The organism is Microaerobacter geothermalis, assembly GCF_021608135.1.
In the GTDB taxonomy this organism is placed as follows: Bacteria; Bacillota; Bacilli; order DSM-22679; family DSM-22679; genus Microaerobacter; species Microaerobacter geothermalis.
Window position 1 is genome coordinate 1 of record NZ_JAKIHL010000015.1, and the last position, 57,671, is coordinate 57,671.

At 39.4% G+C, this 57,671-nt stretch carries 62 protein-coding genes (1 of these 62 running past the window's edge); all 62 read right to left on the bottom strand.

From position 1 onward, the window contains the following. Window positions 1-280: 280 nt before the first annotated feature. Window positions 281-1,987 carry a proline--tRNA ligase gene (locus L1765_RS07375; protein WP_236406044.1) on the bottom strand — a complete coding sequence of 569 codons (1,707 nt, stop codon included), beginning with the start codon at window positions 1,985-1,987 and terminating at the stop codon, window positions 281-283. Continuing rightward, window positions 1,988-3,067 carry a flavodoxin-dependent (E)-4-hydroxy-3-methylbut-2-enyl-diphosphate synthase gene (gene ispG, locus L1765_RS07380; protein WP_236406046.1) on the bottom strand — a complete coding sequence of 360 codons (1,080 nt, stop codon included), beginning with the start codon at window positions 3,065-3,067 and terminating at the stop codon, window positions 1,988-1,990. A 12-nt stretch (window positions 3,068-3,079) separates the two neighbouring features. Then, complete coding sequence (rseP, locus tag L1765_RS07385) at window positions 3,080-4,318, bottom strand: RIP metalloprotease RseP (protein WP_236406047.1); 1,239 nt, start codon at window positions 4,316-4,318, stop codon at window positions 3,080-3,082. Between the two features lie 33 nt (window positions 4,319-4,351). Then, window positions 4,352-5,500 (bottom strand): 1-deoxy-D-xylulose-5-phosphate reductoisomerase, encoded by a 1,149-nt coding sequence (locus L1765_RS07390; protein WP_236406048.1) that lies wholly within the window; start codon window positions 5,498-5,500, stop codon window positions 4,352-4,354. 143 nt (window positions 5,501-5,643) lie between these two features. Continuing rightward, entirely contained in the window at window positions 5,644-6,435 is a 792-nt protein-coding gene (locus tag L1765_RS07395; protein ID WP_236406049.1) for a phosphatidate cytidylyltransferase, read from the bottom strand. A gap of 18 nt (window positions 6,436-6,453) precedes the next feature. After that, window positions 6,454-7,221: an isoprenyl transferase gene (locus tag L1765_RS07400; RefSeq protein WP_236406050.1), complete on the bottom strand. Its 768-nt coding sequence runs from the start codon at window positions 7,219-7,221 to the stop codon at window positions 6,454-6,456. A gap of 82 nt (window positions 7,222-7,303) precedes the next feature. Continuing rightward, window positions 7,304-7,861, bottom strand: coding sequence for a ribosome recycling factor (gene frr, locus L1765_RS07405; RefSeq protein ID WP_236406051.1), 558 nt, complete (start codon window positions 7,859-7,861; stop codon window positions 7,304-7,306). Beyond that, the gene (gene pyrH, locus L1765_RS07410; protein ID WP_236406052.1) at window positions 7,861-8,586 is read right to left on the bottom strand and encodes a UMP kinase; all 726 of its coding nucleotides are present in this window, start codon (window positions 8,584-8,586) and stop codon (window positions 7,861-7,863) included. The genes frr and pyrH overlap by 1 nt, the downstream gene beginning before the upstream one ends. A 189-nt stretch (window positions 8,587-8,775) precedes the next feature. Further along, on the bottom strand, window positions 8,776-9,426 hold the full coding sequence (gene tsf / locus L1765_RS07415) for a translation elongation factor Ts (protein ID WP_236406053.1): 651 nt from the start codon (window positions 9,424-9,426) through the stop codon (window positions 8,776-8,778). 119 nt (window positions 9,427-9,545) lie between these two features. After that, entirely contained in the window at window positions 9,546-10,244 is a 699-nt protein-coding gene (rpsB, locus tag L1765_RS07420; protein ID WP_236406055.1) for a 30S ribosomal protein S2, read from the bottom strand. Between the two features lie 205 nt (window positions 10,245-10,449). Beyond that, complete coding sequence (locus L1765_RS07425; RefSeq protein WP_236406056.1) at window positions 10,450-10,938, bottom strand: DUF2802 domain-containing protein; 489 nt, start codon at window positions 10,936-10,938, stop codon at window positions 10,450-10,452. 57 nt (window positions 10,939-10,995) lie between these two features. Further along, entirely contained in the window at window positions 10,996-11,307 is a 312-nt protein-coding gene (locus L1765_RS07430; RefSeq protein WP_236406058.1) for a hypothetical protein, read from the bottom strand. A 14-nt stretch (window positions 11,308-11,321) separates the two neighbouring features. After that, window positions 11,322-12,728, bottom strand: a complete 1,407-nt coding sequence (locus L1765_RS07435; protein WP_236406059.1) for a DUF342 domain-containing protein — start codon at window positions 12,726-12,728, stop codon at window positions 11,322-11,324. 179 nt (window positions 12,729-12,907) lie between these two features. Beyond that, the gene (locus L1765_RS07440; protein ID WP_236406061.1) at window positions 12,908-13,702 is read right to left on the bottom strand and encodes a FliA/WhiG family RNA polymerase sigma factor; all 795 of its coding nucleotides are present in this window, start codon (window positions 13,700-13,702) and stop codon (window positions 12,908-12,910) included. A 2-nt stretch (window positions 13,703-13,704) separates the two neighbouring features. Beyond that, entirely contained in the window at window positions 13,705-14,046 is a 342-nt protein-coding gene (locus L1765_RS07445; RefSeq protein ID WP_236406062.1) for a hypothetical protein, read from the bottom strand. A gap of 6 nt (window positions 14,047-14,052) precedes the next feature. Next, window positions 14,053-14,538, bottom strand: a complete 486-nt coding sequence (locus L1765_RS07450; protein ID WP_236406063.1) for a chemotaxis protein CheD — start codon at window positions 14,536-14,538, stop codon at window positions 14,053-14,055. After that, complete coding sequence (locus L1765_RS07455) at window positions 14,535-15,152, bottom strand: chemotaxis protein CheC (protein ID WP_236406064.1); 618 nt, start codon at window positions 15,150-15,152, stop codon at window positions 14,535-14,537. Before L1765_RS07455 ends, L1765_RS07450 begins: the two co-directional genes overlap by 4 nt. 2 nt (window positions 15,153-15,154) lie before the next feature. Continuing rightward, the gene (locus L1765_RS07460) at window positions 15,155-15,631 is read right to left on the bottom strand and encodes a chemotaxis protein CheW (RefSeq protein ID WP_236406065.1); all 477 of its coding nucleotides are present in this window, start codon (window positions 15,629-15,631) and stop codon (window positions 15,155-15,157) included. A gap of 20 nt (window positions 15,632-15,651) precedes the next feature. Further along, a complete protein-coding gene (locus tag L1765_RS07465) occupies window positions 15,652-17,667 on the bottom strand; it encodes a chemotaxis protein CheA (protein WP_236406066.1) in 2,016 nt (671 codons plus the stop codon). Window positions 17,668-17,679: 12 nt separating this feature from the next. After that, window positions 17,680-18,756 (bottom strand): protein-glutamate methylesterase/protein-glutamine glutaminase, encoded by a 1,077-nt coding sequence (locus tag L1765_RS07470; protein WP_236406067.1) that lies wholly within the window; start codon window positions 18,754-18,756, stop codon window positions 17,680-17,682. A gap of 58 nt (window positions 18,757-18,814) precedes the next feature. Next, window positions 18,815-19,687: a MinD/ParA family protein gene (locus L1765_RS07475; protein WP_236406068.1), complete on the bottom strand. Its 873-nt coding sequence runs from the start codon at window positions 19,685-19,687 to the stop codon at window positions 18,815-18,817. After that, on the bottom strand, window positions 19,680-20,864 hold the full coding sequence (gene flhF / locus L1765_RS07480) for a flagellar biosynthesis protein FlhF (RefSeq protein ID WP_236406070.1): 1,185 nt from the start codon (window positions 20,862-20,864) through the stop codon (window positions 19,680-19,682). Before flhF ends, L1765_RS07475 begins: the two co-directional genes overlap by 8 nt. Then, window positions 20,861-22,903, bottom strand: coding sequence for a flagellar biosynthesis protein FlhA (gene flhA / locus L1765_RS07485; RefSeq protein WP_268928774.1), 2,043 nt, complete (start codon window positions 22,901-22,903; stop codon window positions 20,861-20,863). The genes flhF and flhA overlap by 4 nt, the downstream gene beginning before the upstream one ends. 11 nt (window positions 22,904-22,914) lie before the next feature. Beyond that, window positions 22,915-24,006, bottom strand: coding sequence for a flagellar biosynthesis protein FlhB (gene flhB, locus L1765_RS07490; protein WP_236406071.1), 1,092 nt, complete (start codon window positions 24,004-24,006; stop codon window positions 22,915-22,917). A gap of 2 nt (window positions 24,007-24,008) precedes the next feature. Beyond that, entirely contained in the window at window positions 24,009-24,785 is a 777-nt protein-coding gene (fliR, locus tag L1765_RS07495; RefSeq protein ID WP_236406073.1) for a flagellar biosynthetic protein FliR, read from the bottom strand. Between the two features lie 4 nt (window positions 24,786-24,789). Continuing rightward, the gene (fliQ, locus tag L1765_RS07500) at window positions 24,790-25,059 is read right to left on the bottom strand and encodes a flagellar biosynthesis protein FliQ (RefSeq protein WP_236406074.1); all 270 of its coding nucleotides are present in this window, start codon (window positions 25,057-25,059) and stop codon (window positions 24,790-24,792) included. Window positions 25,060-25,072: 13 nt separating this feature from the next. Then, on the bottom strand, window positions 25,073-25,834 hold the full coding sequence (fliP, locus tag L1765_RS07505) for a flagellar type III secretion system pore protein FliP (RefSeq protein WP_407942223.1): 762 nt from the start codon (window positions 25,832-25,834) through the stop codon (window positions 25,073-25,075). Beyond that, window positions 25,834-26,526 carry a flagellar biosynthetic protein FliO gene (gene fliO, locus L1765_RS07510; RefSeq protein WP_236406076.1) on the bottom strand — a complete coding sequence of 231 codons (693 nt, stop codon included), beginning with the start codon at window positions 26,524-26,526 and terminating at the stop codon, window positions 25,834-25,836. The genes fliP and fliO overlap by 1 nt, the downstream gene beginning before the upstream one ends. A gap of 25 nt (window positions 26,527-26,551) precedes the next feature. Continuing rightward, window positions 26,552-26,914 carry a response regulator gene (locus L1765_RS07515; protein ID WP_236406079.1) on the bottom strand — a complete coding sequence of 121 codons (363 nt, stop codon included), beginning with the start codon at window positions 26,912-26,914 and terminating at the stop codon, window positions 26,552-26,554. 24 nt (window positions 26,915-26,938) lie between these two features. Next, window positions 26,939-28,144, bottom strand: a complete 1,206-nt coding sequence (gene fliY, locus L1765_RS07520; protein WP_236406081.1) for a flagellar motor switch phosphatase FliY — start codon at window positions 28,142-28,144, stop codon at window positions 26,939-26,941. Next, window positions 28,134-29,132, bottom strand: a complete 999-nt coding sequence (gene fliM, locus L1765_RS07525) for a flagellar motor switch protein FliM (RefSeq protein WP_236406083.1) — start codon at window positions 29,130-29,132, stop codon at window positions 28,134-28,136. Before fliM ends, fliY begins: the two co-directional genes overlap by 11 nt. A 44-nt stretch (window positions 29,133-29,176) precedes the next feature. After that, entirely contained in the window at window positions 29,177-29,623 is a 447-nt protein-coding gene (gene fliL / locus L1765_RS07530; RefSeq protein WP_236406085.1) for a flagellar basal body-associated protein FliL, read from the bottom strand. 13 nt (window positions 29,624-29,636) lie between these two features. After that, the gene (locus L1765_RS07535; RefSeq protein WP_236406087.1) at window positions 29,637-29,840 is read right to left on the bottom strand and encodes a flagellar FlbD family protein; all 204 of its coding nucleotides are present in this window, start codon (window positions 29,838-29,840) and stop codon (window positions 29,637-29,639) included. A gap of 27 nt (window positions 29,841-29,867) precedes the next feature. Beyond that, on the bottom strand, window positions 29,868-30,689 hold the full coding sequence (gene flgG, locus L1765_RS07540; protein ID WP_236406089.1) for a flagellar basal body rod protein FlgG: 822 nt from the start codon (window positions 30,687-30,689) through the stop codon (window positions 29,868-29,870). Between the two features lie 92 nt (window positions 30,690-30,781). Continuing rightward, window positions 30,782-31,180 (bottom strand): TIGR02530 family flagellar biosynthesis protein, encoded by a 399-nt coding sequence (locus L1765_RS07545; protein WP_236406090.1) that lies wholly within the window; start codon window positions 31,178-31,180, stop codon window positions 30,782-30,784. 10 nt (window positions 31,181-31,190) lie between these two features. Continuing rightward, window positions 31,191-31,676, bottom strand: a complete 486-nt coding sequence (locus L1765_RS07550) for a flagellar hook capping FlgD N-terminal domain-containing protein (RefSeq protein WP_236406091.1) — start codon at window positions 31,674-31,676, stop codon at window positions 31,191-31,193. Window positions 31,677-31,688: 12 nt separating this feature from the next. Beyond that, entirely contained in the window at window positions 31,689-33,092 is a 1,404-nt protein-coding gene (locus tag L1765_RS07555; protein WP_236406092.1) for a flagellar hook-length control protein FliK, read from the bottom strand. A gap of 31 nt (window positions 33,093-33,123) precedes the next feature. Then, window positions 33,124-34,008 (bottom strand): magnesium transporter MgtE N-terminal domain-containing protein, encoded by an 885-nt coding sequence (locus tag L1765_RS07560; protein ID WP_236406093.1) that lies wholly within the window; start codon window positions 34,006-34,008, stop codon window positions 33,124-33,126. Window positions 34,009-34,020: 12 nt separating this feature from the next. Beyond that, the gene (gene fliJ / locus L1765_RS07565; protein WP_236406129.1) at window positions 34,021-34,476 is read right to left on the bottom strand and encodes a flagellar export protein FliJ; all 456 of its coding nucleotides are present in this window, start codon (window positions 34,474-34,476) and stop codon (window positions 34,021-34,023) included. Beyond that, complete coding sequence (gene fliI, locus L1765_RS07570) at window positions 34,476-35,801, bottom strand: flagellar protein export ATPase FliI (protein ID WP_236406095.1); 1,326 nt, start codon at window positions 35,799-35,801, stop codon at window positions 34,476-34,478. Before fliI ends, fliJ begins: the two co-directional genes overlap by 1 nt. 1 nt (window position 35,802) lies before the next feature. Next, on the bottom strand, window positions 35,803-36,582 hold the full coding sequence (gene fliH, locus L1765_RS07575) for a flagellar assembly protein FliH (RefSeq protein WP_236406096.1): 780 nt from the start codon (window positions 36,580-36,582) through the stop codon (window positions 35,803-35,805). After that, a complete protein-coding gene (gene fliG, locus L1765_RS07580; protein WP_236406097.1) occupies window positions 36,575-37,594 on the bottom strand; it encodes a flagellar motor switch protein FliG in 1,020 nt (339 codons plus the stop codon). Before fliG ends, fliH begins: the two co-directional genes overlap by 8 nt. 11 nt (window positions 37,595-37,605) lie before the next feature. Then, window positions 37,606-39,153, bottom strand: coding sequence for a flagellar basal-body MS-ring/collar protein FliF (fliF, locus tag L1765_RS07585; protein ID WP_236406098.1), 1,548 nt, complete (start codon window positions 39,151-39,153; stop codon window positions 37,606-37,608). Window positions 39,154-39,182: 29 nt separating this feature from the next. Next, window positions 39,183-39,473, bottom strand: coding sequence for a flagellar hook-basal body complex protein FliE (gene fliE, locus L1765_RS07590; RefSeq protein WP_407942222.1), 291 nt, complete (start codon window positions 39,471-39,473; stop codon window positions 39,183-39,185). Between the two features lie 12 nt (window positions 39,474-39,485). Continuing rightward, window positions 39,486-39,938, bottom strand: a complete 453-nt coding sequence (gene flgC, locus L1765_RS07595; RefSeq protein WP_236406100.1) for a flagellar basal body rod protein FlgC — start codon at window positions 39,936-39,938, stop codon at window positions 39,486-39,488. 2 nt (window positions 39,939-39,940) lie between these two features. After that, window positions 39,941-40,360 carry a flagellar basal body rod protein FlgB gene (gene flgB / locus L1765_RS07600; protein WP_236406101.1) on the bottom strand — a complete coding sequence of 140 codons (420 nt, stop codon included), beginning with the start codon at window positions 40,358-40,360 and terminating at the stop codon, window positions 39,941-39,943. 351 nt (window positions 40,361-40,711) lie between these two features. After that, the gene (codY, locus tag L1765_RS07605) at window positions 40,712-41,491 is read right to left on the bottom strand and encodes a GTP-sensing pleiotropic transcriptional regulator CodY (RefSeq protein ID WP_236406102.1); all 780 of its coding nucleotides are present in this window, start codon (window positions 41,489-41,491) and stop codon (window positions 40,712-40,714) included. Window positions 41,492-41,514: 23 nt separating this feature from the next. Beyond that, entirely contained in the window at window positions 41,515-42,930 is a 1,416-nt protein-coding gene (hslU, locus tag L1765_RS07610; protein WP_236406103.1) for an ATP-dependent protease ATPase subunit HslU, read from the bottom strand. Then, on the bottom strand, window positions 42,927-43,469 hold the full coding sequence (hslV, locus tag L1765_RS07615; RefSeq protein ID WP_236406130.1) for an ATP-dependent protease subunit HslV: 543 nt from the start codon (window positions 43,467-43,469) through the stop codon (window positions 42,927-42,929). The genes hslU and hslV overlap by 4 nt, the downstream gene beginning before the upstream one ends. A gap of 50 nt (window positions 43,470-43,519) precedes the next feature. Further along, window positions 43,520-44,428: a tyrosine recombinase XerC gene (gene xerC, locus L1765_RS07620; protein ID WP_407942224.1), complete on the bottom strand. Its 909-nt coding sequence runs from the start codon at window positions 44,426-44,428 to the stop codon at window positions 43,520-43,522. Between the two features lie 42 nt (window positions 44,429-44,470). Continuing rightward, window positions 44,471-45,799 (bottom strand): FADH(2)-oxidizing methylenetetrahydrofolate--tRNA-(uracil(54)-C(5))-methyltransferase TrmFO, encoded by a 1,329-nt coding sequence (trmFO, locus tag L1765_RS07625; RefSeq protein WP_236406106.1) that lies wholly within the window; start codon window positions 45,797-45,799, stop codon window positions 44,471-44,473. A 16-nt stretch (window positions 45,800-45,815) separates the two neighbouring features. Further along, complete coding sequence (gene topA / locus L1765_RS07630) at window positions 45,816-47,882, bottom strand: type I DNA topoisomerase (protein WP_236406107.1); 2,067 nt, start codon at window positions 47,880-47,882, stop codon at window positions 45,816-45,818. A gap of 222 nt (window positions 47,883-48,104) precedes the next feature. Then, window positions 48,105-49,181: a DNA-processing protein DprA gene (gene dprA, locus L1765_RS07635; protein WP_236406108.1), complete on the bottom strand. Its 1,077-nt coding sequence runs from the start codon at window positions 49,179-49,181 to the stop codon at window positions 48,105-48,107. A 226-nt stretch (window positions 49,182-49,407) separates the two neighbouring features. Further along, on the bottom strand, window positions 49,408-50,340 hold the full coding sequence (gene sucD / locus L1765_RS07640; RefSeq protein ID WP_236406109.1) for a succinate--CoA ligase subunit alpha: 933 nt from the start codon (window positions 50,338-50,340) through the stop codon (window positions 49,408-49,410). Between the two features lie 23 nt (window positions 50,341-50,363). Next, window positions 50,364-51,524 (bottom strand): ADP-forming succinate--CoA ligase subunit beta, encoded by a 1,161-nt coding sequence (gene sucC / locus L1765_RS07645; RefSeq protein WP_236406110.1) that lies wholly within the window; start codon window positions 51,522-51,524, stop codon window positions 50,364-50,366. Between the two features lie 139 nt (window positions 51,525-51,663). Beyond that, window positions 51,664-52,770, bottom strand: a complete 1,107-nt coding sequence (locus tag L1765_RS07650; RefSeq protein WP_236406111.1) for a hypothetical protein — start codon at window positions 52,768-52,770, stop codon at window positions 51,664-51,666. Between the two features lie 321 nt (window positions 52,771-53,091). Then, window positions 53,092-53,316, bottom strand: a complete 225-nt coding sequence (locus L1765_RS07655) for a DUF3905 domain-containing protein (RefSeq protein ID WP_236406112.1) — start codon at window positions 53,314-53,316, stop codon at window positions 53,092-53,094. A 40-nt stretch (window positions 53,317-53,356) separates the two neighbouring features. Then, the gene (locus L1765_RS07660; RefSeq protein ID WP_236406114.1) at window positions 53,357-53,680 is read right to left on the bottom strand and encodes a DUF4387 domain-containing protein; all 324 of its coding nucleotides are present in this window, start codon (window positions 53,678-53,680) and stop codon (window positions 53,357-53,359) included. Window positions 53,681-53,694: 14 nt separating this feature from the next. After that, window positions 53,695-55,065 carry an acyclic terpene utilization AtuA family protein gene (locus L1765_RS07665; RefSeq protein ID WP_236406116.1) on the bottom strand — a complete coding sequence of 457 codons (1,371 nt, stop codon included), beginning with the start codon at window positions 55,063-55,065 and terminating at the stop codon, window positions 53,695-53,697. A gap of 110 nt (window positions 55,066-55,175) precedes the next feature. Next, window positions 55,176-56,288 carry a mandelate racemase/muconate lactonizing enzyme family protein gene (locus L1765_RS07670; protein ID WP_236406117.1) on the bottom strand — a complete coding sequence of 371 codons (1,113 nt, stop codon included), beginning with the start codon at window positions 56,286-56,288 and terminating at the stop codon, window positions 55,176-55,178. A gap of 33 nt (window positions 56,289-56,321) precedes the next feature. Then, complete coding sequence (locus L1765_RS07675) at window positions 56,322-57,050, bottom strand: gamma-glutamyl-gamma-aminobutyrate hydrolase family protein (RefSeq protein WP_236406119.1); 729 nt, start codon at window positions 57,048-57,050, stop codon at window positions 56,322-56,324. A gap of 17 nt (window positions 57,051-57,067) precedes the next feature. Then, window positions 57,068-57,671, bottom strand: partial view of an ABC transporter ATP-binding protein gene (locus tag L1765_RS07680; protein WP_236406120.1) — the 3' portion only. 422 nt of this gene lie beyond the right edge of the window; only the last 604 of its 1,026 coding nucleotides appear in the window; the start codon falls outside the window, past its right edge — the gene reads right to left on this strand; it ends in the stop codon at window positions 57,068-57,070.

Here is a 57,671-nt window from a genome sequence, read left to right on the forward strand (position 1 = left end):
GATCAGAGACAAACAGTAATTTGATATTCGTGCTCGCAGCAACAGGAATTTGTGCTCAATGATCGATGCTGTCCGTTTAGTTCGCGGGGTCTGATATTGCTACCACCATAAAGATTTACGACTTACCATTCCCCTGTTCAATTTCCATTATGAGAAGATGACGATGATACAGTAACTAGGTAACTACTGGATGGAATTATTTTCATGAGAATTTGTGACCCTGCGGGTCATGTAAGTTTAGTTCCGCTTCTATATATAGGATAAACTATAGAATGTGAAACTAAATGGTTTCCAGAAGAGATTGAATCTGTTCAACCAGTTCATCCACTTTAATTTCCCTAGATTCTCCTGTTTTTCTCACTTTTAGTTCAATCAAGCCCTCATCTACTTTGGAGCCAACCGTGATGCGAATAGGGATTCCGATTAAATCAGCATCATTAAATTTGACTCCTGCCCTTTCCTGACGATCATCCAGCAAAACTTCTAATCCTGTATTCTTCAATTTTTGATATATTTCTTCTGCCACTAGTACCTGATTTTTTTGTTTCATATTGACCGGGATAATATGTACGTGAAACGGTGCAACTGAAACGGGCCAAATAATGCCGTTCTCATCGTGATTTTGTTCAATAATGGCAGCAATGGTCCTTGATATTCCAATTCCATAGCACCCCATCACCATTGGCTGTTCTTTTCCATTCTCATCAAGAAAGACTGCTCCTAATTTTTCGCTATATTTGGTCCCCAATTTAAAGACATGCCCTACTTCAATCCCTTTGGCAAACTGGATAATATCAGAACAATGGGGACAGACATCGCCCTCTTGAATGTTCCGGAGATCCGTATACAGATGTACTGAAAAATCTATTCCAGGATTCACATTGACATAATGATAGCCTTCCTCATTGGCACCAGTAATCCCATTTACGAGGGATTCCACTGCATAATCTGCAACGATCTTTACTCCCGTCACGCCAATAGGCCCAATGTATCCGATTGAAGAATTTATCCATTCTTTCACCTGTTCCGGAGTAGCCATCTCTAACACATTTGCATCAAAAACGTTTTTCAGTTTTATTTCATTTAATTCGTGATCTCCACGGATTAATGCCAGTACTGGTTGCCCATCGGCAACATATAATAAGGATTTTATTACTTTTTCTCTGGGTACGGAAAGAAACTCACTTAGTTCTTCAATGGTGGTTACATTGGGAGTGCTCACTTTTTCTATAGAAAGCTTTCTCTCCTCTAAAGGCTGTACTTCCTGTTTGACCACTTCTGCCTTTTCTAGATTGGCAGCATAGGAACAAGAGGAACAATAAGCAATGGTATCTTCACCAATTTCGGATAAAACCATAAATTCATGGGTTCCCTTACCTCCGATTGCGCCGGCATCCGCCTCAACAGCACGGAAGTGCAAACCACATCTTGTAAAGATTCGCACATAAGCATCGTACATCGCCTGATAACTCTTGTCCAATCCTTCACTATCCTTATCAAAGGAATAAGCATCCTTCATAATAAATTCCCTGGCCCGAATCACTCCGAAACGGGGTCTTCGTTCATCTCTGTATTTGGTTTGAATTTGGTATAGATTGAAAGGAAGCTTTTTGTAAGATCTTACCTCATCTCTGGCAATGCTGGTGATTACTTCTTCATGGGTTGGTCCCAATACAAAGTTTCGGTCATGACGGTCTTTTAATCTCATTAATTCAGGCCCATAGGCATCCCAACGCCCTGTCTCCTGCCACAACTCGGCCGGCTGAATAGCTGGCATCACCAATTCCTGGGCTCCAGCCCTATTCATTTCTTCTCTGACAATCCTCTGTATATTTTGGAGAACTCGTAATCCCAACGGCAGATACGAATAAATTCCTGACGCCAACTGCCGGGCCAGTCCTGCCCTTATCATTAATTGATGACTTATGGTTTCAGATTCCGCAGGGTTTTCCCTTAGTGTTGGAAGAAAATAATGCTGCTGTCTCATTTACTTACCTCCATCCTCAGATGCAGTAAGAACTGCATTCACTTCTAACATTAATTCCTCAAAAAGCTCATCTTCCTTTACTTTTCTGACAATTTCTCCATTGCGGAATATTAATCCTTCTCCGTTTCCGCCAGCAACTCCCACATCTGCTTCTCTGGCTTCCCCTGGTCCATTGACAGCACAACCCATCACGGCAATTTTTAATGGCTTCTTAATGGAACTTACCGCTTCCTCTACCTTATTTGCCAATTCAATCAGCTCGATTTGACATCTCCCGCAGGATGGACAGGATACCACCACCGGCTCATTCCCAGATAATTCCAAACTTCTTAATATCTGTTTAGCAACCTTTATCTCCTCAGTGGGATCCCCTGTTAATGATACCCTGATTGTATCTCCGATTCCATAAGATAAAACCGTTCCAATTCCTACTGCCGATTTTATTCCTCCTGAAAAAACTGTTCCTGCTTCCGTTACCCCTACGTGCAAAGGATAATTCCTCTTCTCAGCCATTAACTGGTAAGTCTGAATCATTGCAGGAACATCTGATGATTTCAGTGATACAACAATATTATAAAAATCCAATTCCTCCAAAATTTCCACATGGGTTAAAGCACTTTCGACGATGGCTTCAGGGCTAGGATAACCATACTTATCCAGAAGTCGTTTTTCAACGGATCCAGAATTCACTCCAATACGAATGGGAACCCCCTTTTCCCGGCAGCCCTCTACCACCGCTTTCACTTTTTCTTTTGAACCAATATTGCCTGGATTAATTCGAATTTTATCTATTCCGCTCTCCAGTGCAATTAAAGCCAATTTATAGTCAAAATGAATATCGGCCACTAGCGGAAGGGGGGAACGCTCCTTTATCTTTTTTATCGCTCTAGCGGCATCCTCATTAATCACAGCAAGTCTTACAATTTGACAGCCAACGTCCGCCAAGGCTTGAATTTGATTAAGGGTAGCCTCCACATTTCTTGTATCCGTCGTTGTCATGGACTGGATGACAACGGAGGATTGTCCCCCAATTTGAACGTTTCCGACCGTAATCGGCCTCGTCTCTTCTCGTTTAAACACCGATGTCTCCTCCTATAAAAAGAATTTTTGAATGTCATTCCATGTAACAACAAGAATCAGTAGCATAAGCAGAGCAAAACCTAGAAAGTGAACCATGCTTTCTTTATGTGGGTCAATGGGTTTTCCTCTTACGAGTTCGATGGCTAAAAAGATGAGTCTTCCTCCGTCCAGAGCAGGTATCGGAAGCAGGTTAAAGATTCCCAAATTTATACTTAAGAAAGCTGCCCAAATTAATAAAGTGGTTAACCCTTTTTGAGCCATTTCTCCGGTATACTTGAATATCCCGACAGGACCCGATAATTCGGCGGTAGATACCTCTCTCTTTATCATCATGCCCAGCCCCTCAAAAATCTTGGACGTAAATTCATAGGTGGTAGATACTCCGTAAATAGCGGATCCGACTATCGAAAACTCAGTGGGCTGATAAACTCCAACCTTTCCGACCCCATCTATCTCAGACGTTTTCACTATCGCCCGAAACTGTTCACCTTTTCTTTCAATGATCAAAGTAATCTCCTTATTCGGGTTTCTCCTGACATCTTCCACAAAATCTGACCAAGATCTTACTGGCACCGAATTCACAGAAATCACCCGATCTCCTTTCTGCAATCCGGCGATTGCTGCAGGTCCCCCTTCATCAACTTCTCCTAAAAAGGGCTTATCAGAAGGAACGCCGTTTAATAACCCGACAATCATGAATAAAAGTATAGCCAATACGAAATTCATGGCTGGACCGGCAAATATGGTTAAAAATCTTTGCCAAATGGTCTTTGATGAAAATTGCCTATCATAGGGAGCGATCTGTACTTCTTGATCATCGTAGTAAATATGAGCTTCTGGATGAACCTGATATGAAACAACGCCTTGTTCATTTTCACCAGAAATTCGCAAATCATTGGTTAAATCTATAGATCGAACCGTTATCCACTGAGAAGCATTCCTATTCTTAGATGCAATAATCTTAACAACCTCACCTTTGTTGTTGAATTGAACACCAATTTGTTGCCCTGGTTTTATTTCCACCACTTCCGGATCTTCTCCAGCCATTCTAACAAATCCGCCTAATGGAAAAATTCTAAGTGTATACCTTGTTTCTCCTTTTTTAAAGGAAATAATCTTAGGTCCAAATCCAATGGCAAATTCGCGACACAAAATCCCAGCCCTTTTGGCCAACAAAAAGTGTCCTAATTCGTGAAAAAAGATCAGTGCTCCAAAAACTAGAATAATGGCAATCACTGTTTGTAAAACCAATTCGTTCACCAACCCTTAATCTTTGTATTATCTTCATCGATTTATTAATTGTTCAGTGTAATTCCTTGCCCAATGGTCTGCTGAAAAAATATCCTCGAGACTTGGTTGAATAATGTTACTATGTTTGTCAAGAACTTCTTGAATCATTCGTTCAATGTCTAAAAATTTAATTTTACCAGCTAAAAAAGCACCAACAGCCACTTCATTTGAACTATTTAGTACGGTAGGCATAGTTCCGCCCGCTTTTCCGGCCTCATAAGCTAAAGATAGCAACGGAAATCTCTCAAAATCCATGGGGCGAAAATGCAATGCGCTCCATTTCGTGAGATCTAATTCTGATGTGTTTAAACTCATCCTATCAGGATAACTTAAAGCGTATTGAATGGGAACCTTCATATCCGGGGTACCCAACTGAGCCAGGATCGCCCTGTCTTTAAATTCTACCATAGAATGAATGATACTTTCATCGTGCAACATGCAATCTATTTTTTCAAATGGCAGTCCAAAAAGCCAATGGGCCTCTATGACTTCTAACCCTTTATTCATCATAGTCGCCGAATCAATGGTAATTTTCGCTCCCATCTTCCAATTTGGGTGGGACAAGGCTTCTTTAACGGTTACGTCTTTTAGCTGTTCCCTGCGCAAATGTCGAAATGATCCTCCTGAAGCGGTTAATATAATTCTCAATATAGAATCCCTTTGTTCACCTTTTAGACATTGGAAAATGGCCGAGTGTTCACTGTCTATCGGAATAATGGATACCCCGTTTTTGTGTGCCTCTTCCACAATCAAATGCCCGGCAGATACAAGGGTTTCTTTGTTTGCCAAACCAATATTTTTGCCGGCACGAATGGCAGAAATTGTTGGTTTTAGACCTAAACTCCCGACAACTGCTGTTACAACAAAATCAGCTTGCTCCCATGTGGCAACCTCTTCCAGACCCTCTTCACCAAAAGTGATGATAGTGTGACTGCCTACAATTGCCTTTAACTCATCTGCCAATTTCTTTGTCGCAACGGAAGCGATTTGTGGTTTCCATTTTAATACCTGCTTGGTAAAAAGATCAATGTTTTCTCCAGCTGATAATGCCACCACCTGAAAATCTTCGGGATGCTGTTCGATAACTTCCAAAGTTTGCCTTCCAATGGAACCGGTGCTTCCTAATATCGATATATGTTTCATATATTCACCTCATAATATATGTATCTAAAAAGAAAATCGATAACCGCGGTTCGTACGAGATTACAAGGACGGGATAGTTCCGCATCTAGAGATTAGATGTGAGTAGTCGAACTTATTGAAATCGACGAAAATGGTTGATTTCATCAGAGGATAAACTGCATGATATAAAAAATGGGAAATACAATCAATAGGCTGTCAAATCGATCTAATATTCCTCCATGACCCGGTAAAAGATTACCCGAGTCTTTCACCCCCAAATGACGTTTTAAAGCGGACTCCATCAAATCCCCTATTTGGGCAGCTATTGATATAACAAAGGCAATGATTATAGCCGTTCCTATGGAGGTTAAGGGATGGAAGATCCATTGAAAAACTGAAGCAACAATTATAGCACCAAGGATTCCTCCCAATGCGCCTTCAATTGTTTTTTTCGGACTGATTTGCGGCCACAACTTCCGGCTTCCAAGAAGCAAGCCGGAAAAATAAGCGAAGGTATCAGTGGTCCAAGTGATCAGAATGACAAAGAGAGCGGCCCAAAATCCACTTTCCAAATAACGAGTTAATACAAAAAATAAAAAGCCCAATCCGATGTAAAATCCACCAAAAAAAGTATAGGCAACATGATCAATGGTTACTTGATTTTTGGTAACAACCGGAATCAAATACAGCAACAAAAAATAAATAATAGTTGCCGTAAAGAACCATGTAAATTCATCATTGCTTACTTTATTGGGGATCAAGACCAAAAGAAATATAAATATCAAACTTAAACCACCCTCAATGGACAACAAATTTCTGTTTTTCATTTTTAAAAACTCATAAAAAGAAAAAGAAGCCAGTAAAAAAATAAGGGTGGAATACCACATTTCACCTAAATAGAGAAGGTACAAAAAAATAGTTCCACCTATTAAACCGGTAAAAATTCTTTTCTTCACTTCAAACCCTCCTTAGGGCTATATGGAACCATATCTTCTGCTGCGCTGCTGATAATCTCTTATCGCTTCATAAAAATGTTCCCTCGTAAAATCAGGCCACCTAACATCGGTAAACCATAGCTCCGTATACGCCAATTGCCATAACATAAAATTACTTAATCGAATTTCTCCGCTGGTTCGGATTAGCAGGTCAGGGTCGGAGAAGGAAGAAGTCAGCATTTTATTTGAAATCGTCTCCTCGTTAATATCTTCTACAGCTATATCACCATTTATTACATCAGTTGAAATTTGTTTTACAGCATTTACCATTTCATTGCGACTTCCATAATTTAAAGCAAAATTAAGAATAAGCCCGTCATTTTCTTTGGTCTTTTCAATCGCAGTTTTTACAGCTTCTAATGTATAAGGGGGGAGTCCCGCTTCTTCACCCACCATTTTAACCTGAACATTATTTTCGATTAATTCTTCAAGTTCGGTAACCAAAAATTCTTGGGGTAGCTTCATTAAATAGTCCACTTCTTCTTTGGGACGCTTCCAATTTTCTGTAGAAAAAGCATACAAAGTGAGAATTTTTATGCCTATCTCATTGGCTGCTTTGGTAATATTTTTTACTGTCCTCATTCCCGCGCGATGACCGGCAATTCGAGGGAGCCCCTTTTCTTTGGCCCATCTTCCATTTCCATCCATTATAATCGCGATATGTCTTGGAAGATTATTATTTTCGACCATTAGATTTGTTCTACCGTCATCTTTTTTCGGCAACCATTGAGTAAACTTATGTAACATGTTCTCTCCCCCACTTATAGATCAGGCTTGCTAAATAATAACATGCGATAGGGAGCAATAATGCTCCCCTTATCTCTCTCCCTTAAACTTCCATGATATCTTTTTCTTTTTGAGCCATTAGCTCATCCACTATATTTATGTATTTATCAGTTAGCTTTTGAATCTTTTCTTGTTCCCTTCTAGATTCATCTTCTGATATTGTACCTTCTTTTTCAATTTTTTTCATTTCGTCATTGGCATCTCTTCTGATATTTCTTATGGCAACCCTTGATTCCTCTGCCATTTTTTTAAGCATCTTAACTAATTCAGTCCTTCTTTCTTCGGTAAGCGGAGGAATAGGAAGTCGAATGACATTCCCGTCATTTGTTGGGCTAAGACCAAGTTCTGCCTTTTGAATGGCCTTCTCAATTGGGCCAATGGATGACTTATCCCAAGGTTGAATAACAATTAATCTTGGCTCCGGTACATTGATGTTTGCCAATTGATTAATGGGCATCATTGTACCATAATATTCAACTTGAACCCGATCGAGGATTGCTGGATTCGCCCGTCCTGCCCTTAATGTAGACAAATCCTTTTTAAAAGCGCCAATTGCTTTTTCCATTTTTTCTTCAGCCTGTTCAATAATATTCTGAGACATTATTCATTCCCCCTTACGATCGTTCCAATTTTTTCACCTAATATTGCTTTCATGATATTGCCGTCCTCCGAAATGGAGAAAACAATCAGTGAAATGTCATTATCCATGCATAATGAAGAGGCAGTTGAATCCATAACACCTAATCCTTGATTTAAAACCTGCAAATAGGTTAGTTCGTCATATTTTATAGCATTAGTATCCTTGTCTGGATCAGCAGAATATACTCCATCAACCTTATTCTTAGCCATTAAAATCACTTCTGCTTCAATTTCTGCAGCCCTTAAAGCGGCAGTGGTATCAGTAGAAAAATAAGGATTACCTGTACCGGCGGCAAATATGACCACCCTTTTCTTTTCCAAATGACGAATAGCCCTTCTTCTAATATATGGTTCTGCCACTTGTCTCATTTCAATGGAGCTTTGAACTCTGGTGGGGACTCCTTCCCTTTCCAAACTGTCCTGAAGAGCTAATGAGTTCATCACAGTAGCCAGCATTCCCATATAGTCTGCAGTTGCCCTGTCCATTCCTTTGGCACTGCCGGCTAATCCCCTCCAAATATTTCCTCCACCAACCACAATCGCCACTTCAACTCCTAATTCAACTACTTCTCTAATTTGTTTGGCAATTGAAGTAATAAACAAGGGATCGATTCCAAACCCTTTCTCACCGGCCAACGCTTCCCCACTTAATTTTAACACAACTCTGCGATACTTGGGTTGAGGCATTATTCAATTTCCTCCATTTCTCTTATGTATGTTCTACATGAGTCCTTAAAATCCTCTAACCTGGAAAATAATTGGTTTGGTTATTTGGATTTATGAGCTTGCTAAATAAGGGAACACGGAGTGTTCCCTTATTTACCGATCAGGAAATTAGAAAAGTTTCCTGATCGGTAAGATATTTTTTCAGGTATATTATTTTTTAACTTGGGACATGACTTCCTCTACGAAATTATCCTGACGCTTTTCCAACCCTTCTCCTAATTCATAACGAACAAATCGGCGGATGGATATATTCTCACCGATCTTCGCGATTTTTTCCTTTAACAAATTCTCGATAGTAATATCTGGATCTTTGATAAACGGCTGCTCCAATAAACAAACCTCTTTAAAAAATTTCCCGATTCTTCCATCCACCATTTTTTCTACGATATTCTCCGGCTTACCCTCATTCAGGGCCTGAGTTCTTAAAATTTGTCTTTCTTTTTCTAATACCTCCTCAGGCACTTCTTCCCTTGATACGTATTGCGGATTGGCAGCAGCAATCTGCATGGCAATATCTTTTACAAAGGCTTTAAATTCATCAGTTTTTCCTACAAAATCCGTTTCACAGTTTACTTCTACCAAAACACCGATTCTTCCGCCAGCATGTATGTACGAATCTACAATTCCTTCTGCTGCAATACGGCCAGCTTTTTTAGCAGCAGCAGCCAATCCCTTTTCCCTCAGGATTTCAGCAGCTTTTTCCATATCTCCATTTGCTTCAGCCAATGCCTTCTTACAATCCATCATTCCAGCACCGGTTTTCTCCCGTAATTCCTTTACCATCGAAGCAGTTACACTCATCTTACGGCCTCCTTACCTTATCTAATTCGATTAGCGAACTTTCATTGAAGCACCCTTAATCTAAACCGCTAAAAAAGGGCGGCTTAGGGTATAAAACCCTTAAGGCCACCCTTCAATACTTAAGCAGTTGTTTGTTCACCTTGATTTCCTTCAACTACGGCATCGGCAATTTTTGCTGTCAATAATTTCACTGCGCGAATGGCATCATCGTTACCAGGAATAACATAATCCACCTCGTCGGGGTCACAGTTGGTATCAACGATTGCCACGATAGGAATGCCTAACTTGCGAGCCTCTGCAACGGCGATATGCTCTTTCCGTGGATCGATGACAAAAACTGCATCGGGCAAGCTGGTCATACCCTTAATTCCACCGAGGAATTTTTCTAGGCGATCCTTCTCCTTTTTTAAAAGAATCACTTCTTTTTTTGGGAGTACATCAAAAGTCCCATCACCCTCCATGGTTTCCAACTGATGCAAACGGTCAATACGCTTGCGGATGGTCTGAAAATTGGTTAAAGTACCACCTAACCAACGTTGGTTAATATAAAACATCCCACAGCGTTCAGCTTCTTCTTGCACCGAATCCTGAGCCTGCTTTTTGGTTCCCACAAATAATAGGGTCCCCCCGTTAGCGGCGAGGTCACGTACGAAATAGTAAGCTTCCTCTACTTTCTTAACCGTCTTTTGCAGATCAATAATATAAATTCCGTTTCGTTCAGTGAAGATGTAGCGATCCATCTTGGGATTCCAACGACGGGTTTGATGTCCGAAATGAACCCCGGCCTCTAAGAGTTGTTTCATGGAGATTACCGCCATCCTCACTCACCTCCTTCATTGGTTTTTTATCCTCCACCTGTCTCTTCTTCAGATGAGACTTGAGCGACAAGCACCCTCATCCAAATCAACAGATGTGTGTTTTTCACACCATTTTTAACTTTAACATACGGATTTCCTTTAATCAAGAACAAAGTTACTCAGCCACAAAGAAAGCTTCCACTTATTTGGAAGCTTATCCATTCCACTACATTTTTAATCCTTCTTGTTTAGCTAATTGCAAAATTAACGAGATTTCTCCGTTCCCCATACCGGTGCGTTTTGCGATCTCATCTGAATTTAATCCCATTTGTTTCAGTTGAAAAATCTGTTCATATCTTTCCAGTAACTTTAACTGATCACTAAAAAGTCTTTGTTTCGTGTATTTCTCGCTTTCTGTTCCCTTACGAAGCGTTATGATCTCTTTTTTTATCCCATGTACCTCATTTTGAATCTTTTTTATCTCCAAATCATTTTTTTGCCTTATTCCAGAAATGGCTTTTATCAGGCGTTCATTTTCTTGTTTTATTTCCTCGACAAATTGTTCCAAAGTCGCCTGAATTTCGTCCTGTTCGACAGTAAATCCTTCACGTCTTTCAATTTCCATCAATTGGTTTTCAATTCTAATGATGCGATACACCAGAAAAACAATAATAAAAACGGTTAAAGTAAAAAGGAGAGGCCAACCAAAATTCATTTGTTACACCACCATAATCGTTAAAAAATGCATACTATACCTTTTAAACATTTTCTATCAAAGAGATATATCGATATACCTCCCTTTATATGGATCTACAGCTTCTTGTTCATCTTTTTTCTTTTGGGTTGATTTCTTCCCTTTTTTGTTTGTTGAATCATCTTTATTTTTCTGGTCTCTCCTAATCGTTTGCTTCTCTGTTCGGGAAATATTTCCGCTTCTTTTTCTTTCATATTCAAGTTGTTTGATTTGCTGGGATGCCAGCGCTGCTTGATCCTGTGCAGTTCTTTGGTTTATTTGTTCTTGAATTTTTCCTAACTCTTGGGTCCTGGGAAGAGCAACTTGGAGTTCCACTGATTTGAAACTCATAAAGGTCACCTTCCTTAGCTTTTTGTAATATTCCCATCTTTTAATACAAATTTACAATTTGGTTCCTTATCTTTAATATATCTGATTTGTGAACCGAATACTAGCCTCACTCCCGGATATATTGTATGAGTAGCCTCTATGGAACAATCATCGATATCAAATAACATGTTCTCAATTTCTTTAATTCGCCGCTTCACTACTTTTTCACGTTTTTCCGTCAGAAGCATGGTATTAGCTAATTTAATTTGAAGTTCTTTTTTATCGGGAGGGATATTTCCGGTGGTAGCCAGTAGTTGATTAAAGTATTGTAATGCCTTTTCTGTCTTTATTTTATTCTCAGTCAATTTTTTTTGTTCCTTTAGAAGTTCCTTCAGTTCATCCCTTAAATCAGGTGCAACTCCCACTTCGATTGAGGTTCTTGTGGCCATCTCGTTTCCAATACTTCTTGCCTTTACTTTTTTTCCCGCTTGTATCGTTCCACCAACGATTAATCCCTTGGAACCTTGACAGATCACACTCCCGCCTGCCCTTATGGTGGAATGCATGATGCTTTGGGATACGATGACATCGTTTTTGGCCGATACAATTCCGCTATGAATATGGGACACCTTCACATTGCCACCGGCTTTTACTTCACCCAGATGATGTCCAATGATACCGGAACTGATCTCTATATCTCCCTCACAGTCCAAAAAAGCACTCTCCACCAATCCATAAACTTTAATATCTCCCGATGCTTTAATTGAAAAGCCAGGATTCACTTTTCCCCGAACGACGACTGTCCCTACAAAATCGATGTTTCCTACTCCAAAATCAACATCACCATTTACTTCATAAACGGGAAAAACATGAATTTTTCCGTCTTCAGAAACGGAAACTTGACCATCAATAGCAGCGTAAACCAATCCATTTTCCTTATCAATAACAGTATTTTTCCCTGGTTTTATATGTATGTCTTTTCCGTCTTTTCCTGGAACCTCTTCGCCAAATATGTTCGTACCCGAAATTCCTTTAGTAGGCGGGATTTTTTTGGCTAACAATTTCCCCTTTTTTACATTAGCCAATTCCTGAATCGAATAAAAGTCAACTGTTCCATCTTCACGGATCTTGGGTTTTTTTTCCTCTTTTATTTGGTACATATATTCCAGTTTCGCGTCTTGCCCATCTCTGGAATCCGTACCTTCTGCAATGAGCACTTCTTGACCTGCGAAAGATACCGGATCAAGGGAAATCTCCTTTATTTTATCATATAATACTCCATGTTGTATTCCATGGGCAGAAACATATTTTAATAAAGAATCATGAGAAACGGATATATCATCATGGTCTATGATTAATTTGATATACGCTTTCATTTGGTCCTTACTAATAATCACTTCCACCCATTCATCCAAAGGAACTTGTGCTTGATTTTCATCCATTATGCATTCCCCTTTCTATAGAAGTGGAACTAAACATTCACACGTCCGCTAGTCGTGTTCATCGTAATAAACTTGCTTCAGGTGGAGTATTCTTTTCTCCCTGAATTTTAGTTGTACCACACAGGACTTGCCAATGTCGACAACGCAGGACGCTGCATTTGCACCAATAATAAATTTTGTTACAGTAGATGACTTTTCAATTTTTCCAGGGCAGCTCTCATTCGATAAATCGCCTTGGAATGAAGTTGAGAAATTCTGGATGTAGATAAACCCATGACTTCTGCTATTTCTGTTAAAGTTAATTCATCATAGTAAAATAAGGAAATAACCAGCTTTTCCTTCTCCGGAAGCCGATCGATGGTTTTACTTAAAACCTCCTTTAAACCTAGCCATTCTGCCCTTCTTTCGGGAGACTCCACATTAGGATCAGAAATCGTAGATTGTAATGAGGTTTGATGTTGATCTTCTTCAGATATAGGTTCATCCAATGAGAGCAGAGTTCCCATCGATGAATGGGAGAGAATATGCAGTAACTCATCTTCGCTAATTCCCAGGAAATCACTCACCTCTTTATCTGTTACAGAGCGAAGCTTTTCTTGCTCAAGAACCGTATACGCTTCTTCCACTTTTTTTAACTTTTCTCTCATTGACCGCGGAATCCAATCATTTTCTCTGATTCCATCAAGAATATTCCCACGAATTCGCCACATGGCATAAGTTTCGAATTGAAGACCCCTTGAATAGTCGTATTTTTTCATCGCATCAAGCAATCCCAGAATACCTAGACTGCGAAGTTCATCCCGTTGAATCGTTTTAGGCATAGTGATAGCAAGACGATTTACTACATAATCGACCAATGGAAGATATTTATTTACCAAAAAATCTTCCGCTTCTTTATTGTCATGTTTTTTCCATTTTACCCATTCTCCATAATACTGGATGGATTGATTTTTATCGTACAATTCCAAACACATCCTTAATCTTCGGAATACTTCCGCATAAACAGAGCCATTTTCTTAGGATCCAAGTTGTCTTTTTCAGACTCGGAGAAGGATAATTGAGGGATTTGGTCATCTTCAGGAGTGGTCATGTCGACATAAGCTCCCTTATTGTCACTATCTTTATTCGGATTAACGTCAATATCTTTTAAAGCAATGTGTAATAACCATCGAATACCAAAGCCTATGGTAAAAAATAGGATGAAAGCAATCAACGAACGAATCATACTGGTAAAAAAAGTGTTGTTGATAATAGAAAATAAAAAAGACAGAACCATTGCAATGCAAGCGATGATCCAGTTGAATGTGAATGTGCTCATTTTCATCTAAATTTCCTTAACTCCTTGATTCACGGTTCTAACATATAAAACTCCGGTTTCAGAATCCATCTCAATGGTACGACCGTAATTTCCTCCTGTATCTTCACCAATGAGATGAATACCCAATTCCTTTAAAGCGTTTTTACATGCCTCAACATTTCTTTGGCCAATTTTCATAGTATCTGAAGAACCGGCAAACGAGAACATCTGGGCACCTCCAGCCATTTTGGCCACCATCGAAAAACGTTTACTTCCTTTTTCTGTCATTTTTTTCACCAAATAAGGAACCCCGGTATCCGCATATTTAATCAGGTTCATCTCTTTTCCCCTGCAAAGAGAAGAAGATGGAAGCATCACATGGATGAGTCCAGCCATTTTTAAATGTTTATCATAAATAGCAACTCCTACACAAGAGCCTAGGCCAGTGGTTCGAATCTTATCAGGAGTCTCAGCGATATTCATATCTGCTATTCCAACTTTGATTACATTCATTCAAATGGCACTCCTAAAGCTCCAAATAATTTCTCAAAAGAATCAGGGTCTGGTAATAGGAAAAAATGACCTTCTACTTCTGAATTTCCATCTAAAAAAGTGGTATCGATCAACAAAGCATACTCTCCAACCATACTTAATTCCATTAATCCATAGGATAAAACGGCGCCAGCCATATCAATGGCAATGGCGGGAACACTGGGAGAGAGATTTAATTTTGTAAAATCCGCCAATGATGACAAATAGGAACCTGCGAGAATATTTCCTATTTCATGAAGGGCAGACAATTCCATTTCGGAGAATTCTTCCCCTTCTGAAACGGTTCCCATTAACATATTTAGTAATTTTTTTGCAGATTCATGGGTTAGAATAAAAAACATATTCCCGGGGGCATCTCCATGAATTCTTAGGAAAATAGCAATCACTACCTTCTCTGCCCCACCCACAAAATCGGATATGTCATCGAAATGAACCAGTTGAACCTGCGGTACCTTCATATTTACATGGGTTTTCAACAGACTGGCTAACGCGGTGGCTGCATTCCCGGCTCCTATGTTTCCTACTTCTTTTAAAACATCAAACTGGAATTCGGCAAAACGGTCAAATTGTTCCATACTTACCTCGCCATTTTTTCTAATTGTTTCAATTCTTCCGGATTCAGTACTTTATCCAGGTTAAGCAGGATTAAGAGCCTGTTTTCTAATTTTGCCACTCCTTGCAAATATACAGCTTCTACACCTCCAACGATTTCTGGCGGAGGTTCAATCATATTAAGGGGGATATCAATTACATCGTTGGCAGAATCAACAATCAATCCCACTTCTACATCTCCAACAACAACAATGATAATTCTGGTGCTGTCAGTAACCGGAAATTCTTCCAATTCAAAACGACTTCTTAAATCAATAATTGGTGTAACCACGCCCCGGAGATTGATGACACCCTTAACAAAATCAGGTGTTCTTGGGACACGAGTAATATGTTGCATTCTTTCAATGGATTTCACTTGATGAACATCTACGCCATACTCCTCTTCTTGTAGGCGAAAAACAATCACTTTCATCTCATTGACTATGTCTTTTTGTTCCAACATGCCAGCTTGCCTCCTTATCACTATTTAATTAGGGCATTACAATCAATAATTAAAGCCACTTGTCCGTCACCTAAAATCGTGGCTCCTGAAATGGCAAAAATATTGGTTAAATACTTCCCAAGCGACTTTAATACAATCTCTTGCTGACCTATAAATGAGCCTACCACCAAACCAGCCATTTTTTCCCCTTTTCTGACAATCAGTACGGGAATCTCATCTTCTTGGTTCGTATTGCTTTTAGGAATATCAAAAACGTTTTGTAAAGAAACCAGCGGGACTACCCGCCCTCTAAAATCAATGACCTGTTGTTTATGGGCATACATGATTTCTTCTTTTTTAAATATGGCGGTCTCAATAATTGAACTTAATGGAATGGCATACTTCTCATCTTCCACCTGAACCAGCATTGCAGATATAATGGACAAGGTAAGGGGCAGTTGAATAAGAAAGGTGGAGCCTACTCCTTTTTCAGATTTGATTGAAACAAAGCCGCCTAAAGACTCAATCTTATTCTTAACCACATCCAAGCCTACTCCACGCCCTGAAACATCAGAAACTTTTTCAGCGGTACTAAATCCAGGCATAAACAAAAGGTCATAAACCTGCTTATCATCTAAGAGGTGTGCATTTTTTTCCGTAATTAGTCCCTTTTCAAGACCTTTCTGTAGCACCTTGTTCTTGTCAATTCCGTTCCCGTCATCTTTGATCTCGATAAATACGTGATTTCCGCTATGATAGGCTTTAAGCTGAATATTTCCTTCTTCCCGTTTCCCTTTTACTTTCCGTTCCTCAGGATGTTCTATCCCATGGTCAATCGCATTTCTTAATATATGAACAAGTGGATCACCAATTTCATCGATAACTGTACGGTCCAATTCTGTCTCTGCCCCAAAAATCTCAAGATTTATTTTTTTGTTAAGTTCCTTCGCCAAATCCCTTACCATTCTAGGAAAACGGTTAAAGACCTGTTCTACAGAAACCATTCTCATGGTTAATATCAGATTTTGAAGATCACTGCTGATCCTGCTCATATGTTCTACTGTTTCCAATAGTTCGGCATGGCCTATTTCACGGGACAGTTGTTCCAATCTTCCCCGATCAATCACAAGTTCGCTAAACAGATTCATTAATTCATCTAATCTCTCAATATCTACTCTTATCGTTTTTGTGCCAATCACTTTTTTTTCGTTATGGTTTGAACTTTTATCACTTTTTCTAGCATCTGTATCGCCTATATTTATCGTTTCCTGAATTTCCGCATCTTTTTGGTATTGGTTAGGATCTATAGAAATCACTTCAGCCTTGGTGATTTCAGATATCTGGTTTATCATCTGCTCAAGCTCAGCTTTTTCCTTTTTTGTAATCACAACCAGTTTAAAGGAACGGTCAAATTTTTCATTTTCAATATCCTCAACAGACGGAAAAGATTTTATGATTTCTCCTGAATTTTCAATGGAATCAAATACCATATATGCCCTTGCAGCTTTAAGTATACAATCCTCTCTGAGTTCAACATTTATGTAATAGATTTTATGTCCTGACTGCATGGACTGATTCATCACGGTAATTTCGAATTGATCGAAGGACAAATCTATTGGTTGAAAAGAGTTTTCAATATTCGGCAGTGAAGAGGCCTTTTTCACTGGTGAAACGGGCTCATCTGACAGGATCGATTTTAACTGATGAACCAACTGAGTGACATCCATTTTTCCATCTCCGCCAGATGACAATGAAACAACCATTCCTTCCAGAGAATCTACGCATTGAAACAATAAATTCATCATATGATCATTGATTAAAAGTTTTTGATTTCGGATTAGATCTAAAACATTTTCCATCTCATGGGTTAAAGTAGCCATATCTTCAAATCCCATGGTAGCAGACATCCCTTTTAATGTATGGGCTGATCTAAAAACCTCGTTAATGACCCCTGTTTCATTGGGATCATTTTCTAGTAATAATAAATTTTGATTAATTTCCTGCAGATGCTCTTTCGCCTCTTCTATAAACATATCCAAATACTGACTCATTTCCATAGATTCCACCCCCTATGATTCCACTGATTCTATCAAAGCCTGGGCAATTCCTTCCAAAGGAACAATTGTATCTGCGCAACCAGCCTGAATGGCAGAACGTGGCATTCCAAATACGACACATGATTGTTCATCTTCAACAATGGTCTTTACTTGATCAGATTCTTTCAGTTTTTTTAATCCTTCCGTACCGTCATTACCCATTCCTGTCATAATGATGGCCAATTTTTTTATACCTTTCAATTCAGCAACAGAAGAAAATAAGACGTTTACCGATGGGCGATGTCCGCCTACAGGTGGTTCTGTGTTAAGAGATATGAAAAGATCTTTATCCCTTTGTTTTACTTCCATATGATAACCGCCTGGAGCAATATAGGCGGTTCCAGGCAACAATTTTTGTCCGTCTTCCGCTTCCAAAACTGTAATTTGGCTGAGTGAATCCAACCTTTGGGCAAGTGATCGGGTAAATTTGGGCGGCATATGCTGAACGATAACAATTGCTTCAGAAAAGCCTGCAGGAATTTTAGTTAACACAGACTGCAAAGCTTTCGGACCACCTGTTGATGTTCCAATCGCCACAACGTAATTCATTTTATCATAGCTTTTAATTGAAGCCTCGACTTCTTTTTTTATAATTGATATTTTTTCATCTGCCTGAAAATATGGATGTATTTTGGCTCTAAAACGATTCTTTAATTGTGCTGCTGCAGTCACTTTTTCTATTAATTCATCACCAATTTTATGTAAATCGAGGGAAATAGAGCCGGAGGGCTTGGGGAGAAAATCAAACGCCCCCTTTTCTAACGCTGATATGGTAGCCCTTGCTCCTTCATTCGTCAAACTGCTAAGCATGATAACAGGTAGCGGCTGAGATTTCATCAATTGTTCTAAACACTCCAGCCCGTCCATCCGAGGCATTTCGATATCAAGGGTCACAACATCAGGATGAAGTTCTTTCACTTTATTTAAACAATCAAGACCATCCCTTGCAGTTCCTATCACTTCCAATTTATCAGATGTGGATAAAATATCGGATATGATTTTTCTCATAAAGGCGGAATCGTCAACCACAAGTACACGATACCTCATCATGAATGAGTCTCCTCTTCATCCAATTGTTTTATTATAATAGATTATAACCGATCATTGTTTATTTTTGGTTCATCATTTTTATCATCTTAACTAAAAAACCTTTCATTCCCGTTGAAAAATAAGAGGCAGTCTGATTTCCGGCCAAATAGGCATCCACCATTAATTCTATTCCTTTGGATGCCGATGATTTTGGATATGTCAAATAGAAGGGCTGTTGCTTCCTTACAGATTTTTGAACGTTAAAATCATCGGAAATATATCCCAGGGTTTTAATTTCCATTCCAAGAAATTGTTTGGCAACAAGAATAATTTTATCCGCTGTTATTTTTCCTTCTCTTTCTGAAGAAACCCGGTTTACGATCAGCTTAATTTTGACAAATGGATTTTTTGAATGAACCATTTTTATAATGGCATATGCATCTGTAATTGCTGTTGGTTCGGGTGTCGTGACCAATAAGACTTCATCTGCTGCCAAAATAAATCTTAATGATTCTTTTGAGAGACCTGCACCTGTGTCCAGAAGAATAGTATCCGCATAACCATTCAGTTTGGACAGCTGCTCAAAAAAATATGTCAACTTTCGCTCATCCATATGTAACAGTTGTGTAAAACCAGAACCCCCGGCTATAAATTCCAAACCGCATGGCCCCTTTTCAATAATATCCCATATGCTCATGTTACTTTCTATCATCTGAAATAAGTTATATTTAGGAGAGACCCCCATCAAAACATCAATATTGGCCAAACCGATGTCTGCATCAAAAATTACTACTTTTTGTCCTTTTTTCAACAAGGCCAAAGCAAAATTTAAGGTAAAATTAGATTTGCCCACCCCTCCTTTTCCGCTTGTTACCGTCACTACCCTGGTCAGTTTTACCCGATTGCCACGATCAATGATTTTTTCTCTTAATCTTTCCGCTTGATCATGCATGTCCATCTTCTCCCAATATTAGATTTGCCACCCTGGTTTCTGAAGCGATTAAAATATCATCGGGAACGTTTTGACCGTTTGTTAGGTAAGACAGAGAAAAATTATGCTGATGGACTAAATTGAGGATGGCTCCATAAGTACTTGTTTCGTCTGCTTTTGTAAAAATGACTTTGTCAATGTTGATCTGTTTAAAGTTATTTGCGATAGAAACCATATCTTGATATTTTGATGTCAAGCTAAGAACCAGATACGTTTCATTGGGTACTGTAGTAGTTAACAGATGTCCCAGTTCTTTTACATAGGATTTGTTGAGATAATTTCTTCCAGCTGTATCCATAAAGACGATATCACAATCTTTTAAACGGTTTAGTGATTGATGTAATTCGCTGGCTGAAAAAACGACTTCTAGGGAAACGTTAAGGATATTCGCATATGTCTTCAACTGGTCAACAGCTGCAATTCGATAGGTATCAGAAGTGATCAGGCCAACTTTCTTCCTATCTTTCAGAACGCTTTCGGCCGCTAATTTTGCAATAGTTGTCGTTTTTCCCACCCCTGTGGGGCCAATAAAATTAACAAATTTGGTATGAGGCCGGATAGGAACCGGAGAACCTTTCTTCAACAGTTTCTCGATTTCATTCTTTACCAATTGATAAACTTCATCAGAGGAAATGTGATGAACATTCTCCACTTTTTTTAGTAATTGTTCTAAAATATATGAGATAATTCCTTCGTTCACTTCCTGATCTTTTAATCTTCGGCTAATATTTCGAATCGGCAAGGGTAGTTTATCATAATTTTTTTCCTGTAGAAGTAGTTTTAAAAACATTCCCCTCATATCCTTTATCTCTTGGATCAAAGACTCATGATTATTAGAAACGGATGGCTCCTCTTCCGACTGGAGAAAACTAAACGGATTTGTACTTTTAGGCTCCGTTTTTTGAGCCGGAACTTCATCATTCAATGTTTTTGAGTGATAAACAGGGGATCTTCGTTTTTCAGTACCGGAAGGATCAACGGCTGCAATTACTTCTATTTTTTGTCTGGTAAAAAGGCCTAAAAAACCCCCGGTTTTTATTTTTTTTGTATTTAATATGATGGCTTCCTTCCCTAATTCTTCCTTGATTTTTTGCAAGGCATCAGGCATGGAATCTACCACATACCGCTTTATCCTCATCCAAGGTTCACCACCCCTACACTTTGAACTTCCACATCAGATTCTAACTCATTGTAAGAAAGAACCGGAACATCAGGAATAATTCTTTCTGTTAGCTGCCGCAAATACATTCGAATGGCAGGAGAGCAGAGAAGAATAGCCGATTCACCCATTTGAGTCACCCTTTGAATTTGCTGATCAAGGGCTTGAAAAAATTGATGGGAGAATTCTGGATCAACCGCTAAATAGCTACCCTGCTCCGTTTGCTGAACAGATTCGGATATTTTCTTTTCTACCCCAGGACCTATGGTAATTACTTTTAATACCCCTTTGTCTCCATAATACATTTGGGTAATCTGTCTTGACAGAGACTGCCTTACATATTCTGTTAGGATATCTGTATCCTTAGTAAAACGGCTGTAATCTGCTAATGTTTCAAAAATTGTTACAAGATTTCGTATGGATATTTTTTCCTTTAACAGTTTTGCCAATACCTTTTGAATTTCACCGATTGAAAGCAAATTGGGGACAATTTCATCTACTAAGGCCGGCGCATGTTCTTTTAAACGATCAACCAAAGACTTGGTTTCCTGCCTCCCAAGCAGCTCATGGGCATGTTTCTTAATGATCTCTGTTAAATGAGTGGCTACTACAGAAGGAGGATCGACCACCGTATATCCCGCCATTTCAGCTCTTTCTTTCATTTCATCATTTACCCAAAGGGCAGGCATTCCAAAAGCAGGCTCCACTGTTGGAATGCCAACTACGCTTTCATCATCTATTCCCGGACTCATCGCCAAATAGTGATCAAGTAATAATTCACCATTCGCTACCTTATTTCCTTTAATTTTAATGATGTATTCATTCGGTTTTAATTGAATATTATCCCTAATTCTCACAACAGGCACAACCATGCCCAATTCAAGGGCAATTTGTCTTCTTATCATTACAACCCTGTCCAGCAGGTCCCCGCCCTGATTAGTATCGGCGAGAGGAATCAAACCGTATCCAAACTCAAATTCGATTGGATCAATATGAAGCAGATTGATGACACTCTCCGGACTTCTTACCTGTTCTACCTCAACATCTTCTGAAGGCTCAATTTGTTGTTCTTGATCCCTTTTCATATTTTGCAGTAGATAATATCCGCCTGCAGCAAAGAGAATGGCTATGGGAAAGGTTCGAATCATGCCTATTGGTGTAAAGAGACCAAGAAATGCAACGGTACCTGCTACTACAAACAGCATCTTTGGATAAGCCAAAATTTGTTTGGAAATATCCTGGCCCAGATTTCCGTCAGAAGCAGCTCTTGTCACCAATATACCAGTGGCTGTTGAGATCAGCAATGCAGGTATTTGGCTTACCAGACCATCCCCTACAGATAACAATGTAAACTTTTTTGCGCTCTCAGAAAAACCATAGTCAAACATGACCATACCAATGATGAAGCCGCCTAAAACATTGATTAATAAAATGACAATCCCCGCTATGGCATCACCTTTGACGAATTTACTGGCTCCATCCATCGCTCCGTAGAAATCCGCTTCCCGTTCAATTTGTCGTCTTCTCTCCCTAGCCTCATGCTCATTAATCAATCCTGCGTTCAAGTCAGCATCTATACTCATTTGTTTACCCGGCATCGCATCCAATGTAAACCGGGCCGCCACCTCAGCAACCCTCTCTGATCCCTTTGTTATCACAATAAATTGAATAATGACCAGTATCAGAAATACGATAAAACCAACGACGGGATTTCCGCCAACCACAAACTGTCCAAACGAATTAATCACTTCTCCGCCATTTCCTGTAGAAAGGATGGAACGAGTGGTAGAAACATTTAAGGAAAGGCGAAATAAAGTAGTTAAAAGTAGCAGTGATGGGAATATGGAAAATTGCAGCGGTTCTTTGGTATTCATTGCAACCAGTAAAATCATTAAGGAAAGTGAAATATTCATGATTAACAGGAAATCAAGCATTGCAGGAGGAAGGGGAATGACCATCATAATCACAATCATGATCACTGCTATTAAAACTGAGAAATCTCTTAACTGTATTGACATCATCTTCCTCCTTATGCCTTTCCTTTAAGCTTGTATACATAGGCCAATATTTCAGCAACAGCCCTAAAGAGATCCTCAGGAATGTTTTCCCCAATTTCAACCTGCTGAAACAGAGCTTTGGCCAGGGGCTTATTCTCCATGACTACCACATCATTTTCCTGGGCAATCTCTTTAATTTTTAATGCCACATGATCGGCACCTTTTGCTACGACTTTGGGAGAGTCCATGGTTTCTCCATCATATATAAGAGCAACAGCAAAGTGAGTGGGGTTGGTAATCACAACATCCGCTTTTGGAACCTCCTGCATCATCCGACGCATAGCCATCTCCCTCTGCCTCTGTTTGATTTTTCCCTTGACCTGAGGATCGCCTTCCATTTTTTTCATTTCATCTTTAATATCCTGCTTTGACATTCTTAAGTTTTTTTCATAATCATAGCGCTGGTAAATATAATCGAGTACCGCCAAAACGATGAGAAGCAAGGAAACATATATTCCAATCTTTACAGTTAGCAGGGCGGTAAAATGAAAGTTATCCCATACATTTTTCTGGGCCAATAGGAGCAATTGATCCTTTTCCGTCACAAAAATCAAATATACCACTAAGGAAACCAAAACAATTTTAAGTATTGCCTTAACCAATTCAACAATAGCCCGCAAAGAGAAGATTTTTTTGGCCCCTTCAATGGGATCCAGTCGCTTTAAATTCATTTTTAACGGCTCTGCTGTAAACAGAAAACCGATCTGTATATAATTGCCGATGATTCCTCCTGCTAGAGCAATCCCCATAATTGGAAGCAGTATTTTTCCCATTTCTATAAATAACTGAAGAAAAAGAGCCGATATAGAAGAAGGAGTAAAATCCCAGAAAAAATATTGAGTAAAGCTTTGACGGTATAAATTAAGCAAGGAGTTTCCCATAAACTTTCCGATAAATAACAAAGAGAGAAATACAAACAACATTACCATAGCAGAAGGAATCTCTGCACTCTTGGCCACCTGCCCCTTTTTACGGGATTCTTGTTTCCTTCGGGGAGTTGCTTTCTCTGTTTTCTCTTGAGCAAAAAATTGAAGGTTAACCGTCAGATAATTCTTTGTTTTCATCGTTAAGCTCCTAGCAATTTCATAAGTTCATTCATTGCCAAAAACATCTGGGAGAATAAACCTTTTAGCAGATAAAAAAATACCGGCATCAATAGAATAAGGATAATAAAGCTGAAATAAATCTTAATCGGAAGGCCTACAACGAATACATTTAATTGCGGTACAGTTTTTGCTATGATTCCCAAAGCGGCATCCACCAAAAAAAGAGAAGCAACCAAAGGAAATGCCAACTGAAAAGCGATAAGAAACATCTTGGCAAACATCATAAGGACAAATAAAGTGATTTTCCCGTTTCCAATTGGAACCCATCCCTGATCGACAGGGATAAACTGAAAGCTAGCCAAAGCACCTTTAATGATCATTAAGTGTCCATCTAGGGACAATAAAAATAAAATGGCCAAAATATATTTAAAATTACCGATAAGGGGACTCTGAGCTCCAGTCTGTGGATCAACGACATTGGCTATGGCCAAACCCATCTGCATATCAATAAAGGAACCCGCCACCTGTAAGGCATAAAGGAATAGTGAAGCGACAAAGCCTATGGATAGGCCCACAATGATTTCTTTTAATATGAGAAGAACATAATAAATGTCGATGGTTACTAACCCTTGGTTTTTCATAGAAGTAAAAACAATGAGAGATAGAAAAAAAGAGAGCCCGACTTTAAAAGTATTGGGAACCCCTCGACTGGAAAATATAGGAGCAGAAACAAAAAAAGATGTTAATCGAACAAGCACCAACAAAAAAACGGGAAAGAACGCCAATATCGATTCCATTTTCTTACCCTATAAATTGATTCATATTATTGAATAATCCATACGTAAAGTCGAGGAGTTTATTTAGAATCCATGGACCAAAAACAACCAAAGAAATAAGTACGGCTATAATTTTAGGAATAAAAGCAAGGGTTTGTTCCTGAATTTGTGTAGTGGCTTGAAAAATACTAACCAATAATCCGATGAGTAGACCAAAACCTAACATAGGCGCACTGACAATAAGGATTGTATAAACAGCATTTTCAGCCAGCTTTACTACGAAGTCCTGACTCATCAGCCTTCCCCCTCTAATAGCTTAATAATAGAGATTTTACGACTAAATACCATCCATCAACAAGCACAAACAACAGAATCTTAAATGGCAATGATATCATTACCGGCGGAAGCATTAGCATCCCCATGGCCATCAATGTACTTGAAACCACCATATCAATGACCAGAAAAGGAATAAAAATCATAAATCCGATTTGAAATGCTGTCTTTAGTTCACTAATTGCATAAGCAGGAACTAAAGCTGTCAAAGGAATTTCTTCAATACTATCCGGTTTTGGCAGCTTTTGATATTCCAAAAATAAGGCTAAATCCTTTTCACGGGTGTATTTTGCCATAAATTCTTTAAAGGGCATAGTGGCAGCAACAAAAGCCTCTTGTTGCGTCAATTCTCCATTGATGTAAGGCTGCAGAGCCTCTTCATTCACCTGGGCAAAAGTCGGAGCCATAATAAAAAAGGTCAAAAATAGAGCCAGTCCAATCAACACTTGATTTGGCGGCATTTGCTGGGTAGCCAATGCTGTTCTGACAAAAGACAAGACCACGATAATTCTAGTAAAACTGGTCATTAGTACTAATATCGCAGGTGCAATAGAAAGAACCGTTAACAATAGTAGAAGTCGAACCGTGAGAGAAACATCCGCCGGATCGTCAGTCGTTCCAACATTAATATCAATACCCGGTATAAGCAAATTATCATGAGACTGGGCAGACACTTCAGGCTGAAAAAGAAGGAAAAGCACGAAGACCATCCAAAGAAAAGGAATACGCCGCTGGATCATGATGACTCATCCTCTCTCTGGTGGTTCTGATCTTTTAAAATTAATTCCTCAATCGTTGGACGCTTTTTTCTTACCTCTTCTAATCTATCGTTTAATTGTTTTTGAAAATTAGAACTCTTAATAGGTTTCCCTTTGCCTCTATTATTATTTTTCAATGGAAGAAACGACATTTTCTCAATTAAAAATGACGGCAGCATATTTTTAGAAGCCCCTGTTTGATTTTTCAGCAGAGTAAACATCTCTGTCTTTTCTTCCTCATCCTCAATGACTTTAATTAAGGTAATGCTGTCTGCAACGCCGAGCAAATACAATTTGTTCCCCATTTGCACCAGCTGCAATGACTTATTTGAGCCTAAGGGGAGACCTCCCAATATACGAATCCACTGTTTCTCTCCCAGTTGTTGTTGACGAAACTGCAGAAATTTTTTTAGCAGAAAAATCATCACCACGATCAGAAGTAACGACAAGGTAACTCTCACCATAAAGGAAACGATAGAGAAAGAGTTCTCTTCATCTGCGGCAGTGGTTTCCTGATCCGTTGGCAAACGATCGAATGGTACATTTTGGGTGCCTGAATCGTTTATCCCATCATAAACACTTTTAATTCCTTCCGCTTCAATATGTACTTGAAATAGAAAAAAGGATAAAACCAGAAACAATGAAAAAAAACAAAATTTCATCCAATTCATAGGAGCAGACATAAGAAAGTCCCTTCTATCCAATGGTTTTCTTTATCGCTTCAATCACTCGATCTGCCTGGAAGGGCTTTACAATAAAATCTTTTGCTCCAGCCTGAATTGCATCAATTACCATTGCTTGCTGCCCCATTGCTGAACACATAATAACCGTGGCAGAAGGATCAATTTTCTTAATTTCCTTTAATGCCGTAATCCCATCCATTTCAGGCATAGTTATATCCATGGTAACCAGATCCGGTTTTAACTCCTTATACTTCTCCACTGCTTGAGCCCCATCACTGGCTTCCCCGACAATAATGTACCCATTTTTTGTTAATATTTCTTTTACCATCATTCTCATAAATGCTGCATCATCTACAATTAAAATTTTCTTTGACATCTCCATTCCTCCTCAAGCTTATTGCTATTGCAATTTTTGCACGCGGTCCCATTGACTGATGATATCCGTTACACGAACCCCGAAATTTTCATCAATGACAACCACTTCACCTTTAGCAATTAATTTATTATTCACTAAAATATCTACCGGCTCACCTGCCAGTTTATCCAATTCCACAATGGAGCCAGGTGCTAACTCTAGAATTTCTTTTATCTGTTTCTTTGTTCGACCTAATTCTACAGTAACTTGCAAAGGAATATCCAGTAGTAAATTTAAATTTTTATCATCAAATTGGGAATGGGAATCCATTTTTAGTGGAGAAAATTGTACAGGCTGTACATTCGTCTCCCTCAAGGGAACTTGACTTTCACCCCATCCGCCTAGATGCTGAGGTTGATGAACAGGCGCTTCAGGCTGCTTTGGTTGAGTCTGTGAGTAAGCAGACTGTGTTTTTTGACGCTGGTTTGGCACATGAGGTTGCGGTTGTGAATATAGCTGTGATTGTTGTGATTGAGATGTCGCCTCATATTCTGTTTGAACTTCCTGTTGTTGGGACGGTATTTCCTCCCCAAGCAGCTTAACTACCATTTCCTTGGCAAAAGAAACAGGTAAAAGTTGCATAATCTTTGAATCTATCAAATCACCAACTCTTAGGTTGAAGGCAATTTTTATTAGAACATCCTCGCTAAATTGACTTCCTTTGTTGTTTACGAAATCAATTATATCTATACCAGGGGGAGATATGTTGATAAATCTATTAAAAATGGTAGACATTGAAGTTGCGGCAGAACCCATCATCTGATTCATGGCCTCCTGAACTGCACTTAGGGCCATTTCGTTTAACTCAATGTTGGGGCTTTGACCGTCTCCTCCTAGCATTAAATCTGCGATAATTTGGGCATCTTCCATTTTAATGACTAGCAGATTAATTCCATTAAATCCATCCGTATACTCCACATGAATGGCTACATGGGGTTGAGGGAATTCTTCTTCTAACTTATCCCTTAAAATAGCAGAAACTTCCGGAGTGGTAATGTCAACCTTTTGCCCTAAAAGGGTGGAAAGGGCAGTAGCTGCACTACCAAAGGAGATATTTCCTATTTCACCCAAAGCATCTTGTTCCAGAGGAGATAAATATGAATTTATATTAACTAGATTTCCTTCATCATCAATTTGATTTTGACGAAGGAGGGCATCAATTTCTTCCTGAGACAACATATCATCGCTCATCCTCATCAACTCCTTCCTTAATCACTTCTTCGATCTGTACCGCTAATCTTCCTTTGCTTGTTCCCGGTTTGGCAAAAAATTTAGGCCGGGTTCCAACTTTGACCAGCAATGCTTCATCAACTTCCCTCTCCAGTTGAATGACATCTCCTACATCCAGACTTAAAAATTCTCGAATGGATATTGTAGAATTTCCTAACTCTACCACGAGAGGCACCTCAGCCCTCGTCAACCTGTTTTGTAAAACTTCCACTTCCTTTGGTTCTCTACTTTTTTTCTGGGACATCAGCCAATGATGACCGGTAAGCTTCGGCATAATCGGTTCCAGCACCACATGGGGAAGACATAGATTAATCATTCCAGTGGTATCACCGATTTTGGTGCTAAAAGAAATCACGGCAACCGTTTCATTTGGAGAAACAATTTGCATAAATTGAGGATTCATTTCCAATGTATCAAGAACTGCTTCCATTTCTATAACAGATTTCCAGGCTTCACCAAAACTTTCCAAAGCTTTGCTAAAAATTTTCTCCATCACAACAGTTTCAATTTCAGTAAGAGAGGTTACTTTATTGGGAATGACTCCAGGACCTCCCAACATTCGATCCAGCATGGTGTAGGCGATGTTGGGGTTAATCTCCATGACCAGTCGCCCTTCCAATGGCGGAGCTTCAAAAATATTTAAAATTGTTATTTTAGGGATGGAACGGATAAATTCATCATAAGGCAATTGATCCACCGATACGACGTTTATTTGGACAAACGTTCTTAATTGTGCTGAAAAATAAGTAGTTAAAAGTCTGGCAAAATTTTCGTGTATCCGTGTCAGACTTCGTATCTGATCCTTCGAAAAACGGAGAGCCCTCTTAAAGTCATATACCTTAATCCGCTTTCCGGTTTCTTCTTTCTTTAATTCTTCAGCATCCATTTCTCCAGAAGAAAGGGCTTCTAGAATAGCATCTATTTCATTTTGGGACAAAACCTCCGTCATGGGCTCACCTCCAGTTTTAAGGACGTATCATGGTTTGACTTAGACTATTGGAGGATTTTCTTGGTAGTATATACCTTCACAATTTTCCCTTCCTGCATGACCTCATTAATCCGATTCATGATCATGGCTTCCAAAGCATTTAATCCCTCTTCTCCTTTGATATCATCCGGAGTGAGGGAGGATAAAATGGAAATAATGGTATAGTTCACTTGAAACAATCTCTTTTCCAACTCTGCCTTTGCTTTTTCATTGGATACTTGCAGCTTGAATTGGATACGGATAATATCGCCCGTATACAAATCCGTTGTAATCTCCTCTGTATCCACCGTCAATGCGAGAACTTGATCAATGGATGGGGCCTTCGCCCCTTCTGCCTGCTGATTCACTGGAACTTGAAAATAGTTCTTCCAAAGAAGGAAAGTGACAATCGAAAGTAACGTGATGGCAATCATGATAATTAATGCCATATTAAATAATTTATGTCGGAACAACGCCTTCCACCACCTATTTAGGCTCAATGTTTTTGAATAAATAGACATCATTCAAAAATAATTTCACCAAGGAAATAATTTCATCAACGCTCTCTTTTACAACCATTTTTTTCCCGTTATTTAATGTAATGACTGTATCAGGGGTTGCTTCAATGGTTTCAATTAAGAAACAATTTAAGACAAACGTTGTTCCATTAAATCTTGTTAATTGAATCATCGTTACAACCCCCCTTAAATGAATATATTATCGTTTGAGATTGACTAATTCCTGCAAAATATCATCTGATGTTGTAATAATCCTAGAGTTTGCTTGGAATCCACGCTGTGCCACAATCATTTCTGTAAATTCTGCCGTCAAATCAACATTGGACATCTCCAATTGTCCTGCTAAAAGTGCCCCTGAACCTGTATCAGCATTGTCAGGGGTAGTGTATTCAAATTGGCCATCCAAGTTGGCATTACCAGTAATTTCATAAAGTGAACCACCAATTTTCTTTAATCCCCCTGGGTTTTGTACCATAACCAGTCCAATTGTTGCTACTTCTTCCGTGGTTCCGTCAGGTGTTGTCCCTAATATCACACCATCTTTGCCGATAGAAAAGGAGGTATAATCTTCACGGGAAATGATAATTGGTGCTCCGCCTTCGTCTACAACAAACATTCCTGAGGAAGTAACCAATTGACCTGCAGCATCTCGGGTAAAATTTCCAGCCCTCGTCAAATAAGGAACTTCCTGATCTTCACTAGCCTTTACCGCAAAGAAACCATCGCCATCAATAGCTAAGTCGGTTTCAACATTTGTGGTTTGGAAACTTCCTGGCGTATGTAAAACATCAATTGAAGAAATAGAGGAGCCAAGCCCAATTTGACGCGGGTTTACTCCTCCGCGTACCCCTTCTTCAGGCCGGGAGATACCAGAAATCGTCTGACTAAGAATATCGGAAAACATAACCCGGCTTGCTTTGTAGCCAATTGTATTTACATTGGCAATGTTGTTCCCGATAACATCTAACTTGGTTTGGAATCCTCTCATGCCTGAGATTCCTGCATATAAAGACCTTAACATAATATGCCCTCCTTCTGATTAAGAACAGGCAGTGATTTGCTGCTACATCAGTCGGTCAATAGCAGTTAGCCCCCTTTTCGGTCCAGCCAATTTTATAGGATCACTGCGCTGTCAATATTCGTAAAAACATTTTCTTTTGCATGATTTCCATCCAATGCCGTAATTACAGTTCTATTTTTGATATTTACCACATATGCAACATTATTCATAAAGACAAGAGACTCTCTTGAGCCTTTTGAAGCGGCTTTGTTTACTGCATTTTCAAGTCTCGCAATGTCACCAATACTTAACTGAATTCCCCTTAATTGCAGCCTTTGCTCGGCGTGATGACTAAACTTGATCCCGGTTGATTGGATATTTGACAAACGGTCATTAAAAATTTCAGAAAAGGGCTCCCCCCTTTGATCAGAGGGCTGAGAAGTATTTCGTTGGACCGGAACTTGTCTTGTAGGAAAGAAGGCTTGTCCCACTTTAAATGATTGGTTCGTCATAAATGCCCCCCTAACCATTTCTTACTTCTATAATATTTTCTGTGGTGACAGACTGGCCATTAACCTGAACAAAGGTTTTCCCGTCTTTCATAGATACGGATTGAACCAACCCGCTTCCTTTCTGTCCATCAACTTCCCAAACAACCTCTAATCCTATCAAACGAGATAGTTCAACCAATCGATCTCCCCTAAGCAATAATGAATTGCCTTGGGTGATTTGTGTTAGAAGTTCTTGTTGAATCGATGTGATTTCTTCCAAGGAAGATTGAGATTTTTCCTGAAGTCCAACCAAGTTCCCTAGTTGTTCCATCGAAGTAAATTGGGCCATCTGTGCAATAAACTCCCTATCCTGCAAAGGCTGGGTAGGATCCTGATTTTGTAATTGGGTAACGAGAATTTTTAAAAAATCATTCTTCCCTAAAATACCTTTCGGATTTCTCACTGAGGCAGCTAAAGGATAATCTGAATAAGAAGTATTTGTCGAAATATGGGACACCTTATCACCTCCTTATACCGTCAAATTAATGCCCGAGTAAGAATATTGATTGAAAGCCAAGGAAAAGGAATTTGATCCATCATCTGTCTCATCATAATATCTGGGTAATTTTCCGTGGTGTTGATCAGGCGATTGCTTAAATTGCTGGAATTGTTGAGATTGTTGAAATCCCCCTCCGACTTCTCCCTGCTGAAACAGACTCATATCCTGCTTAACTTCCATTCTGTCAACCTGTATTCCTTGCTGTGAAAGGGCCATTCGTAGTTGGAAAAGGTTGTTTTCTATCAAATCCCTTCCCTGTGTTGTCTCTGTATAAAATTGAGTAATAAGCTGACCGTTTTTGGTGATAATTTTGACGTTTACTTGACCAAGCTCCTCCGGATGAAGGGAGATTTTCGCCTCTGAGAAACCATTCAGCTTGAAGATTTTCATATCTTTAATCATAAAATTTTCCATTTCTTTAGCAAATTGTTGACTATTGATGACCATCTTATTTGGAACGAGAATCTGATTCATTAATTTCTGATTTATGGGAGATTGTAAAGCAAAAGGATTCTCCAACTGCAAAGAGGAAATTTTTGTAGTATTTTTCCCTTCTTTTTGCCCCTCATTACCGACTAATCCGTTCTCAGGCAAAACGATTTGGTTCTGTATAGTAGACTTCATTGGTTGTTGGATAGACCATTTTCCAAATGTTGGTTGGAATTGATTCCCCTGATTTTCCAGTGACTTCGTCATCTTTTCGAGTAGAGTTTTCAATTGATCGGGTAACCCATTCGGGATTTGTAATAATGGAGCCTTTTGAAGTTCCTTCTCCAGAATCATTAATTTTACGATCATATCCTGAAATTCCTTCGGAGAACCCCCCCCTGTAAGGAACGAACTTTGACCAGAAACTCCTCTGTTCAACGCCCCATCCATCAATGGATATTTGTCCACAATAGATTGATTGGTCGGTATTAACATGGTATTTTGTTTTGCGAGCAACTGATTCATGGTGAATTGACCAGCAGGCGATTCAATCTCCGCCTGATTCTCGGAAATCAAGTTCATCACCTGAAGTATTTGAGAGATCAGATCATCCAATTTTCCCCAATCATCTTGAGTTGCCTGATTGACGAACAACTCAATGTTTTTCAAGAGTAAATTAAATTGGACATTCTCACCTGCTAGAGGAGATGGACTCATTTCTCCATTTAACAGTTCAGCCAATTGGGACAGAAGAGATTGAAGATTATTGTCCGCCTCTGGCTCACCCAAAAAAGAAACAAGGGGTGTCAGGTTTTTTCCAGAAACTAAACTCATAAAGAGTTCACTAAAATTCATTTCTTTTTCTGAAACTTCGAATAATGGATCTGTTCCCTGTAGATTTGTACTGGTCTTCGTGTTGATGGTTGTTCCCTGGATCATACTCATCTTGTTTCACCTCCTTTCAAAGGGTGATGATTTAAAGTGATTTAGTGACAACAGAAGCATCCTCCGGACTCATCTGTGATAAAATTTGCGAACGAATCCCGGAATCAAGCTTTTTAAAAATAAATATCGCCTTGTTAAAATCATCCTTCAAAAGCTGAGTCAATATGAGTGCTGCATTGGCAGGAGGCATTCTGGAATAGGTATCGATCAACAAATTTTCACTAATTCCTGCCTTCTCTCTTTCACTAAGCTCCTTGGACAATTGTTTGATTCTCTCTTGAAGGGCTGCAATCTCAGAATCCTTTGAGATTGTTGTATCCTTTAACATAATCGAAATATCGGCTGCTCTTTTCGGATCCATTTTTGCTAAAATTTGTGACCTTGCTTCATTATTCATTGATTCCAAAACAAGGACAGCCTCTTCTATCGTCAGCTTCTCAATAATGGGTGCAGCTTTACTCGATGACATTCCTGCATAAATATCAGCTACTTCTTTAATTTTTTTTAATCTCTCTTCCTGTGACAACTGTTTTTCCTCTAATTGCTTCTCAAGATCATCAATTTCTTTCTTTAATCTTGAAATTTCGTTATTTTTTTCTGTCAATTGATTTTGTAAGGAAGCTTGAATTTGTTGAGTCTCCTTTACTTTTTCTTGTAATTGGGTAATTTTTTGTTCCAAATCCTCAGGTCTTGCTTCTGGTGTTTGAACATCCAGCGATTCACTGGAATTCTTTGGATCGGGTATGATTTTCTCCACATATGGAATCTGGTTTGCCCAAGCCAATGCAGTATTTAAGACATTATATCCCAAAAAAGAAAGAAGAATACCGGTTAGAAGAATAGTAAATAATAATGGAAGAAGAATAATATAAAAGAACCATTCTAATCTGTTGTAACCCTTTTCGGTAGATTCCATAAGTGATTCCTCCTAAAGTTCTCCTTCCCCTGTATGTTTTATATACTGATGAATGGCAATTTCCCCCAGTTCTTTTTCTTCTTTTCTTTTTTCTTCTTCCATGTACTGAAGAAAATCTTTTTCTTTCATGATCTTTAAAATTTTTTCCTCTTTATTTTTATCGGCTAAAACACCTTGATGTTTAATTACAAGCATTTCTGTTTTTTTCACTTCTTCCTTTTGGTTTACAACTCGTAACTTTAAACGCTCCAGATAGGCTTGGATTTCCTTTATCTTTCTTATTTCAACGGAGGCTTGCTGAAGCTGCAACATCATGTTTTCCATTTTTTCCTTTTCTTCCAGCATGGATTTTAAGGATTGCACATCACGAAATAACTGCTGAGAAGACCCAGCAAGATCCCATTGGGCTTTCTCTTTCTCTTTTCCTTTCATATCTAATATCTTCTGTAGACGAAATTGATAGGACATCACCTATTCAACTCCTTAAACTGGTCAATTAACCTTTTTACGGTCTCTTCCCAGTAGCAGTTTTCATGGATATCTTGTTGACAAAAAGAACGGATGGCATCACGATATTTTATGGCCAAATCTATATCCCGATTGCTTCCCTTTTTGTATGCACCGATATTAATTAAATCCTCCACTTCCTGATAGGTCGCCAACAGGCTTTTTAAATGGTTTGCTGCCGTCATATGATCCTCTGTAATGATATCCTTCATTAAACGGCTTACGCTCTTTAATACATCAATAGCAGGAAAATGTCCTTTATTAGCAAGGGTTCTGTCTAATACGATATGGCCATCTAAAATTCCCCTAACCGTGTCTGAAATGGGTTCATTTAAATCGTCACCATCCACTAAAACAGTATAAAATGCAGTAATTGTTCCCTTTTGATTGGTTCCGGAACGCTCCAATAGCTTAGGCAATAAGGAAAAAACAGATGGGGTGTATCCCTTTGCCGTAGGAGGTTCTCCAATCGCTAAACCTACCTCTCTTTGGGCCATCGCGAAACGGGTAATGGAATCCATCATCAACATGACATCCAAACCCATGTCTCTAAAATACTCGGCAAATGCAGTGGCAACCATTGCTCCCTTTATTCTCATGAGGGCAGGTTGATCCGAGGTAGCGACCACTAAAATGGAACGGGCCAAGCCTTCTTTACCCAAATCTTTCTCCACAAATTCTAAGACTTCCCGTCCCCTTTCACCAATCAACGCTATGATATTTACATCAGCAGAGGTATTCCTCGCAATCATGCCGAGTAACGTGCTTTTCCCTACGCCACTACCGGCAAATATCCCTATTCGCTGTCCTTTCCCAACCGAAAGCAAGCCGTCTATAGCTCTTACTCCTACAGATAAGGGCTCCATAATTCTGGGCCTTTTCAAAGGATTTGGTGGAGACTGATTTGTAGATACACCGACCAAACCTTCCGGCAAATTTTGATCGTCGATGGGATTGCCCAATCCATCGACAATTCGTCCCAGCATACTTTTTCCCACCTTAACAATCAATGATTTGCCGGTGGAAACCACATCACAGCCGGGGCCTATTGACCCCAGATCACCAAAAGGCATAAGGAGAACTTTGTGATTCCGAAAACCAACAACTTCTGCAGGGACTGGACTGTTTTGTCCAACCGGATATAATAAACAAACATCCCCGATCTTTGTGTCAGGTCCTTCAGACTCTACTGTCAGCCCAATTACTTGAGTTACTTTTCCGTTTAATCGAAAGGGGTCACTATGCTCAATCAGCTGTTTATAACGTTGGATATCAAGAACAGCCATACTATCCTCTACCTTGTGCGGCCTGCACTAATATTTCACGAATTTCTTCCAATTGAGTATCTACACGTCCATCAATGGTACCTAATGAAGTTTTAATCGAACAACCGCCTACCTTAATGGATGGATCAGGAATGATATGAAGTTCAGCATGTCCGTTTAAACACGACAATAATTCACCCTTCGATTCCTGAATAAATGAATAATGTTCTGGATGAACATAAATCGTTATTTTTTCCTGCTCCCTTGCCCTTTGCAAAGCTTCTTTTACCATAGAAAGGATTTGGTCAGGGTGTGTTTTCAATTCAGAAGAGATAATTTTCCTGGCTATGGAAAGGCTTAATTCTAATAGAACAGGTTCAGCTTCCTCAATAATTTTATTTTTCTCGGCATATGCCAATTCAACGATTTTTTGTGCTGATTGGTATCGTTCCGCTTCTTCCTTTTCCACAATTTGATAGGCTTCTTTTTTTCCCAATTGATATCCTTCTTGATAGCCAGTTTTTTTAGCATCTTCCATAAAGATTCTGGCTTCTTCTTTCTTTTTATTCCACCAAGAAGAAATTTCACGATTGGCTTCTTCCTTTAGTCTTGCAATTTCCTCCTTTGCCTGATTTATGATTTTCGAAGCTGCTTCTTCGGCATCAGATATCAATTGGTTCGCTTCTGAAGTTCCTTCGTTTTTTTTCTCTTGGGTGGTCCCCTTTGACGGTTGAATAGTAGAATGAATCACCCTTATATCAGATTCAGCAGAATATTGGGAGGCTTTAATAATCCTAGACAATGATTTCGTCCCCTCCCCCTCTTGCAATAATAATTTCTCCTGCTTCTTCCAAACGTCTTATCGTAGCAACAATACGGGTTTGTGCTTCCTCAACATCCCGCAAGCGAACGGGCCCCATAAATTCCATTTCCTCTTTAAACGTGTCTGCCATTCGTTTCGACATATTTTTGAAAACAACCTCTTTTACTTCTTCGCTTGCTACTTTTAAAGCCAATTGCAAATCCTTGTTCTCCACATCTCGGATAACCCTTTGGATGGAGCGGTCATCCAGGGTAACAATATCCTCAAAGACGAACATCCTCTTTTTAATTTCTTCCGCCAGCTCAGGATCTTGAATTTCCAAAGCATCTAATATGGTCCTTTCTGTGCTTCTGTCAACTCCATTCAATATTTGGACGATGGATTCAATTCCCCCAGCATGGGTATAGTCCTGTGTAACCGTAGAGGAAAGCTTTTGTTCCAATATCCGTTCAACTTCATTAATCACTTCAGGTGAAGTACTGTCCATTAAAGCAACCCTTCTAGCCACATCCGCTTGCCTCTCCTGGGGTAATGAAGACAGAATCGTAGCTGCCTGGCTGGGCTCCAAATAGGAAAGGACCAAAGCAATGGTTTGAGAGTGTTCGTTTTGAATAAAATTAAGAATCTGAGTTGGATCCGCTTTTCGCGCGAAATCAAAGGGTCTAACCTGTAAGGCAGCGGTCAATCTGTTGATAACCTCCAATGCTTTCTGCTGCCCCAATGCCTTTTCCAAAATTTCTTTGGCATACGCGATGCCGCCCTGCTCAATATATTCCTGGGCGATGTATAATTGATGAAATTCATGAAGAACTTCATCTTTTTGCTCATACTCCACTTTTCTGATGTTGGCAATCTCTAATGTTAATTGCTCAATTTCCTCTTCACGCAAGTGTTTAAAGATTTGTGCCGAAATTTCTGGCCCTAATGAAATTAAGAGAATTGCCGCTTTTTGTCTGTTGGTTAATTCTTTAGGTGATGTCACTCGTGCCATTAGAAACACTCCTATTCATCAGCGGTCCATGTTCTAAGCAGTTTAACAAATTCTTCAGGTTTCTGTCTGGCTAAACGTTCCAATTGTTTTCTCATGGTTATTTGCTCCGTATCTTCTTTTGGCTCAAGTTGAGCGGCGGAAAAAACGGGAGTAGGAACAATCTCTTCCTCTTGTTCCTCTTTTCCCTTCCTTTTTCTTAAAAAAATCATGAAAAATAACAGTAGAACGAATCCAATTGCACCCGCTACAATATATGATAAATAATCTCTAATATCAAAGGCGGTAGTCACGGAAGGTTTGCTAAATTTGCGAACCACAAGCGAGACCCGTTCATCAGTATTGACGGCTGGATTTACCAAGGCTGTTTTTACGATAGATTCAAGTATGGGTTTTACAGTGGTTTCTATACTGGGATCAACTTCATCCTCATTTAATGTGACCATAATGGACATATCTTCTATCCTATAGGGTGTAGCTATAATTTCTTTTGTAATTCTGTTTACTTCCTGATTGATTCTCTCTTCTATTCTTTCATATTCGCTATTTCCATTTTCATTGCCGGAAGGATAACCGGGTATCGCATTTTGCCCCGTGCCCACTATCCCTCCAGGGGCGCTTCCTGTTCCAGAAAAAGTTTCAGTGATTTTCTCGCTGCTTATAGTAATTCCCTTGTTATTTCCCACATCTACGGGGGTTACCAAGTTTTCAACGCTTTTTACCTGGTCAAAATTTAATTTGGCAAACACTTGAACAACCAAATTATCGTATCCCCCGACAATGGGTGCCAACATCGCCTGAATTTGTTTTTGTATGTCCTTTTCAATATCCTTTTGAATTTTTCTCTGTTTCTCATAAGAAGATCCAAAATATGACGAACTACCTTGGCTATTTTCAAGCAGTATTCCATTTTGATCCGTAATTACGATATTGTCAACCGGCAATTTGGGAACACTTTTTGAAACCAGGTTATACAAGGTGTTGATCTGCTTTTCATTTAGTTGAATTCCTGGGTCAAGTTCAACAATGACCGAAGCTGTCGCTTTTTCATTTTCATCAGCTACCCACAGGGTTTCTTTCGGTAACGTGAGCATAACCCGAGCATCCCGGACTCCCTGCACCTTTTTCAGAAGAAATTCAAGTTCCCCTTGCATAGCATCCCTTTCAATCACTCCAAACTGCTGTTCAGTCATTCCGAAGCCCAGGTTTTTCTCAAAAATGCTGTAACCAATAGATGAACTGTTGGGAATTCCATCAGCTGCAAGTGCAACAATAATATCTGGCTTATCCTTTAGTGAGACTTTTATATTTCGACCATCCTGTGATATTTCATAAATATATCCACCTTCATCTAATTTTTCTTTTATTGCGCCTACATCTGCTTCCGTTAAAGAATTATTAAATAATGGCACCATTTGCGGTTTAGAAGCGATCGTTACATATAGGGAAAGAGAGGCGATAAGAATCAGGACGATGGAGCCCATGATCATTTTCTGTTTAACTGATGCTTGTTTCCAGTAACCCAGTATTTTTTCCTTTATCTGTTGCCAATTATTGTTCATATTTTTCCTCTCCCATTACATAGGGGTAATTAAACCTGCATTCTCATTACTTCTTGGTAGGCTTCAATAATCTTGTTTCTAACTTGAACCGTTAGTTGAAGACTTAATTCAGCCTTCTGAGCTGCAATAGTCACCTGATGTAAATCCGTTACCTGGCCCGCAACCAAGTTTTCCGTCAATTTTTCTGCCTTAATCTGGTCCTGATTCACCTGATCTAATGCATTTTTTAAAAACGAAGAAAAAGAGCTATCGTTTGTTCCTGTCTTAACTGGCGACAGTTTTGTCAATGTATCAGGTGATAGACTGACTCCTTTAATCATCCGTCATCACTCCTAACGTCCGATTTCCAAGGCTTTTAATGCCATTGATTTTGATGCATTAAAGGCGGTCACGCTGGCTTCATAGGATCGAGTGGCTGAGATCAAATCAACCATCTCCTTTAAAACGTCCACATTGGGCATAAGAACAAAACCATTTTCATCCGCATCCGGATGCCCCGGATTATATACCTGTTTAAAAGGGGATTTATCTTGGACAATTTGAGTCGCCTTCACTCCCTCACCAGGAACCGATGAGCGTCCCAAAGCCGCATTCAAATAATTTTTAAAAGAAGGAGCCTGAGGGGAAAAGCTGACCATTTTCCGCTGATAAGGCATCCACTTCCCGTTTTCGAACGTTGCCCTTGTCGTGTTCGCATTTGCAATATTTGAAGCAATGATATCCATTCTAAGCCTTTGTGCAGTTAAAGCAGAGGCGCTGATATTCATACTGTTAAAGATTGACATACCTATCGTCTCCCCTCATTAATTACGATACGAAGCTTGGAAAAATAACTGTTTGTCTCCTCAACCAAAGCATTATAAAAAATTTGGTTTTGAGCCAATTGAGACATTTCAAAATCAATGTCTACATTATTTCCATTATTGTTCATATTGGTCTGATGATCCGTTATCACCTGATAACCGGAATACTTTCTATAGGCATCTCCCCCGATAGGAATATGCTTGGAGTTGGTTCGATATCCCGTAAAGCTTGAAGCGCTCCTGTTAAGGGCTTCCTGAAAGATCGAAGAAAAGGAAACGTCCTGTCTTTTATAATTTGGCGTATCGACATTAGCAATATTGTTTGCAAGAACTCGCTGCCTCATGGCTGTCGCATCTAATCCCTGTGTTAGTATCCGAAGAGTTTGACCTTCAAAAAGATTCATCTTCACGCCTCCTAATGCCATTCGTATATCTAGACAAGAATTCTACATCCTACAAAGAATTCCTGCAATGTTCGACAAATACATATAAATTATTTCTTAAGCTCTCAAATCCCCTTTCATCTATCCTCTACGATAAAGAAAACTTGGCTTATGCCATGTCTCCGGCGAAGGCAGAAGACTTAATTTCGCTTAATCAGATTAGAAAAGTTATACTTTTTTATCCGTCAAAAAAAGTTCTGTCGATTCGACAGAACTTTAATCTAGGTACGAAACTAAACATCCATGATCCGAAGGGTCTTGAGCGTTTAGTTCAGACCATATGAACCAAGTCATCTGTTTTGATAGAAATTTTTAGGAAGTCTTTAATTTTTGCAATTCAGGAAGCAGTTTTTCATTAAGCACTTTTATATAGGTTCCCTTCATACCCAAAGAACGGGATTCAATGACCCCCGCACTTTCCAACTTCCGTAAAGCATTTACAATCACGGAGCGGGTAATTCCGACTCTATCGGCAATTTTGCTGGCAACCAATAAACCTTCTTTTCCGTCTAGTTCTTCAAAAATATGTTCAACGGCTTCCAATTCACTGTAGGATAAGGATCCAATGGCCATTTGCACAACCGCCTTGCTTCTTGCCTCCTGTTCAATTTCCTCAGAGCGCTCACGAAGAATTTCCATTCCTACAACGGTTGCACCATATTCTGCCAATATTAAATCGTCGTTAATAAATTGTTCATTTAAACGAGCAAGCACTAAGGTTCCTAATCGGTCACCACCGCCGATAATGGGTACCAACGTGGTATAACCAGATTGAAAAACTTCTCTCATTTCAACTGGAAAAGCGGTTAAGTCACTTTCAACTCCGATATTAGAAGTGGTTGTATCTACCTTTAATAACATGTTGCTGTATTCTTCTGGGAAGCGGCGGTCATCCAGCATTTTTTTCATGCGCTCATTTTCAACTTCTTGATAAATGGCATATCCCAAAACTTTTCCCTTGCGGCTTAAAATGTAAGTGTTGGCTTGGATCACATCTCTTAGCACTTCAGCCATTTCCATAAAGTTAACGGCATGACCCGCGGCCTTTTGTAATAATCGGTTAATCCTTCTAGTTTTATTCAGTAAATCCATTTCCAAAATCCTCCTGTCTTATTTTACAAAATATATTGACTTAAATCGCGATTTTGCACTATATCCTTTATTTTTTCCCTAACATACTCAGGTGTAATCACAATTTTTTCCATAGTTATCTCAGGTGCTTCAAAAGATAAATCCTCTAACAGTTTCTCCATAATCGTATGAAGTCTCCTTGCTCCGATATCATCTGTGGAATGGTTTACCTCTGCAGCCAGTCTCGCAATTTCCTCCAGCGCTTCATCCGTAAATTCAATTTGAACCCCCTCTGTTTCTATCAATGCCTGATATTGTTTCGTAATGGCATTTTGTGGCTCTTTTAATATTCGGACAAAATCATCGGCACTTAAACTTTCCAATTCTACCCGAATCGGCAATCTGCCCTGAAGCTCCGGAATCAAGTCAGAAGGCTTTGCCATATGAAATGCACCGGCTGCAATAAATAAAATATAGTCAGTCTTTACGGGACCATATTTTGTCATCACCGTTGATCCTTCTATAATGGGAAGGATATCTCTTTGTACGCCCTCCCTTGATACATCGGGTGATCCTGTTTCCTTACCCGCAATTTTGTCGATTTCATCAATAAAAATAATCCCCGTTTCCTCGGCTCTTCTAATCGATTCTTGAATGACTTCATCCATATCGATCAGCCGCTGAGCTTCCTCCTGAATCAATACATTGCGGGCTTCTTTCACGGGTAGCCTTCTTTTCTTTTTCTTTTTGGGAAGAAGATTGCCAAACATTTCTTGAACATTAATCCCCATTTGTTCAACACCGGCTCCCGAGAAAATTTCAAACATGGAAGGAAGATGATCTTCTACCTCAATTTCTATCATATGATCTTCTAATTCCCCTAGGGCCAGTTGATGTGCCACTCTCCTTCTTTTTTGCTCCAAGTCCTGCCGATCGTCTTCGATATTGCTCTTATCATTTTTGTCATTCTGTTGACCAAATAACATTTCAAAAGGGTTTGCAAAATTTTTTTGTTGTTTTTGGCTGGGTACCAAAATGTGAACGATTCGTTCATTAGCTAACTGTTCGGCCCGATCCTTTACCTTTTCCATTTTTTCTGCTTTCACCAAGCGAATGGAGGTTTCAATTAAATCACGGACCATCGACTCAACGTCCCTGCCCACATATCCCACCTCGGTAAACTTGGTGGCTTCTACCTTTACAAACGGGGCTCCAACCAATTTTGCGATACGCCTCGCAATTTCTGTTTTTCCTACCCCAGTAGGCCCTATCATTAGAATATTTTTAGGGACAACTTCTTCTTTTAGCCTCGTCGGAAGCTTTGATCTCCTATAGCGGTTTCTTAATGCGATTGCAACAGATTTTTTAGCCTTATGCTGTCCTACAATATACTTATCCAGTTCGGCAACAATTTGCTTAGGGGTTAAACTTTCGGGATTCTTTATCACGATCTCTCTCATCCCTTCATTAACTCTTCTACCACAATGTTGTGGTTTGTATAAACACAAATATCAGCAGCAATGGCAAGGGCAGTTTCCGCTATCTCCCTTGCAGATAAATGGTCAGCCTTTTGTTTTAACGCTCTACCAGCAGCTAAAGCATAATTGCCCCCTGAGCCGATGGCCAAGATTCCATCATCCGGCTCAATCACTTCACCTGTTCCAGAAACCAAAAGAAGATGATCATGATTCATTACAATGAGCATAGCCTCTAATCGGCGCAGCATTTTGTCCATCCGCCATTCCTTTGCCAATTCCACTGCAGCCCTTTGCAAATTCCCATGATACTGTTCCAATTTCCCTTCAAATTTTTCAAATAATGTGAAGGCATCAGCAACAGACCCAGCAAAACCGGCAATCACTTTTCCTTGATATAAACGACGAACCTTAGTCGCTCTATGTTTCATCACCACCTGATTTCCAAAAGTGACTTGACCATCTCCAGCCATAGCCCCTTCACCTTGATGATGAATGGCAAAAATGGTTGTTCCTCGAAACATGGATTCCAATCCATATTCCTCCTTTTTACTTTACTTGCGGGTTTCCCCTTTTAAGCCCTTGGATGTGTCTGCAAATAAACCTCTCTCAATCTCTCCTTAGTTACATGGGTGTAAATCTGGGTTGTGGAAATATTCACATGCCCAAGCATCTCTTGTACGGTACGAAGATCTGCCCCAGCTTCAAGCATATGGGTAGCAAACGTATGCCTAATGGTATGGGGGCTCACCCGATTTGTAATCGCCGCCTGCTGTATATACTTGTGAATCACCCTTCTCACGCTACGGTCGGTTAAAGTTCCCCCGCGAACATTTAAAAAAACGGCATCTGTATCTGCTTCTTGACTTTTGAGCAGCGGCCTGCCCTTATCAAGGTACTGTTTCATGGCTTCAAGGGCAAATGAACCAAGAATTACAATTCGTTCTTTTGCCCCTTTTCCAAAAACTCGAGCCGTACCCAGATTTAAATCAATAGAATCGAGCCCAAGACCTACCAATTCACTAACCCTGATACCGCTGGCATATAATACTTCTAATATGGCTTTGTCCCTTAAACCAACCGGAGATGTAACATTAGGCTGTGCTAGTAACAATTCCATTTCCTTATGATACAGGAATTTGGGAAGCTTCTTTTCCAACTTGGGAGTAGACACCATTTGAAAAGGATTCATGGTTACCTCTTCTTCCCGCATTAAAAAGCGATAAAAGGAACGCATACTGGACAACCTTCTGGAAATGGTACGCCTGGAATAGTTCTTTTTTGCAAGCATAGCCAAATATTCTCTTACATCGGTATGATCGATCTGATTCCAGTGTTCCAATTCCTTGGTATTTAAAAAAGCAAGGAATGCATCGATATCCCGGTGATAATTAAGGACGGTATGGGGTGAAGCATTCTTTTCAATTTGTAAGTACTGAAGAAACCCTTTGATTTGTGACTGAATGTGATTTTCCATTTCAATCCCCCACCCCCTGAGCAACCATATAGTAACACAGTGTGAAAGCTAATTGCAACAGTAATTGTCTATGTTTCGTGAAAAATTCTGAATTATTTCCAATGCCCTTGCAGCGAAGGCTTCATATCTTTCTTTTTTATTTTTTATTTTTCTTTCCAACGGAGGGAATAGTCCAAAATTAGCATTCATCGGTTGAAAGTGCTTCGGGTCTGCAGTGGTAATATAATTGGCCATACTCCCTATCGCAGTTTCTTTCGGAAAAACGATAGGGTCTAGTCCTTTGGCCAGTCTTGACGCATTGATTCCTGCGACCAAACCGGCAGCAGCTGATTCGACATATCCTTCCACTCCAGTCATTTGTCCTGCAAAAAACAGATTTTCACGGCTTTTTAGTTGGTAAGTGGGATTTAAAAGTTTTGGTGAATTGATAAATGTGTTGCGGTGCATTACCCCATATCTGACAATCTCCGCATTCTCCAATCCAGGAATCAATTGAATTACTCTCTTTTGATCAGCCCATTTCATATGGGTTTGAAATCCCACAATATTATAAAGGGTTGCTGCACTATTATCCTGTCTAAGCTGGACCACGGCGAAGGGTTGCTTTCCAGTTCTAGGATCAATCAGGCCTACAGGTTTTAAGGGTCCAAATAACATGGTTTGTTTTCCCCTTTTAGCCATCACCTCAATAGGCATACATCCCTCAAAATAGATTTCCTTTTCAAATTCCTTTAACGGTACGACCTCCGCATCCACAATTGCATTGTAAAAAACTTCAAATTCCTCTTCATTCATTGGGCAATTAAGATAAGCCGCATCCCCTTTACCATATCGTGAAGCAAAAAAAGCTTTGCTTTCATCAATTGATTCCCTCTCAACAATGGGTGCTGCCGCATCGTAAAAGTAAAAGTATTCTTCACCGGTCAATTGTTTAATCTTTTCGGAAAGATTCGCCGATGTAAGCGGTCCGGTAGCTACCACTACAATTCCCTCATCCGGGATATCGGTCAATTCTTCACGATACACAGAGATGAGGGGATGATTAGATAATGATTCGGTCACATAGTGAGAAAACTCTTCCCTATCTACCGCTAGAGCTCCGCCTGCCGGAACGGAGCAGCAGTCAGCAGAAGAAATAATGATGGAATTTAATCTCCTCATTTCTTCTTTTAAAATGCCTACTGCGTTCGTCAAGGAGTTGGCTCTTAACGAATTGCTACATACCAACTCGGCGAATTGTTCTGTATGATGGGCCGGTGTTGATTTCACCGGCCTCATTTCGTACAATCGGACTGGGATTCCACTATTGGCGATTTGCCAGGCCGCTTCACTTCCAGCCAACCCTGCACCAATGACTGTAATTGGATGTTGACTCATAAAAAATCCTCCGGTACTATCCGTTTTCTGAATAATCACACTGTAAACATTGGATATAAGAACCTTTTTTCCCCTTTTTCTCTACCATTAAACTCTGACATTTTGGACAGGGCCTTGGGATCGGTTTATCCCATGAAACAAAATCGCATTGGGGAAATTGGTCACATCCATAAAACGTTCGTCTCCGTTTTGACTTTCTTTCAACAATATTCCCCGGACACTTTGGACACTTTACTCCGATTTCCTTTAAGATTGGTTTTGTGTTTCGACATTCAGGAAATCCGGAACAAGCAAGAAATTTTCCAAATCGTCCAAGTTTATAGACCATGGGACGACCGCATTTTTCACAGATGACATCGGAAACTTCATCTTCTATTTCCACTTCTTCCATCTCTTCTTCAGCCACTTTTAATCGTTTTTGAAATTCTTGGTAAAATTCATCCAAAACGTGAATCCAATTTGCCTTTCCCTCTTCAATATGATCCAGTTCATCTTCCATTTTTGCCGTAAAATCTACATTTAATATCTCTGGAAAGAACTCCTCCATCAACTGGATGACAATTTCTCCTAACTCAGTGGGATAAAATTTCTTATCCTCTAATGCAACATATCCCCTTCTTTGAATGGTATCCAAAGTTGGCGCATAAGTACTGGGCCTACCGATCCCTAGTTCCTCCAAGGTTTTCACCAATCTTGCCTCAGTGTAGCGAGGTGGCGGTTGGGTAAAATGCTGTTTTGGTTCAATCCCTTTATTCTTCAGCTTCTGATCAATAACCAATGGAGGAAGAATGTTGTCTTCCTCTTTTTTATCATCATCATTCCCTTCCACGTACAGCTTCATAAATCCAGGAAATTTAATCTTGGATCCCGTTGCTCTGAAAACTGCGTCATTTACCACAATATCAACACTCATGGTGTCCAAAACGGCGGATTCCATTTGGCTGGCAATAAAACGTTCCCATATTAACTTATACAGCCGAAACTGATCTCTTCCCAAAAATGGTTTTACAGAATCAGGAGTTCTCATCACTGAAGTGGGACGAATCGATTCATGGGCATCCTGTGCACCTTCTTTGGTTGAATACTGTCTGAACTTCTCAGGCACAAATTCTTTCCCGTATGTATCTATAATATATTCCCGCGCTTCTTTCTGAGCGGTTTCAGATACCCGGGTAGAGTCGGTCCTCATATAAGTGATTAAACCTACAGAACCCTCTTCGCCCAGATCTATTCCCTCATATAGCTGCTGTGCAATCATCATCGTCCTAGCCGCTCGAAAATTTAATTTTCTGGCCGCTTCTTGCTGTAATGAACTTGTGGTAAAGGGCGGAGCCGGATTTTTTCTTCTTTCCTTTTCCTTGATATCTGAAACGACAAAAGGCTGACCCTTTATTCTTTTCAGAAGGGCTTGAACTTCTTCCTCATTCTTAAGCTCTATTTTTTCTTTCCCATAACCATGGAATTTGGCATAAAATATTGATTTATCCGCCATTAATGTAGCGGTAACCGTCCAATACTCCTGAGGAACAAATGCCCTAATCTCCTTTTCTCTGTCATAAATAATTTTTACCGCAACGGATTGAACACGTCCTGCGCTTAAACCTTTTTTTACTTTCTTCCATAATAAAGGACTGATTTTGTATCCTACCAGACGATCTAATATTCTCCTTGCTTGTTGGGCGTTGACTAAATTAGAATTGATCCTTCTGGGATGTTTAAAGGCATCTTTAATCGCATTCTTGGTAATTTCATTAAAAACCACCCTGCATTTTTCTTTCTCATCAATGCCAAGAACGTGAGCCAAATGCCAGGCGATAGCTTCACCTTCCCGATCAGGGTCAGCGGCGAGATAAATTTTTTTTACTTTTTTGGATGCATCTTTCAATTCTTTTATGACGGCACCTTTTCCCCTGATGGTAATATATTTTGCCTGAAACTGATTTTCTATATCGACACCCATTTGACTTTTCGGTAGATCCCTTACATGTCCCATGGATGCCTTTACAATATATTTCTTCCCGAGATATTTACCAATGGTCTTAGCCTTGGCGGGAGACTCAACAATTACAAGAGCATCTGCCAAAGGTGTCCTCCCCCTTTCTTCAAGGTATATATGTAAAAACGGCACTAAAAATTTACTCTTCCAGCGAGTCGAGTTCGGAAGAGAAAGGAATTAAAGATCTCTCCATGGCAAAAGAATGGAGCCTTCTCCTTTCATTTAGTTGAAAAAACCTTCAATAGAAGCTTTTCTTATTATTAAATGATAAACCGTATATTGTCAAACTATGCAAATGATTTTCCTTTATTATGTTCTGGAATAGAATGAGCCTGGATACTTTACAATTTTCCCTTTCATTTCCAATGACAATAAAACAGGATAAATCTTTTGAACCGTTCCAAAATCAGAGACCAGGTGGTCAATGGAAATTGGGTGATATGGTATTACATTTAATAATTTCTTTTCTTCTTCAGTTAATATGTCTTGATGTTCGGTATCCGACATCCCCCCATCAGGATAAAAAGAATGATGCTGAACAATATCCTGAAAATGTGTCACGATTTTTGCCCCTTGATTGATTAATTGATGGGGACCTACACTTTGAGGAGACAGAAGGGGACCGGGAATGGCAAATACCTCTCTGTTTTGATCGATTGCCAGATCCGCTGTGATCAGGGAGCCGCTTTTTGCTGCTGCCTCTACAACTACGACTCCTCTGCTTAACCCGCTGATAATTCTGTTCCTTTGAGGAAACATCCCTTTAGCCGGCTGCCATCCAGGAGGATATTCTGATAAAATAAGCCCCACTTTTGATATTTTTTGATAAACATGTCTGTTGGCGGAAGGATATATCACATTTATTCCGCAACCTAAAACCGCAATGGTTTTCCCATTTTCCATTAAGGCTCCCAAATGGGCTTCCGTATCAATACCTATCGCCATTCCAGAAACTACTACAACATCATGTTTTGTCAAATATTGTCCCAGTTTTTTTGCAATATCTTTTCCATATGGAGTGGCCTTCCTTGTTCCAACAACGGCTATTTTTTCTTTCTGGAGAAGCTCATCGTTTCCAATTGCATACAACACCCATGGAGGTTGATTAATTTCCTTCAATAAATCAGGGTAGAAGTCGTCCCATATGGTAATTACTTTTATTCCTAAATGGTCGTATTGTTCTTCCAAAAGCTTATGATCATTGAAATCTTGATTTAGAAGGAGTTGAGACATTTTAGAAGAAATTTGTAGATTGCTTGACAGACGATCTGGATTCCAATGCTTCCACTCCTCCCGTTCATAGGGAGATTCAATTAATTGTTTAATCGTTTTCCAACCAATTCCCTTCACCTGATGAAGGTATATTAGTTCCTCTCTCGTTATCAAATGATCACATCTCCTTTTTGGTATGATCAACCAATTATTCTCCGTCTTTCCAGGATTTCCTGCTTGAATAAAGCAAATTGTTTGTACGGATCTTTTTGAGGTAAATAAAAGCGGTCGCAAAAACATTTGGGTATATAGTTGATGAATTCAGAGGAGATTCAAAAAAAAAAAGGGCATGAAATTCTGCCCTTTCCAACCATTATGGATCTCTTCAAAAAGTGTCAATTTATTTTACTGTAATACACTTTTCTAATATGCCTCTTTCCTTTAATACTTCAACCAAGGTCTCACCCATCACGGCAGGTGTTTTTGCTACCCTTACACCGCATTCTTCCAGCTTGGCAATTTTTTCGGAAGCCGTACCTTTGCCTCCGGAAATGATAGCTCCAGCATGACCCATCCTTTTTCCGGGAGGTGCGGTCTGACCGCCGATAAATCCAACCACGGGTTTGGTCATATTCGCCTTAATCCATTCTGCTGCCTCTTCTTCAGCAGTTCCGCCGATTTCCCCGATCATAATGACAGCATAAGTATCGGGATCTTCATTAAACATTTTTAAAACATCAATAAAGTTGGTCCCATTTACAGGGTCTCCACCAATTCCCACAGCGGTGGACTGTCCAATGCCCCTTGAAGATAATTGATGAACGGCTTCATAGGTTAATGTACCACTTCTGGATACCACCCCTACATGACCGGGTGTATGAATATATCCTGGCATAATGCCGATTTTACATTCTCCGGGGGTGATGACTCCGGGGCAGTTTGGTCCAACAAGCCGCGTTTTCTTTCCTTCCATGTAACGCTTAACCTTCACCATATCTAGTACAGGAATACCTTCAGTAATACAGATAACTAGATCAAGTTCCGCATCTACCGCTTCCATAATGGCATCTGCAGCAAAAGCTGGTGGTACATAAATAACGGAAGCATTGGCACCGGTCTTTTCTTTCGCTTCCGCCACTGTATCAAATACCGGAATGGATATGACTTCACCGTTGTCGAGGGTAATATCCACATTCGTGCCGCCTTTGCCCGGTACAGCGCCAGCGACTACTTGAGTGCCGTACTCCAGTGCGCCTTTCGTGTGAAACATACCGGTTTTTCCAGTAATGTTCTGCGTAATCACTTTCGTGTTTTTATTTATCAAAATACTCATTAGATTTCCCTCCCGTACCCCAATTATTTCACTAATTGTACGATTTTTTCTGCACCATCTGCCATGGATTCAGCTGAAACAATATTTAACCCGGATTCCTTTAAAATCTTTTTCCCTAGTTCAACATTGGTTCCTTCTAGACGTACCACTAAGGGCCGGTCTAACCCTACTTGCTTAGCAGCTTCTACCACACCGCTTGCAATTACATCACATCTCATAATTCCGCCAAAAATATTGACAAAGATCCCCTTCACTTTTTCATCTGCGAGGATGATTTTAAACGCTTCTGTCACTTTTTCTGTGGTTGCTCCTCCGCCAACATCAAGGAAATTGGCTGGCTCTCCGCCGTAAAATTTAATAATATCCATAGTAGCCATAGCTAAACCGGCTCCATTTACCATGCAGCCAATATTTCCATCAAGAGCAATATAGCTTAAGTCAAATTTGGAAGCCTCAATTTCTTTGGGGTCTTCTTCGTCAAGGTCTCTCAATTCCAAGATATCTTTATGCCTAAACAAAGCGTTCGAATCAAAATTCAGCTTTGCATCCAATGCCATCACATCACCTTCTTCGGTGACAACAAGTGGATTAATTTCGGCAATAGAACAGTCCTTCTCTACAAATGCGTTATATAGACCCATCATAAATTTGACGGCTTTATTTACTAGTTCACTTGGAATATTAATGGCAAATGCAAGCTTTCTTGCCTGAAATGGCATCAAACCAACGGCTGGATCAATCACTTCCTTATAGATCTTCTCAGGGGTTTTCGCAGCCACCTCTTCAATCTCTGTTCCCCCTTCTTCAGATGCCATCATAACTACCCGGCCGGTGGCACGATCAACGACCACTCCCACATAAAATTCCTTTTTAATGTTGCATCCCTGCTCAATCAGCAGTCTTTTTACTTCTTTTCCTTCAGGCCCAGTCTGGTGGGTAACCAATACTTTGCCAAGAATCTCCCCGGCATATGTACGTACTTCATCAAGGCTTTTCGCAACCTTAACCCCTCCGGCTTTTCCGCGGCCGCCCGCATGGATTTGAGCCTTTACAACCGTTACGGGGGAGTTTAATTCCTTCGCTGCTTCCACAGCCTCATCAACCGTAAAGGCTACCTTTCCCAAGGGGACTGTAACACCGTACTTTTTCAGTATCTCTTTCCCTTGATACTCATGGATATTCATTCTCCATCCTCCTATCATATTGTGTTTCTTGATTTAGCATACCCACTAAATTCCTATGGTAAAAACAAGCACACCAAGGTTAGATATTCGCTATAAGTATATAAACTCCTTCTTAATTGTTAAAAAAATTGTCACAAAATCATTCTGAAACCACTTTTACTATTTTTTCAAATATGTTAGCAGTCCCAAATACCTGATTATTAAAAATAAAGAAATTATCGTAAATGGCTACGGATACTTCACGATCTTCAAGCAAAAATGTGATCAAGGCTTTTTTATTATTTTCTGTTAATTTCGCAGGAGTTCCTTGTTCCAGTAAACGAACCAGTGAATGGGCAATTGATTGGGCATAAACAGGATCCATGGTTTCACTGCTTAATTCTACAGCTGCCCCATTAGTTTTCCCTGAAAGATTTTTTATTCTTACTCCCTTTGACAAAAATAAAGATTTTATGTGATCGGACTGATATTCCGTACTGGGAAGAGCCTTCTTAAGAACTGGCGATATCGATTCAGTCAATTGATAATAATAATATCCGTTACTTGTAGGAACTGAAATTAGGGTTTCATTTAATACTTCAACTTCAATTATTTCCTTTCCCCCTATGTCAAGTTCAAGGACATAATAGGGATATAGAGGATTTTTTACAGCCGGCTTCTCCTCAAGGTACTGGGCATCTTGAATCACTTCCCTTATCCTCTCCATATCGCTCTTAACTAAGGGAGCAGACAAATTCATATCCCTGGAATAAAGAAACATTTGATCAAGGGGAAGGCTTTTTACCAAGTTCAACCCAACCCATTTATGAATATAGTCCTGCAGATAAATAACGCTTTTGCCTTGATAAAATTGTTCACCCATTAATATTCCGTTTTCCCCGATTTGAAGAACCACAGGTTCATCGCTTGAAAGCCAAAGTATAACGGTATAAATAAATGATGTAGGTTCTATTGACGAAGGAGTCAGGTCCTTCAACGAAAAGGATAATTCCTTAATAAACCCCTGATCTTCGATCGGTACTTCTGTACCATCTTTGGTAATGACTGAAACCCGGTCAATATTGTTAAGTAAAAGATCAAGAGATTGATTTTCCTGATCTGAATTCTCCCCCGACGGTTTCTCTTCTATCTGATTTTTCATCAGGGTCTCACTTACAGCTTCCTGTTGTTTATTGCATCCCACAATAAATGATGTAATAGTTAACATAATAACTATACTGGTAAACAAACTTGGTTTGACTGACACTAAGGATTCCCCCTTTTTGATCAGTTAACCCCCTTTCCTTAATTTTTTCGACAATGATTTAGCTATTCCTCCCTATTGGATCAGATCGAGTAAGCAATTTATATCATCATCGTATGTATACCATGTGACTATAGTCGGAAGTAAAGAATTCATACGGGCAGCCATCGAGTTCGTGCTTTAGCGTTGGGACTAAAGAACGGGAATTAGCCCTCAAACTGGACTCCACCTTTGATATACCCAGTTGTTTTTGAAGGCTCCGTTCTTTAGACTTGAATTGTATCGTAAAAAAAGCGAAGTATTTAATACCTCGCTTCCAAAAAATTAATCTCTGCCGTAACTTACATCATGATAAGGATGCATAAATATGCCGCTCTGCGCAATAATCCCTTCTTCATAATCCCGATTTTCATCGCTGGCGTTGCCGACATCTTCTCCCTCATCTACCCAATGCTGTCCGGCCATAATGGCTGGATCAACGTCTGTACTCCAATGGTCAAGGGGTGTATCATGCTTTGGAGGGGGATGGGCAGTCGTTATTTTCTTCATTGCAAGTCACCTCCATATGGGTAGTTTTACCCAAATGAAGTTATTCTATTGGAATTTCTATATCTAATAACGGAGGATATTGTTGACATCCAAAAATATCACCCTCGCCAGGGCTTCCGCTAGGTGTTGATCTTAAAATAGTAAATTTGATGGCATACGCCGGATCAAATTCAACAAAATCACATATTCTTTCTTTGGATATGCCAAACAATTGAGCTATTTTTTCTTTTGTAATCTGCTTGCTTTCCTTTACCAGCTTATAATTTTCTTCCTCTCTAAAAATGATGTCAAATGTGATTTTATCAGTTCCAGCATTTTTACTTCTAATTGTTTTGGCCAATTCAGCCAGCTTTTTAGTTCTCATACATTTCTCCTCCCTCATTCTCCTACTTCAATAAGCTTTACATCAAAAAACTCCATCGGATCATCAACCGGAATCACATGGTTCATAGTCCACATGTACGCGGAGGAAGCAGGAAGAACTTCATCAACAATAAAGGCTGCTGTACCGGCTGTTCCTTTTACTTCAGGTAATCTTGCATAGAAAATTTGACGAGTTCCCATTAGTGTTATTTCTTCAGCCAATTTTTTTGTAGGAGCAATTCCTTCTACGATAACGCAGATTTCATGGGATTTAATATCCTTGACGGGTTCCAATTCTCCCATTACTCCGTTTTTACCAAAAATGCGAAAATTTAAATGATACTTTATATCTTGATATCTTTCTTCCACCTGTTCTTTTACCCACTCAATCACTTTATCGATATTACTGATTGTATAGGGATCTCTGATACCAGCAATACCAATATACTTCTCCCCAATTTTTCCCGAGCCTTCCAGCTTAATCTTAACTTTGCCATTCACAGGAACAAATTCGGGTCCGGTAATTTTACATGTTTTTTCATCGTATTGCTCATATTTGCAATTGGTCATATCCAGCATTCCGCCGGCAAAAAACTCATAGTATGGATTGGATCTTTCATACATGGCATGACCAGCCACAGATGCCACTGTACACCTCTGATCAGGATGCATCGCGGTCACTTTTACATCATGATCCGTGATGATACCGATAACACTTTCCTTGGCACCATAAGGTTCAGCACAAAATGAAGCACATTCCAAAACTTTTCCCAGATAATAAGATAAGTTCTCAGGAAATCCTTCTTTAATAGCAGGAGCCGCAAAGATCGCACAGTCGCTTGAGCGACCGCCAATAATCACATCAGCTCCCATTTCCAAAGCTTTTATATAGGGATGAACACCGGCTACTGCAACAATTCTGTCTGTCTTATCCAGATCCTCAATGGTTAATTTGCCTCTTCCATCTAAACCTTCAATGACGATTCCTTTTTCCATCTGTTCTCTAAGATATTCTTTATTAACCTCAGAATAAAAATAAGCAAGCTTAAATTTTGGTATATTATGCTTTTGAGCCAGATCTTTAATGATTTGAACATACAAATCAACTCTGCTGTTTGACCCAGTATCTCCAGCAGAACCTATAATCATGGGAACACCTTGTTCTCTCGAAGCCAGCAACATGAGTTCCAGATCGTGTTTCTGCCATTCATACATACTTACTGATTTATCAGCCCCTAATGGCGCTGGTCCTATATCATCACTGCCAGAGTCACAACAATAATAATCGGGATATGTGGCTACGCCAATTTTGAAACTTTCTTCCTTAGTCGGTGCAAAACCCAAATGTCCGTTAGGACAAATGATTCTAAGTTCCGCTTTTCTCATTATTTTCTCTCCCTTTTGTTATTACATGATATAACCTTTATATAAAAATTAACCCACTCAAATAAATGTGTCAATTATTAATGATGTAAAAAATTTTAATACTTTATTTTTTAAAAACTTATCGTGTAATGATGATGTGTTAATTCATGAAGAGCATTCAAATTAACTTCCACTCCAAGACCAGGTTTCTCTGACAATAAAAGCTTATCTTTTTCATAACACAAAGAAGATATATCCCTTAAGAACATAATAGGCCCTATCATCTCATTAGCCATAATATTTATTCTTGAATAAGATAAATGTGCTCCTGCAGCTGTTGCTACTGTTGATTCAACCATAGAACCAATTTGACAGGGAATTCCCGCTGCTTCAGCCATAGAAATAAGACTTAACGCCGGATAAATGCCCCCACATTTCATAAGTTTAATATTTATTATATCTGCCGCTTTTGTTTTGATTACTTCAAGAAGTTCTTTTTTCCCATGTAACCCCTCATCAATCATAATTGGTATATTCGTTCGCTTTCGTATGTCGGACATCAAGCTAATCTCATCTGCATGAACAGGTTGTTCGACCCACTCAATATGATATTTTTCAATTTCATTTATTACTCGAACTGAAGTAGAATAGTCAAACCATCCTTGATTAGCATCAACCCTAAGTTTTATTTGGGGACCAACTACATCCCTAACTGCTTTTATCCGTTGTATATCCTGAAAAGGATCAGAACCAACTTTGATTTTAATCGAAGAAAACCCAAGTTGAACGGCATGTAAAGCATCTAAAGCCATTTTTTCTGGCTCTTTCATGCTAAGCACATATGGAATGGTGATCACATCATGGACCGATCCACCAAGAAGACGACATAAAGGTTGTTTAGCAATTTTTCCCATCAAATCATAACAGGCGATGTCTATAGCTGCTTTGGCCGTTGGAACACCTTTAATTTTCCTGTGCATTTTATTGTGAATATTTTCTATTGAAAATGGATGTTCGCCTATTATCAAAGGAGCCAGTTCATTTTTTAAAATCACTAAAGTACTTTCCCAAGTTTCCCCTGTTACATATTGATCAGGAGTACCTTCCCCAAAACCAATGTATCCATCATCTGTTTCCATTTTTAATATTATGGTTTGTATTTCGGTATAAGTTTCGTAAGCTATTATAAAGGGTTCCTTTAATGGAATTTTTATTCCGAAAATATCCACTTTTTTAATCTTCATACATTCATCCCTTCCCTGTATTAATAAGTGCCTTTATTCTCCACATTTGGATTCACGATAATCCTGAGAAGCTTTCACAAATTCATCATATACACTTCTATGCCCTTCATGTACCGATAGCATATTTTCTGGATGAAACTGCACTCCTAAAAGGAAAGGATAATTTATACCTTCAATGGCTTCAACTATTCCATCTTCGGATACTGCCGTTACTCTTAATCCATTTCCAGGCTTATCCACTGCCTGTCGATGAAAGCTGTTTACCCTTACCATTTTTTCCCCATAGCATTTAAACATTTGGGAACTTTCCGTAATTTTAATTAAATGGGTAGAGATATTTGCCTTTTCTGTCTGTAAATGATTGTGAGACGTAATATCCTGTAAGTTTAAATGCATTGTACCTCCCATAACTTCATTTATCGTTTGATGCCCACGGCAAATTCCCAAAATTGGCATTTTCCGTTTCAAAGCATGTGTTGTAATAGCAGTATCAAATTCATGTCTAAATGGGTTCTGTTCATATAGATTGGGTAATCTCGACATTGTTTTTAGTCTTGATGAATTTCCACCACCACTAAGCAGCAATCCATCTATTAGATCTAAAACATGTGAAATATTCTCAATTTGTGATATGGGGATGAGAATGGGAATTCCCCCTGATATTTGAATGGCTTTCACATAGCTTGCAAACAAGTGAAATTTAGAGTCAAAAAGGTCCTCCTCTTCCGTAAAAGAACAGGTAATACCTATAACAGCTTTCATAAAATCTTCCCTTCTTTTTATTGATAAAGATGGCATGCAACCCAATGGTTATCCTTTTCTTGCCACAGTGGTGGAACTTTGTCACAAACTCCATGAATTCTTTCAGCACAACGGTTATAAAATGAACATCCTTTAGGTGCTTCAAGAGGTGTTGATACCGACCCTTGCAAAATAATCCTTTGTCTTCTTTTCTCTTTATGAATTGTAGGAATGGAGGATAAGAGGGCCTGTGTATAAGGATGTTTTGGATTCTGGAAAAGCTTTTTCGTTTCTGCCAATTCCACTAATCTCCCTAAATACATCACTGCTATGCGATCACTGACATAATGAACCACACTTAAGTCATGGGTGATAAATAAATAGGTCAAAGACATTTCCCTTTGAAGCTCCTTTAATAGCTTTATAATTTGAGCCTGAACAGAAACATCAAGGGCAGAAACGGGCTCATCAGCAACAATAAATTCCGGATTCATGGCTAAGGCTCGGGCAATTCCAATTCTCTGACGCTGTCCTCCGCTGAATTGATGAGGGTAGTTATCAAGATGTCTTGCTGATAATCCAACCTTATCCACTAATACCCTAAGTTCTTTCTCCTGCTCTAAATAATTGGAAACTCCTCGG

Bases quoted from the DNA above. Each gene is read 5' to 3' on its own strand.
- L1765_RS07375 (WP_236406044.1), bottom strand. From the start codon at position 1,987: ATGAGACAGCAGCATTATTTTCTTCCAACACTAAGGGAAAACCCTGCG.
- L1765_RS07390 (WP_236406048.1), bottom strand. From the start codon at position 5,500: ATGAAACATATATCGATATTAGGAAGCACCGGTTCCATTGGAAGGCAA.
- L1765_RS07400 (WP_236406050.1), bottom strand. From the start codon at position 7,221: ATGTTACATAAGTTTACTCAATGGTTGCCGAAAAAAGATGACGGTAGA.
- frr (WP_236406051.1), bottom strand. From the start codon at position 7,861: ATGTCTCAGAATATTATTGAACAGGCTGAAGAAAAAATGGAAAAAGCA.
- pyrH (WP_236406052.1), bottom strand. From the start codon at position 8,586: ATGCCTCAACCCAAGTATCGCAGAGTTGTGTTAAAATTAAGTGGGGAA.
- tsf (WP_236406053.1), bottom strand. From the start codon at position 9,426: ATGAGTGTAACTGCTTCGATGGTAAAGGAATTACGGGAGAAAACCGGT.
- rpsB (WP_236406055.1), bottom strand. From the start codon at position 10,244: ATGGCGGTAATCTCCATGAAACAACTCTTAGAGGCCGGGGTTCATTTC.
- L1765_RS07425 (WP_236406056.1), bottom strand. From the start codon at position 10,938: ATGAATTTTGGTTGGCCTCTCCTTTTTACTTTAACCGTTTTTATTATT.
- L1765_RS07430 (WP_236406058.1), bottom strand. From the start codon at position 11,307: ATGAGTTTCAAATCAGTGGAACTCCAAGTTGCTCTTCCCAGGACCCAA.
- L1765_RS07435 (WP_236406059.1), bottom strand. From the start codon at position 12,728: ATGGATGAAAATCAAGCACAAGTTCCTTTGGATGAATGGGTGGAAGTG.
- L1765_RS07440 (WP_236406061.1), bottom strand. From the start codon at position 13,702: ATGTGTTTGGAATTGTACGATAAAAATCAATCCATCCAGTATTATGGA.
- L1765_RS07445 (WP_236406062.1), bottom strand. From the start codon at position 14,046: ATGAGCACATTCACATTCAACTGGATCATCGCTTGCATTGCAATGGTT.
- L1765_RS07450 (WP_236406063.1), bottom strand. From the start codon at position 14,538: ATGAATGTAATCAAAGTTGGAATAGCAGATATGAATATCGCTGAGACT.
- L1765_RS07455 (WP_236406064.1), bottom strand. From the start codon at position 15,152: ATGGAACAATTTGACCGTTTTGCCGAATTCCAGTTTGATGTTTTAAAA.
- L1765_RS07460 (WP_236406065.1), bottom strand. From the start codon at position 15,631: ATGTTGGAACAAAAAGACATAGTCAATGAGATGAAAGTGATTGTTTTT.
- L1765_RS07465 (WP_236406066.1), bottom strand. From the start codon at position 17,667: ATGGAAATGAGTCAGTATTTGGATATGTTTATAGAAGAGGCGAAAGAG.
- L1765_RS07470 (WP_236406067.1), bottom strand. From the start codon at position 18,756: ATGATGAGGTATCGTGTACTTGTGGTTGACGATTCCGCCTTTATGAGA.
- L1765_RS07475 (WP_236406068.1), bottom strand. From the start codon at position 19,687: ATGCATGATCAAGCGGAAAGATTAAGAGAAAAAATCATTGATCGTGGC.
- flhF (WP_236406070.1), bottom strand. From the start codon at position 20,864: ATGAGGATAAAGCGGTATGTGGTAGATTCCATGCCTGATGCCTTGCAA.
- flhA (WP_268928774.1), bottom strand. From the start codon at position 22,903: ATGTCAATACAGTTAAGAGATTTCTCAGTTTTAATAGCAGTGATCATG.
- flhB (WP_236406071.1), bottom strand. From the start codon at position 24,006: ATGAAAACAAAGAATTATCTGACGGTTAACCTTCAATTTTTTGCTCAA.
- fliR (WP_236406073.1), bottom strand. From the start codon at position 24,785: ATGGAATCGATATTGGCGTTCTTTCCCGTTTTTTTGTTGGTGCTTGTT.
- fliQ (WP_236406074.1), bottom strand. From the start codon at position 25,059: ATGAGTCAGGACTTCGTAGTAAAGCTGGCTGAAAATGCTGTTTATACA.
- fliO (WP_236406076.1), bottom strand. From the start codon at position 26,526: ATGAATTGGATGAAATTTTGTTTTTTTTCATTGTTTCTGGTTTTATCC.
- L1765_RS07515 (WP_236406079.1), bottom strand. From the start codon at position 26,914: ATGTCAAAGAAAATTTTAATTGTAGATGATGCAGCATTTATGAGAATG.
- fliY (WP_236406081.1), bottom strand. From the start codon at position 28,144: ATGAGCGATGATATGTTGTCTCAGGAAGAAATTGATGCCCTCCTTCGT.
- fliM (WP_236406083.1), bottom strand. From the start codon at position 29,132: ATGACGGAGGTTTTGTCCCAAAATGAAATAGATGCTATTCTAGAAGCC.
- L1765_RS07535 (WP_236406087.1), bottom strand. From the start codon at position 29,840: ATGATTCAATTAACAAGATTTAATGGAACAACGTTTGTCTTAAATTGT.
- flgG (WP_236406089.1), bottom strand. From the start codon at position 30,689: ATGTTAAGGTCTTTATATGCAGGAATCTCAGGCATGAGAGGATTCCAA.
- L1765_RS07545 (WP_236406090.1), bottom strand. From the start codon at position 31,180: ATGACGAACCAATCATTTAAAGTGGGACAAGCCTTCTTTCCTACAAGA.
- L1765_RS07555 (WP_236406092.1), bottom strand. From the start codon at position 33,092: ATGAGTATGATCCAGGGAACAACCATCAACACGAAGACCAGTACAAAT.
- L1765_RS07560 (WP_236406093.1), bottom strand. From the start codon at position 34,008: ATGGAATCTACCGAAAAGGGTTACAACAGATTAGAATGGTTCTTTTAT.
- fliJ (WP_236406129.1), bottom strand. From the start codon at position 34,476: ATGTCCTATCAATTTCGTCTACAGAAGATATTAGATATGAAAGGAAAA.
- fliI (WP_236406095.1), bottom strand. From the start codon at position 35,801: ATGGCTGTTCTTGATATCCAACGTTATAAACAGCTGATTGAGCATAGT.
- fliG (WP_236406097.1), bottom strand. From the start codon at position 37,594: ATGGCACGAGTGACATCACCTAAAGAATTAACCAACAGACAAAAAGCG.
- fliF (WP_236406098.1), bottom strand. From the start codon at position 39,153: ATGAACAATAATTGGCAACAGATAAAGGAAAAAATACTGGGTTACTGG.
- fliE (WP_407942222.1), bottom strand. From the start codon at position 39,473: ATGATTAAAGGAGTCAGTCTATCACCTGATACATTGACAAAACTGTCG.
- flgC (WP_236406100.1), bottom strand. From the start codon at position 39,938: ATGTCAATCTTTAACAGTATGAATATCAGCGCCTCTGCTTTAACTGCA.
- flgB (WP_236406101.1), bottom strand. From the start codon at position 40,360: ATGAATCTTTTTGAAGGTCAAACTCTTCGGATACTAACACAGGGATTA.
- codY (WP_236406102.1), bottom strand. From the start codon at position 41,491: ATGGATTTACTGAATAAAACTAGAAGGATTAACCGATTATTACAAAAG.
- hslU (WP_236406103.1), bottom strand. From the start codon at position 42,930: ATGAGAGAGATCGTGATAAAGAATCCCGAAAGTTTAACCCCTAAGCAA.
- hslV (WP_236406130.1), bottom strand. From the start codon at position 43,469: ATGTTTCGAGGAACAACCATTTTTGCCATTCATCATCAAGGTGAAGGG.
- trmFO (WP_236406106.1), bottom strand. From the start codon at position 45,799: ATGAGTCAACATCCAATTACAGTCATTGGTGCAGGGTTGGCTGGAAGT.
- sucD (WP_236406109.1), bottom strand. From the start codon at position 50,340: ATGAGTATTTTGATAAATAAAAACACGAAAGTGATTACGCAGAACATT.
- sucC (WP_236406110.1), bottom strand. From the start codon at position 51,524: ATGAATATCCATGAGTATCAAGGGAAAGAGATACTGAAAAAGTACGGT.
- L1765_RS07655 (WP_236406112.1), bottom strand. From the start codon at position 53,316: ATGAAGAAAATAACGACTGCCCATCCCCCTCCAAAGCATGATACACCC.
- L1765_RS07660 (WP_236406114.1), bottom strand. From the start codon at position 53,680: ATGAGAACTAAAAAGCTGGCTGAATTGGCCAAAACAATTAGAAGTAAA.
- L1765_RS07665 (WP_236406116.1), bottom strand. From the start codon at position 55,065: ATGAGAAAAGCGGAACTTAGAATCATTTGTCCTAACGGACATTTGGGT.
- L1765_RS07670 (WP_236406117.1), bottom strand. From the start codon at position 56,288: ATGAAGATTAAAAAAGTGGATATTTTCGGAATAAAAATTCCATTAAAG.
- L1765_RS07675 (WP_236406119.1), bottom strand. From the start codon at position 57,050: ATGAAAGCTGTTATAGGTATTACCTGTTCTTTTACGGAAGAGGAGGAC.